46 protein-coding genes (1 of these 46 only partly in view) are annotated in these 57,671 nt (G+C 61.5%); 27 read left to right on the top strand and 19 right to left on the bottom strand.

Annotated features, from left to right (window positions below):
* On the top strand, positions 1-166 hold the final stretch of the coding sequence (locus VGG64_20810) for a HEAT repeat domain-containing protein (protein ID HEY1602057.1). Its footprint begins 1,145 nt before the window's first position; the window shows 166 of its 1,311 coding nt (coding positions 1,146-1,311); its start codon lies beyond the left edge, outside the window; it ends in the stop codon at positions 164-166.
* Between the two features lie 27 nt (positions 167-193).
* On the opposite strand, the gene VGG64_20805 is transcribed toward VGG64_20810, so the two are convergent.
* Positions 194-946, bottom strand: coding sequence for a segregation/condensation protein A (locus VGG64_20805; GenBank protein HEY1602056.1), 753 nt, complete (start codon positions 944-946; stop codon positions 194-196).
* Between the two features lie 209 nt (positions 947-1,155).
* Between VGG64_20805 and VGG64_20800 the strand changes: the two genes are divergently transcribed.
* The 3 genes from VGG64_20800 to VGG64_20790 all read left to right on the top strand — a co-directional run bounded on the left by VGG64_20800 (position 1,156) and on the right by VGG64_20790 (position 4,240).
* Entirely contained in the window at positions 1,156-1,734 is a 579-nt protein-coding gene (locus tag VGG64_20800) for an HIT domain-containing protein (GenBank protein HEY1602055.1), read from the top strand.
* A complete protein-coding gene (locus tag VGG64_20795) occupies positions 1,731-2,951 on the top strand; it encodes a deoxyguanosinetriphosphate triphosphohydrolase (protein HEY1602054.1) in 1,221 nt (406 codons plus the stop codon). The genes VGG64_20800 and VGG64_20795 overlap by 4 nt, the downstream gene beginning before the upstream one ends.
* A 212-nt stretch (positions 2,952-3,163) precedes the next feature.
* Entirely contained in the window at positions 3,164-4,240 is a 1,077-nt protein-coding gene (locus VGG64_20790) for a PIN domain-containing protein (protein HEY1602053.1), read from the top strand.
* Here VGG64_20790 and VGG64_20785 read toward each other — a convergent pair.
* Complete coding sequence (locus tag VGG64_20785; protein HEY1602052.1) at positions 4,210-4,341, bottom strand: hypothetical protein; 132 nt, start codon at positions 4,339-4,341, stop codon at positions 4,210-4,212. The genes VGG64_20790 and VGG64_20785 overlap by 31 nt on opposite strands.
* Before the next feature lie 183 nt (positions 4,342-4,524).
* On the opposite strand from VGG64_20785, the gene VGG64_20780 reads away from it, so the two are divergent.
* The gene (locus VGG64_20780) at positions 4,525-6,042 is read left to right on the top strand and encodes an OFA family MFS transporter (GenBank protein ID HEY1602051.1); all 1,518 of its coding nucleotides are present in this window, start codon (positions 4,525-4,527) and stop codon (positions 6,040-6,042) included.
* 78 nt (positions 6,043-6,120) lie between these two features.
* Here the strand turns inward: VGG64_20780 and VGG64_20775 are convergent, their stop codons facing one another.
* Entirely contained in the window at positions 6,121-7,311 is a 1,191-nt protein-coding gene (locus VGG64_20775; protein HEY1602050.1) for a cupin domain-containing protein, read from the bottom strand.
* A gap of 864 nt (positions 7,312-8,175) precedes the next feature.
* Between VGG64_20775 and VGG64_20770 the strand changes: the two genes are divergently transcribed.
* From VGG64_20770 to VGG64_20745, 6 genes are all read left to right on the top strand, one after another.
* Positions 8,176-9,144, top strand: coding sequence for an ABC transporter ATP-binding protein (locus VGG64_20770; protein HEY1602049.1), 969 nt, complete (start codon positions 8,176-8,178; stop codon positions 9,142-9,144).
* Positions 9,134-10,024: a hypothetical protein gene (locus tag VGG64_20765; protein HEY1602048.1), complete on the top strand. Its 891-nt coding sequence runs from the start codon at positions 9,134-9,136 to the stop codon at positions 10,022-10,024. Before VGG64_20770 ends, VGG64_20765 begins: the two co-directional genes overlap by 11 nt.
* Positions 10,025-10,039: 15 nt before the next feature.
* Positions 10,040-10,957: an ABC transporter ATP-binding protein gene (locus VGG64_20760; GenBank protein HEY1602047.1), complete on the top strand. Its 918-nt coding sequence runs from the start codon at positions 10,040-10,042 to the stop codon at positions 10,955-10,957.
* A complete protein-coding gene (locus VGG64_20755) occupies positions 10,954-11,718 on the top strand; it encodes an ABC transporter permease subunit (GenBank protein HEY1602046.1) in 765 nt (254 codons plus the stop codon). The genes VGG64_20760 and VGG64_20755 overlap by 4 nt, the downstream gene beginning before the upstream one ends.
* A gap of 262 nt (positions 11,719-11,980) precedes the next feature.
* Positions 11,981-13,186 (top strand): iron-containing alcohol dehydrogenase, encoded by a 1,206-nt coding sequence (locus VGG64_20750; protein ID HEY1602045.1) that lies wholly within the window; start codon positions 11,981-11,983, stop codon positions 13,184-13,186.
* On the top strand, positions 13,186-13,677 hold the full coding sequence (locus VGG64_20745; protein ID HEY1602044.1) for a GNAT family N-acetyltransferase: 492 nt from the start codon (positions 13,186-13,188) through the stop codon (positions 13,675-13,677). The genes VGG64_20750 and VGG64_20745 overlap by 1 nt, the downstream gene beginning before the upstream one ends.
* Positions 13,678-13,805: 128 nt before the next feature.
* Here VGG64_20745 and VGG64_20740 read toward each other — a convergent pair whose 3' ends face one another.
* Positions 13,806-14,219 (bottom strand): hypothetical protein, encoded by a 414-nt coding sequence (locus VGG64_20740; protein HEY1602043.1) that lies wholly within the window; start codon positions 14,217-14,219, stop codon positions 13,806-13,808.
* Between the two features lie 496 nt (positions 14,220-14,715).
* Between VGG64_20740 and thyX the strand changes: the two genes are divergently transcribed.
* Both thyX and VGG64_20730 read left to right on the top strand, forming a co-directional pair.
* Positions 14,716-15,645 carry an FAD-dependent thymidylate synthase gene (gene thyX / locus VGG64_20735; GenBank protein HEY1602042.1) on the top strand — a complete coding sequence of 310 codons (930 nt, stop codon included), beginning with the start codon at positions 14,716-14,718 and terminating at the stop codon, positions 15,643-15,645.
* Positions 15,638-16,060, top strand: a complete 423-nt coding sequence (locus VGG64_20730; protein ID HEY1602041.1) for a DUF4440 domain-containing protein — start codon at positions 15,638-15,640, stop codon at positions 16,058-16,060. The genes thyX and VGG64_20730 overlap by 8 nt, the downstream gene beginning before the upstream one ends.
* Positions 16,061-16,206: 146 nt before the next feature.
* On the opposite strand, the gene VGG64_20725 is transcribed toward VGG64_20730, so the two are convergent.
* Complete coding sequence (locus VGG64_20725) at positions 16,207-17,088, bottom strand: SDR family oxidoreductase (protein HEY1602040.1); 882 nt, start codon at positions 17,086-17,088, stop codon at positions 16,207-16,209.
* A gap of 252 nt (positions 17,089-17,340) precedes the next feature.
* On the opposite strand from VGG64_20725, the gene VGG64_20720 reads away from it, so the two are divergent.
* Positions 17,341-18,519 (top strand): acetyl-CoA C-acetyltransferase, encoded by a 1,179-nt coding sequence (locus VGG64_20720; GenBank protein HEY1602039.1) that lies wholly within the window; start codon positions 17,341-17,343, stop codon positions 18,517-18,519.
* A 14-nt stretch (positions 18,520-18,533) separates the two neighbouring features.
* On the opposite strand, the gene VGG64_20715 is transcribed toward VGG64_20720, so the two are convergent.
* Positions 18,534-19,775, bottom strand: a complete 1,242-nt coding sequence (locus VGG64_20715) for a MotA/TolQ/ExbB proton channel family protein (protein ID HEY1602038.1) — start codon at positions 19,773-19,775, stop codon at positions 18,534-18,536.
* A 271-nt stretch (positions 19,776-20,046) separates the two neighbouring features.
* On the opposite strand from VGG64_20715, the gene VGG64_20710 reads away from it, so the two are divergent.
* Complete coding sequence (locus VGG64_20710) at positions 20,047-21,084, top strand: DUF1559 domain-containing protein (protein ID HEY1602037.1); 1,038 nt, start codon at positions 20,047-20,049, stop codon at positions 21,082-21,084.
* 189 nt (positions 21,085-21,273) lie between these two features.
* Here VGG64_20710 and VGG64_20705 read toward each other — a convergent pair whose 3' ends face one another.
* The 5 genes from VGG64_20705 to VGG64_20685 all read right to left on the bottom strand — a co-directional run bounded on the left by VGG64_20705 (position 21,274) and on the right by VGG64_20685 (position 26,739).
* The gene (locus VGG64_20705; protein ID HEY1602036.1) at positions 21,274-21,459 is read right to left on the bottom strand and encodes a hypothetical protein; all 186 of its coding nucleotides are present in this window, start codon (positions 21,457-21,459) and stop codon (positions 21,274-21,276) included.
* Between the two features lie 150 nt (positions 21,460-21,609).
* Complete coding sequence (locus tag VGG64_20700; protein HEY1602035.1) at positions 21,610-22,413, bottom strand: hypothetical protein; 804 nt, start codon at positions 22,411-22,413, stop codon at positions 21,610-21,612.
* Between the two features lie 366 nt (positions 22,414-22,779).
* On the bottom strand, positions 22,780-23,328 hold the full coding sequence (locus VGG64_20695; GenBank protein HEY1602034.1) for a hypothetical protein: 549 nt from the start codon (positions 23,326-23,328) through the stop codon (positions 22,780-22,782).
* A gap of 36 nt (positions 23,329-23,364) precedes the next feature.
* Complete coding sequence (locus tag VGG64_20690; GenBank protein ID HEY1602033.1) at positions 23,365-25,314, bottom strand: pyrroloquinoline quinone-dependent dehydrogenase; 1,950 nt, start codon at positions 25,312-25,314, stop codon at positions 23,365-23,367.
* Between the two features lie 315 nt (positions 25,315-25,629).
* Positions 25,630-26,739, bottom strand: coding sequence for a hypothetical protein (locus VGG64_20685; protein HEY1602032.1), 1,110 nt, complete (start codon positions 26,737-26,739; stop codon positions 25,630-25,632).
* Between the two features lie 255 nt (positions 26,740-26,994).
* Here VGG64_20685 and VGG64_20680 point away from each other — a divergent pair, with 255 nt between their 5' ends.
* Positions 26,995-30,045 carry a PVC-type heme-binding CxxCH protein gene (locus tag VGG64_20680; protein HEY1602031.1) on the top strand — a complete coding sequence of 1,017 codons (3,051 nt, stop codon included), beginning with the start codon at positions 26,995-26,997 and terminating at the stop codon, positions 30,043-30,045.
* A gap of 75 nt (positions 30,046-30,120) precedes the next feature.
* On the top strand, positions 30,121-31,644 hold the full coding sequence (locus VGG64_20675; GenBank protein HEY1602030.1) for a hypothetical protein: 1,524 nt from the start codon (positions 30,121-30,123) through the stop codon (positions 31,642-31,644).
* A 37-nt stretch (positions 31,645-31,681) separates the two neighbouring features.
* On the opposite strand, the gene VGG64_20670 is transcribed toward VGG64_20675, so the two are convergent.
* Positions 31,682-33,172, bottom strand: a complete 1,491-nt coding sequence (locus VGG64_20670) for an ATP-binding cassette domain-containing protein (protein ID HEY1602029.1) — start codon at positions 33,170-33,172, stop codon at positions 31,682-31,684.
* A gap of 2 nt (positions 33,173-33,174) precedes the next feature.
* Positions 33,175-34,389, bottom strand: coding sequence for an ABC transporter permease (locus VGG64_20665; protein ID HEY1602028.1), 1,215 nt, complete (start codon positions 34,387-34,389; stop codon positions 33,175-33,177).
* A 392-nt stretch (positions 34,390-34,781) separates the two neighbouring features.
* On the opposite strand from VGG64_20665, the gene VGG64_20660 reads away from it, so the two are divergent.
* The 4 genes from VGG64_20660 to VGG64_20645 all read left to right on the top strand — a co-directional run bounded on the left by VGG64_20660 (position 34,782) and on the right by VGG64_20645 (position 39,318).
* Positions 34,782-35,456 carry a redoxin domain-containing protein gene (locus tag VGG64_20660; GenBank protein HEY1602027.1) on the top strand — a complete coding sequence of 225 codons (675 nt, stop codon included), beginning with the start codon at positions 34,782-34,784 and terminating at the stop codon, positions 35,454-35,456.
* Between the two features lie 57 nt (positions 35,457-35,513).
* Positions 35,514-37,127 carry a hypothetical protein gene (locus VGG64_20655; GenBank protein HEY1602026.1) on the top strand — a complete coding sequence of 538 codons (1,614 nt, stop codon included), beginning with the start codon at positions 35,514-35,516 and terminating at the stop codon, positions 37,125-37,127.
* A gap of 80 nt (positions 37,128-37,207) precedes the next feature.
* Positions 37,208-37,741 carry a DUF1622 domain-containing protein gene (locus VGG64_20650; protein ID HEY1602025.1) on the top strand — a complete coding sequence of 178 codons (534 nt, stop codon included), beginning with the start codon at positions 37,208-37,210 and terminating at the stop codon, positions 37,739-37,741.
* A gap of 68 nt (positions 37,742-37,809) precedes the next feature.
* Positions 37,810-39,318, top strand: a complete 1,509-nt coding sequence (locus VGG64_20645; GenBank protein ID HEY1602024.1) for a hypothetical protein — start codon at positions 37,810-37,812, stop codon at positions 39,316-39,318.
* 149 nt (positions 39,319-39,467) lie between these two features.
* Here VGG64_20645 and VGG64_20640 read toward each other — a convergent pair whose 3' ends face one another.
* The gene (locus VGG64_20640) at positions 39,468-40,880 is read right to left on the bottom strand and encodes an IS4 family transposase (protein HEY1602023.1); all 1,413 of its coding nucleotides are present in this window, start codon (positions 40,878-40,880) and stop codon (positions 39,468-39,470) included.
* Positions 40,881-41,249: 369 nt separating this feature from the next.
* Positions 41,250-41,954 carry an alpha/beta fold hydrolase gene (locus VGG64_20635; protein ID HEY1602022.1) on the bottom strand — a complete coding sequence of 235 codons (705 nt, stop codon included), beginning with the start codon at positions 41,952-41,954 and terminating at the stop codon, positions 41,250-41,252.
* Positions 41,955-42,932: 978 nt separating this feature from the next.
* On the opposite strand from VGG64_20635, the gene VGG64_20630 reads away from it, so the two are divergent.
* Positions 42,933-43,979, top strand: a complete 1,047-nt coding sequence (locus tag VGG64_20630) for a PEP-CTERM sorting domain-containing protein (GenBank protein HEY1602021.1) — start codon at positions 42,933-42,935, stop codon at positions 43,977-43,979.
* A gap of 605 nt (positions 43,980-44,584) precedes the next feature.
* Here VGG64_20630 and VGG64_20625 read toward each other — a convergent pair.
* Positions 44,585-45,313: a PEP-CTERM sorting domain-containing protein gene (locus VGG64_20625; GenBank protein HEY1602020.1), complete on the bottom strand. Its 729-nt coding sequence runs from the start codon at positions 45,311-45,313 to the stop codon at positions 44,585-44,587.
* 322 nt (positions 45,314-45,635) lie between these two features.
* Positions 45,636-47,429, bottom strand: a complete 1,794-nt coding sequence (locus tag VGG64_20620; GenBank protein ID HEY1602019.1) for a pseudouridine synthase — start codon at positions 47,427-47,429, stop codon at positions 45,636-45,638.
* Between the two features lie 372 nt (positions 47,430-47,801).
* On the opposite strand from VGG64_20620, the gene VGG64_20615 reads away from it, so the two are divergent.
* On the top strand, positions 47,802-48,293 hold the full coding sequence (locus VGG64_20615) for a DUF1569 domain-containing protein (GenBank protein HEY1602018.1): 492 nt from the start codon (positions 47,802-47,804) through the stop codon (positions 48,291-48,293).
* A 102-nt stretch (positions 48,294-48,395) separates the two neighbouring features.
* Here the strand turns inward: VGG64_20615 and VGG64_20610 are convergent, their stop codons facing one another.
* Together VGG64_20610 and VGG64_20605 are read right to left on the bottom strand one after the other, a co-directional pair.
* A complete protein-coding gene (locus VGG64_20610; GenBank protein ID HEY1602017.1) occupies positions 48,396-48,863 on the bottom strand; it encodes a DUF1569 domain-containing protein in 468 nt (155 codons plus the stop codon).
* 37 nt (positions 48,864-48,900) lie between these two features.
* On the bottom strand, positions 48,901-50,463 hold the full coding sequence (locus VGG64_20605; GenBank protein ID HEY1602016.1) for a hypothetical protein: 1,563 nt from the start codon (positions 50,461-50,463) through the stop codon (positions 48,901-48,903).
* A 644-nt stretch (positions 50,464-51,107) separates the two neighbouring features.
* Between VGG64_20605 and VGG64_20600 the strand changes: the two genes are divergently transcribed.
* From VGG64_20600 to VGG64_20585, 4 genes are all read left to right on the top strand, one after another.
* Positions 51,108-51,689, top strand: coding sequence for a peptidylprolyl isomerase (locus VGG64_20600; GenBank protein ID HEY1602015.1), 582 nt, complete (start codon positions 51,108-51,110; stop codon positions 51,687-51,689).
* An 86-nt stretch (positions 51,690-51,775) separates the two neighbouring features.
* Entirely contained in the window at positions 51,776-52,726 is a 951-nt protein-coding gene (locus tag VGG64_20595) for a S1/P1 nuclease (GenBank protein HEY1602014.1), read from the top strand.
* A 197-nt stretch (positions 52,727-52,923) separates the two neighbouring features.
* Positions 52,924-54,381: a GGDEF domain-containing protein gene (locus VGG64_20590; GenBank protein HEY1602013.1), complete on the top strand. Its 1,458-nt coding sequence runs from the start codon at positions 52,924-52,926 to the stop codon at positions 54,379-54,381.
* A gap of 403 nt (positions 54,382-54,784) precedes the next feature.
* Positions 54,785-57,397 carry a type II and III secretion system protein gene (locus tag VGG64_20585; protein ID HEY1602012.1) on the top strand — a complete coding sequence of 871 codons (2,613 nt, stop codon included), beginning with the start codon at positions 54,785-54,787 and terminating at the stop codon, positions 57,395-57,397.
* Positions 57,398-57,671 lie beyond the last annotated feature (274 nt).

The raw sequence follows: 57,671 nt of genomic DNA, 5'->3' as shown, positions 1-57,671 counted from the left end.
AGAAACAAATGCCTACACGCGCAGCGAAGAATTCGCGGCGCTCAAGAATGTCGCCAGCGAGAAATCGCGCGCGTACCTGACGAAGCTCGCGGCGACGAACGAAGAAACAGATGATGTTCGCAAGCAGGCCAACGAGATTCTGGCCGTGCTGGATGCACATCGCTGATTGCGAACGCGGCCGTCCGCCCCGATCTTATTCCGGCGGACCGGGGTCTGTCGGTGTCGCGGCCGCGGCGGGCTCGTGTACCAGGTAGATTTCGCCGAATTGATCTCCTTGCTCGGCGTGCAGTCCGTGATGCCGTATCAATTCCAGGACGGCCAGGAACATACCGATCAGAGTCGATTTGTGCATGCCGGGACGGAACAGTTCGGTAAAGGCCAGCCGCTGCTGTTCGACGAGCAGATTGCCGATCCGTTCCATGTAGACGTGGATCGGCGTATCGTCGTAGACGATGTTCGACGGCAGGTTCGATTGATGCTGCTGGATCAAGCGGCCAAAAGCGCTGACCAGATCCCACAGCTCCAATTCGCGAATCGGTTCCGTCGCCGGATCGCGCGGGCGGGTCGCCATGTCGTTGGAAAGGCGCGGATAGCGTTCCTGCCAATCGCGGGCACGCTCGTCGAGGATGCTGGCGGCCTCTTTGAACTGCTTGTATTCCAACAGCCGCTGCACGAGCTGTTGCCGGGGGTCGGCGATTTCTTCCTCGACTTCGTCTTCGTGCGGCAGGATCAAGCGCGATTTCAGTTCGACCAGCGTGCTGGCCATCTCCAGAAAATCTCCGGCCGCGTTCACGTCGAGCTGTTCGAGCACGGACAGATGCTCGAGAAATTGATCCGCGATCGGCGCGACGGGTATGTCGAGGATGTCCAGCTCGTGCTTGCGCACCAGGTACAGCAGTAGGTCGAGCGGGCCGCGGAAGATTTCCAGGTCGACGCGAAAGCTCATCGCTGCATGCCCGAGGGAGATAGGAAATAGTCGCAACGGGCGCCAAGTCGCTTGCGCCCGGTTGTCATCTTAATCGACTGGCCCCTGGCGGCAGTAGCCCGCCTTGCCACAACATGGGGGCCGCTTTAGGCTTACTAGCGTTGGTTTGGCCTTTGGCGGTAGCATTGCCGGCAAGCGGCCGACCTCTAGGTCGCCGTGGATCGTTCGCCGTGCGATCGCTTTGGCCGCGGCTCAGTAATCAGGAGATCCGTGCGTTGAAACACGAGCAGTTGTGGGCCCCCTGGCGATTAGCTTACCTGAAGGGGATCGATAAGAACCTGCCGCAGCCGGTCGAAGTCGAGCTGCTGCCGGGCGCGGACCCGCAATGCTTTGTGTGTCGCGCCGTGGCAGACAATCGCGATCGAGAGAATCTGGTCGTGCACCGCGGCGCGCGGATGGTCACGCTGCTGAACCGGTATCCCTACAATAACGGCCACATGCTGGTGGCGCCGTTGGTGCATAAGGGACGCCTCGACGAGCTCACGGCCGACGAGCACTGCGAAACGATGGAGACGATCACGCGGCTGGTCTCGGTCTTGGCGGCGCTCTTGAATAGCGAAGGCTTTAACGTGGGGCTGAATTTGGGACGCGTGGCCGGCGCCGGCTTGCCCGGCCACTTGCATTGGCACATCGTGCCACGCTGGAGCGGCGATACGAACTTCATGCCAGTGCTGTCGGGCGTGGACGTTATTTCGCAATCGCTTGATGCCCTGTGGGAATTGTTGGCCGAAAAGCTTGAGCAGCCATGAACCCAGCCAAGCCACTTGCTGCAAACGGCCCCCCGGTCGACGCGCAACCCAACGACGCATCAGGCAGCGTCTTCCATGCTGCCGCATTCGCAGAGGGCGCCTTTCTGGATATTGACGAGCGCGAGCGGTTGCTGCTGGCGCCGTATGCCATGCACAGCGCGGTCAGCCAGGGCCGGCGGTATCCGGAGCAATCTCATCGATATCGCGGTCCGTTTCAGCGCGACCGCGACCGCATCGTGCATAGCGCAGCGTATCGCCGCCTGAGCGCCAAGACGCAAGTGTTTACCGGCGATATCGGCGATTACCATCGCACAAGGCTGACGCATACGATCGAGGTGGCGTCGGTCGCACGCACCATCGGTCGCGCCTTGCGGCTGAACGAAGATCTGGTCGAGGCGTTGGCACTGGCGCACGATCTGGGGCATCCGCCGTTTGGTCATGCTGGCGAGGACGCGCTCGACCGCTGCCTGGCCGCTGACGGGGGCTTCAACCACAATCGGCACGGGTTGCGGATCGTGAGCGAACTCGAGCAGCGCTATCAGGAGTTTCCGGGGCTGAATCTATCGATCGAAGTGCTCGAAGGGCAGACGGCGCGCGCCACCAAAGGCGCACACACCACGCGGCCTCTGCTCGAGGCGCAGGTGGTCGATGCGGCCGACAGCGTGGCTTACGATACGCACGACGCCGACGACGCGCTCGAACATCGGCTGCTAACGATGGGTGAGCTGTTAGAGCTTGCGCTGTGGCGCGAAGCCGAGAAGCGCGTCCGCCGCCGGTATCAGGCGCTCGACGATGCGCAATTGCGCCGCGCCATTTTGCACGAGCTGATCGACTGGCAGGTCGGCGATCTATTGGTGCAAGCCACGGCACGGTTGCGCGCGGGGCAGATCGACTCAATCGCCGCGGTCCGCGCCGCGCCGCTCGTGATCGAACCCAGTACAGAGCTTGCCGCCAAAAAACTGGAACTGGAGCAGTTTCTCGCCCAGCGCGTGTACAAGCATCCGCAACTGCTGGCCGTCCGTCGCGCGGCTCAAGAGATGCTGGCTCGCATGTTTGCCGGTTATTTGGCGCGGCCCGAGTTGCTGCCGGCCAGTTTTCGCGCGCGGGGGGCGCACGTGGGCTGGCCGCGCACGGTGGGGGACTATCTAGCCGGCATGACCGACCGCTACGCTCAGCAGGAGCACGCACGGCTGTTTGCTGGACAGCCGGCGACCTGATTTTTTTGACGAATGTTAGGCAGATTCAGCCCAGCGCATCGTTACAAGTTGTTTTTCCGGTACCGCAGCCCCCCCGAGCGGTTAAATTACTTCACGCCCCACTTAGTCGTCGAAAGTAGGGCTGGTAAACTGGATAGGTCCGACAGGCGCACAGTCTCGCCAGCCGAGACCGTGGCACTGTGGCTGCCTTCCTCAACGAACACGTTCTGCCTATGCCCGCCAAAGCACCCGCGAAGATCTCTCAGCCAAGTGACACCAAGGTCTCGCTCTTGGTGCTGCGCATCGTATTCGTGATGGTGGCCGTGGGCCTGGCGGCGTCGATCATTAGCGCTCCCTGGTTTCCCAAAGACCCGGCTCCTTGGCTTCCCTGGGCCGTCTTCGGGGGCGTGTTGGGGATGTCGCTCGTCGTGATCGCGGTCGACGTGCTGGTACGGCACAAGCAGCTCGACGTGATTTCCTCGGTCTACTTCGGCACCATCGTCGGTTTGTTCCTGGCTTACGTCGTCGGCCTGGCCTTGGCCCCCTTGCCGATCTGGCAAGAGTATCGCGCCACGGTCAATCTCACGCTGGGCATGGTGTTGAGCTATGTGTGCATCAGCTTGTTGATGCAAACGCGCAACGATTTTCGCTTCATTATTCCGTATGTCGAATTCGCCAAAGAGATCAAGGGACTTAAACCATTCATCCTGGACACCAGCGTCGTCATCGACGGGCGAATCGCGGATGTCGTCGAGACCAAGATCTTCGACAGCCAGTTGATCATGCCCCGTTTCGTCCTGGCGGAATTGCAGAACATCGCCGACAGCGCCGACCGTTCGCGGCGCAGTCGCGGGCGGCGCGGCCTGGACGTGCTGCAAAAGCTCCGTTCGAGCGAGAATGTCGATCTGCAAATGTACGATCGCGATTTGCCTGAATTCGCCGGCCATCCGGTCGATCTGAAGCTGGTGATGCTAGCCAAGCATCTGGACGGCAAGATCATCACCAACGATTACAACCTGAACAAAGTAGCGCAGGTGCAGGGCGTCGACGTCAACAATCTCAACGACCTGGCCAATTCCTTGAAGCCCGTCTTCCTGCCGGGTGAGTCGCTCGACGTGCGCGTGGTGAAACCGGGCGAAGAGCCGGGTCAGGGTGTCGGCTATCTCGACGACGGCACCATGATAGTGATCGAGGGGGGCAGAGATCATCTCAACAAGACGGTTCGCGTGGCCGTCACTAGCGTCCTGCAAACGAGCGCCGGGCGCATGATTTTTGGCCGCTACGAGCCCTCGTCCAAAGCCGCCTCGTAGTCGCCTTCTTCCACTCCGCCATGCCGCGGCTGCGCGCCGACGCGCAAAAGAATCACGCTCATTTCGGCCACGGCCTTTGCATCAGAAAGAAGCTTAACCACGAATGACACGAATAGGGAACAGCTACTGCTGACTGTCACAGCGTGGCGCTTACGATTGCCCGTCTTATTCGTGTAATTCGTGGTTTCTGTATTTGCTTCCGCCGTGTTCGCCCGCGGTATGGCGCGGCTGTCGATCACCGCAGCGCATGCTAAACTGCTGGGCAGGTTCGAGCGTCGGTTCGCATGCCCGCCGACGTCAACGAAAACGATCTCGTCGTCGCGGGTCCGCTTGCCGGAGAACTCATGCAGTACCGACGTTGGCTGGTGTTGCTCGGCGCGTTGTTGATGCAGCCGTGCTTGGGAGCAATCTATGGTTGGGGCGTGTTTGTACCGGCGCTCAAGGCCAGTCGGTCGGAGCTGACGGTCACGCTCTCGCCGCAGGTGCTCGAGGTCGATCCGGCCCAGCATGCCGAATTGGTCGGCGAGTACAAGGCGCTCAAAAAGCAACTGGCGGAAGCCCATGCCGATGATCGCGCCGCAGCCAAGGCGGACGTCGAGCGCTTCCTGGCAGACGTCGTGCCCGCGCGCGTGCAGGTGGCCAAGGAAGTCTGGGCCAAGCAATGCTATGGCTACTCGGGCACGCAAGCGCAGGCCGTGTTTTCTACCGGCATCATGGTGTTTGCGCTGGTGATGATATTGGCCGGCCGCTGGCAAGATCGCGTCGGCCCGCGGATTGTCGCGTTCACCGGCGGACTGGTGCTGGCGGCAGGCTATGCGCTAGCCGCTTTGGCCGGACCGAGCTTTCCGATGGTACTCCTGGGCGTGGGCGTGATCGGCGGCGCCGGCATTGGCATGGGCTACGTCTGTCCGATCGCGGCCTGCGTGAAATGGTTTCCCGACCTGCGCGGGCTCGTCACGGGCTTGGCCGTGGCGGGGTTCGGCGGTGGTGCTTTTTTGTTCATCAAGCTGGCCGGTAATTGGGGCGGGCTGCTCGCGGCCGAAGGCGTGTCAGCCACCCTTCTCACTTACGCGGCGATCTTTGTGGTGTTCGTCTCGCTGGGCGCGTCGCTGTTGCGCAATCCGCCCGTGGGATGGCAGCCGTCGGGTTGGACTCCGCCGGCGGCTTACAGCCAAGGCGTATCGACAGCCGTGCCCGACTTTGAACAAGCCGATACGGTACGGACGCGTTCGTTCTGGATGCTATGGCTGGCGTTCATGTTCGCTTCGAGCTGCGGCATGATGGTGATCGGATCGCTGAAGGATTTCGGTATTCGCGAAGGTCGACTGTCCGATTTCGAGGCCGAAGGCGCGCTGGCCCTCCTGGCGGTGTTCAACGCCTTGGGCCGGATCACATGGGGCTGGGTGTCACAGCGGTTTGGCGCGCGTCAGACGCTGGTGTTGATCTCGTTCTTACAGGCTGCAATGGTCGTGGCGCTCATTGAAATGGGCACAAAAGTCTGGACGCTGGAAGTCGCTGCCTGCTGGGTCGGCTTTCATTTCGGCGGCAACTTGGCGTTGTTTCCACTGCTGACGGCCGAGTACTTCGGCACGCGCCACCTGGGAGCCAACTATGGCCTGATGTTCACCGGCTATGGCGTGGGGGGCGTCGTCGGACCGATGCTGGCCGGCAGCGTGTGGGACACGCTCGGCTCGTATCGCTGGGCCTATCTGCCTGCCGCCGCCGGGTGCTTATTTGCGATGGCGCTAGCCCTGACCGTGCGGCCGCCTAAGCCCGCGCAACAAACGTCCGCGACGCACTAACGACCACTGTAGTGATGACCACCGGCGCAGCGCCTTTCGCAAGTACGACACTCTGCTGACTAACGTCCAGCAGCCCCTTTATTTGATTTCTCGCTCGCTCTGCTTGGGCGGGCCTGGTGGGCCGATAAAGACGCGATCTTTCGGGAATTTCTCGAATAGCGACTCGGGTTTGGAAAAATTCGCCGCCAGCAAATACTTTGGATTGCCGGCGATCCATTGCGAGAGGTCAATCGCCTGGTAGTGCCCCGTGTTGAAGGCGATCAACACGCGCGAAGTCTTGTTGCTGGTATTCTCGATCGAGTGGCCGTAGCCTTGCGGGATGTAGCTCACGTCTCCTTGCTCGAGCGATTCAGTACGGTAACGACCGTGCGACCCGAACAGCGTGACGCTCACCTGTCCGTCGATTACGTACTGCCATTCATCGGCGTTAGGGTGCCAGTGCAATTCGCGCAGGCCCCCCGGCTCGAGATCGAGGATCACGCCCGTCACGGTTTGCGAGATGGGGAACCGATCGGCGCCGACGCGCCACTCACGCCCGCCTTTGTAGATCGAGTGCGGCTCTTGCGCCAGCATGCGAAAGCGATGCGTCTCGGCGGGCGACTTCAGCCCGCCCTGCAGTGGCGGCTGCGGCAGTTCGGGCGGCACCGGCCCGCGCGCGAAATAGACTTCTTCTTTCGGCAGGCCATCGAAGCTGGACTCGGGCAAGCCGAAATTTTTGGCCAACAACGCCTTGGGCGTATGACCCAGCCAGTCGGTGATGCTGAAGGTGCCGAATTCCGAAAAGTAGCCGTTGTCGAAGATGAGAATAAAGTGGCAGGGCTTGTTTCCCAGGCATTGAATCGAATGGCCGTGGCCCCGCGGAAAATACCAGATATCGCCGGGATCGAAATCGTTGGTCTGCGAGTTGCCCTGCGGATCGGCCACGGTGGTGCGGGAGCGCCCTTCGATGACAAAGGCCCATTCGGCGGCGGTGGCATGCCAATGCAGCTCGCGCATCACGCCCGGCTCGAGTCGCATCGACACGCCTGCGATCCCCTTCGAGATCGGCAGTTGCGAGACGGTGGCCTCTTTGCCGAAGCTACCGTCCATCACCTTGCCCGCGGATTTTTCCAGGGCGAATTTGAATGTCGGCAGGTCCTTGCCCGACAGCAGCGGGTCAGGCACGTTGTTCTTGAAGGGGAATCCTTCGTCGGCCGCGGCGGCCGAAATCCCGATAACGCCGGCGGCAGCCGCCGAACCAATGAAGCCGCGTCGTGATACTTCGGACATATCATCCTCCTCGTGGTGGGATGTCGTATTTTCGGGTGGCGGGTTCGATTCGTGAATCCGCCGCGCGACCTGCGTTGATCGATGGTAAGCGCGTGCGGACAGATTTGACGAATCCTATCGCTTGGGAAGGCGTTTGCCCACGAGTCGAAACGTCCGTGACGTTATGAGGACTAGATTCCCCTCCCCAACCGTGCCCGTCGGCGGTTCAAATCTTTTCGCAACGGGCAGGAACGAGATTTGCCACCGAGTTCACAGAGTGCGCAGAGGAGGACCAAGGAATGCAGCCGCAATGACTTTATCGATTTGTCGTGGTCCAGTGGCGAACGACTTCGAGAGGGCCATCCGCCATTCCGCACCGTTTCCGATTCTTCTCGGCGAAATCTGCGTCATCTGCGGATCGATCGCATCTTGCCGAGGAGGCGTACGATGATCGCAGGCAGCAGCAAAGCGCGAGGCAATATTGCTACCGGCTAACCATCAAAAGCGTCGACGGGTGCCGCATCCGCTGAGCCGGCCGTGGAATCGCCGCCAGCGACAACGGCACCTTAAGGGTGAACGCGGCACCCGCGCATGCCCACGCTGCTAGCGCGACATGGTCATGCCACCCGGCAATGCCGAAATGCGACGCAATTTTGCAATAATGCTGCTGCGACTGCGAACTCTTCTGCCTAATCGCGGGGTTCCCTGCGCCCCCCTCAAAACCCCGGCAAGGCATGGTACAATGTCGGCCGTTCGCTACGGATCGCTCTTCACGATGCTTCGACACTCCGGGCCCCGCAAGCCCGGCCGGCGCGGGAAGAGTCCGGAGATGAGGAGGGCCTGTGCCCTCGGTGTCACGTGTTTGACCCCGGCTCTCGGCCCCCCATGCACCTCGTCGAAATCCACAATGTCAGCCGCAGCTACGGCCACGTGCGGGCGCTGCATGATGTGAGCATGACGCTCGAGCCCGGCATCGTGGGGCTGGTCGGCAACAACGGCGCCGGCAAGTCGACATTGCTCAAGGTGCTGCTGGGCCTGCTCAGGCCCGACGCCGGCGCCGGCACCATCCTGGGTAGTGATATCTGGCACGCATCCAGCACGTTGCGCGGCAAGATCGGCTACATGCCCGAAGCGGCGGCGACCGTGCCGGTGCTCAAGGGCGTTGAGTTCGTCACGCTTTCCGGCGACCTGTACGGCATGCCGCATCGCGATGCGCGGCGGCGGGCCCACGAAGTGCTGAACTACGTCGGCCTGGGCGAGCTGCGCTACCGGCGGCTGGAAGAATACTCGACCGGCAACGTGCAGCGTCTCAAGCTGGCGGCCGCCCTGGTACACGATCCTCAGCTCTTGTTGCTGGACGAGCCGACCAATGGGCTCGATCCCGAAGGGCGCGAGTCGATGCTGGAATTGATCGAAGACCTGATTCGCGAGACCGGCAAGAGCGTGATCCTCTGCACGCACTTGCTGCCCGACATCGAGCGGTTGTGCGAGCAGATCGTGGTGCTGCATCGCGGCACCGTGATCCGCGCCGGGACGATGGCCTCGTTGCGCAACGGCGGGACGAACCGGTTCGAGCTGGGATGGCTTGGCGACGGGGCAGGCTTCCTGGCGGCGCTACGCGCAGCGGACGTGCAAGTTACTCTCAACGCACATGCCGACGGGGCCACGGTGCAGGTACCGGTCGGCTGGCAAAACGCGCGATTTTTTGCCATGGCCCGCGAGCGCGACGTCGTGCTCACGCAATTAAAGGCCGACGAAGAGGATCTGGAGCGATTGTTCTTCCGTGTCACCGGCGATAACACAACCGCCGCCGTCGTGGCCGCAGAGCCGCAGGAGCCGCGCCATGGGCATTGATAATGCACACTACTACGGCTGGGAAGGGAAGCTGCATTCTCCCTGGTGGGCCACGCTGTCGATCGTGCGCGTGGCGCTGTTGCAGGTCTTTCGACGCAAGTCGTATTGGCTGGTCATCGCGCTGGGCGTGTTTCAGTTCCTGTTGTTTTGGGTAATCATCTATGTCCTGACCCAGGCGCGCCTGCCGCGCGAGGCGCAGCGCGACATGTTTGAATGGTTCGGCTTCACCCCCACGGCCGAAGGGAACGAGGAAAACGGCTACATCAAGTTCATGCAACAGCAGAGTATCGTGGTGATGATTCTTCTGGCCTTTTCCGGCAGTTTGCTGGTGGGGGCCGATTTTCGCATGAAATCGCTGCCGTTTTATTTATCGCGCCGTGTCGATCGTCGGCATTACATCGTCGGCAAGCTGTTGGCGATCAGCGTGATCGTGTCATTGCTGACCACGGTGCCGGCGCTGATTCTTTTCGTTGAATTCGGCATGTTCACGCCGTCGACCGGCTACTGGACGACCAATTGGGACATCGTTCCCTCGGTCTTGGCCTACGGCGCGGCATTCTGCGTGGTGTTGAGCATTCCGCTGGTGACGATTTCGGCCTACCTGCAACGCATGGCGCCGATCGCCATCACCTGGTCGACGTTGTTCGTCATGCTGGGCCGCTTGGGCAGCTATATGCGCGAAGCGACCGATAACGACTTCTGGGCGCTGGTCGACCCCTGGACCGACATTCGCCTGTTGGGCAAGCTCTGCTTCGGCGTGTTTCGCGACGACCTGGAGTTCCATATGGCCGCCTGGGCGGCGCTGATCCTGACGGCCGTGTGCCTGGTGTGCCTGGTGGCGCTGGTTCACCGGGTGCGCGCAATCGACATTGTGGAGTAACACAGCGCACCAACCATGTTCCTCACTTTCGATCACGTCACGAAGTTCTACGGGCCGGTGATTGGTGTTAATAACATTAGTTGCCGCATCGGCCCGGGCATCACCGGATTGTTCGGCGCCAACGGCGCCGGCAAGTCGACGTTGATGAAGCTGGCCAGCGGCCAGTTGCGCCCCAGCCAGGGAGACGTGCGCATTGGCGACCATCGCGCCTGGAGCACCGAGGCCAAACGGCATTTTGGCTACAGCCCCGACGTCAACAGCTTCTACGAAGAGATGACCTGCCGTGAGTTCATCTACGTGATGGCGCGGCTGTATGGACTGTCGCGCTCGGTGGCCCGCACGCGCACGGCCGAGGTGATCGAAGAAGTGGGCATGGCCGATCGCGCCGGCCGCCGGCTGGCAGGTTGCAGTCACGGAATGCGGCAGCGGGTCAAGCTGGGACAGGCGTTGATCAACGATCCGCCGATTCTGCTATTGGACGAACCGCTCAGTGGGATCGATCCTGGCGGTCGCCGCGAGATCAGCCGCCTGCTGGTCGCGCAAGGTGAAAAAGGGAAGACGATCCTGGTCTCTAGCCACATCCTGGCCGAAACCGAGACGCTGACCGATTCCGTGTTGATCATCGCACGTGGCCGGATCGTGGCCTCGGGCACGCTTCCCGAGATCAGGGCGCTGTTGGAAGATCGGCCGCTGACGGTCGAAATCGGCTCGTCGCAGGCGCGGCAACTGGCGGCGCTGCTGGTGACCGAGCCCGAAGTGCGCGGCGTCGAGCTGCGCAGCGACAGCTTGATCGTTCGCACGCGGAATCCGAACCGCTTCTTTGCCCGCTTCAACGACCTCGTGGCGCAACACTCCTTCGAAATCGACAAAATGCAAACGCTCGACGGCGGCGCCGATGCGGTCTTCAATTATCTGCAGCAGGGGAATCGATGAGCCTGCTTCGCGCGTGGACTACTTTGCTGTGGCTGTCGTTCCGGCGTTTGCTCTGGTCGGGCAATACGTTGATGGTGCTGCTGCCATTATCGGCCTGCACCCTGTTCTTGTTGCGGCGGCAATTCTGGAAGCAGGCGAACTCCTTCGAGTCGTTCAACGGGTTCAGCCTGTTCTTGATGTTCGTCTTCGCGTCGTTCGTCGTGCCGATTTGTGCCGTGGCCTATGGCACGGCCAGCATCGGCGGCGATCGCGAAGACCGCACGCTGCTGTTCCTTTTGATCCGGCCCGTGCCGCGGCCGCTGATTTTTATCGCCAAGTTCTTCGCCACATTGCCGCTGGTGCTGGGGCTGGTGATGGGGGCGTTTTACCTCTATTGCCGCTTGGGGGGCGCGATTGGGCAAGAAGCGTACAACCTGTATTTGCCGGCTATTTTCTACATGACGATCGCCTACGTCAGTTTATTCCATTTCTTTGCCGTATCGTTTCGCCATTCGACCATTATCGCGCTGATCTATTCGCTGTTCATGGAACTGCTGCTGGGCAACATGCCCGGCATCGTGAAACGGGTGGCGATCAACTATTACGGACGATCGATGATGTACGCCGCCGGCGTTCCGGCCGGACTCGAACGCCCCGACCCGCAATGGTTCGAGCCGATCTCGGCCGCGGCCAGCGCCGGCGCTCTGTTTGGGATTGCGGTGGGAGGTTTGCTAGTCGCGCTAGTTGTCTTTCAACGCCGCGAGTACACTGATCTGACCTGATGTCGAACGGGGGCAGAAATGCGCGTGGTTCTGCCGCCGATTCGGCACGAGCTTCTGACTAGAATCACGAATGTTTAAGGGGGCAATGTCTAGAAACGTTCAAAGGTCTCAAAGGTGAAACCCTTTCTCCTTAGGGGCGAGGTTGGGTGAGGGGTGAAAGGCTCTGGGCCGTTTCGACCCTCCCCGAACCCCTCCATGGCAGAGAGCGGGATTCGTGACAACCCCTAATTACTGACTACCGGCCACCCCTGACGACGCCCCCATGCCCGACATCTGGACTTTTCATTCCGCCGGTCAGTTAGTCTTCGGACGCGGCGCGCTTGCGCGTGCCGGACGGTTGGTGTCCCGTTTGGGCGTGCGGCGCGTGATGATCGTTACCGACCAGCATTTGATCGATGCGGGGATAACCGATTCGGTGGCCGTGTCGCTGGTGGCCGAAGGAATCGACGCTCCTTGGTTTGCCGGCGGCGAGGCCGAGCCCAGTTTAGAAGCTGCCGAGCGCGCGATCGCGTACGGGCGAGGCCTGCGCCCCGACGCCGTGCTCGGTCTGGGCGGCGGCAGCAATATGGATCTTGCCAAGATCACGGCCACGGTGCTCGCGCATGGTGGTACGCCACGCGATTACTTTGGCGACGACAGCCTGTCGGGCCCGGTGCTTCCTCTGGTGTGCGTGCCGACGACAGCCGGCACCGGCAGCGAAGTGAGCGCGTCGTGCGTGCTCACGGATCGACAGGCCGAGGTCAAGGTCGGCATTCTCAGCAATCATCTGCGGCCACGTTTGGCAATTGTCGATCCGCTGCTGACGCTTTCCTGCCCTGCCAAGGTGACCGCCGATAGCGGCATCGATGCGCTGACGCACGCGATCGAGGCCTACACGGCAGTCGACAATAGCCAGTTTCCTTTGGCTTACGGCGAGAAGACGGTCTATCAGGGACGGCATCCACTGGCCGATGCACTGGCCGAAAAGGCCATCCGCCTGATCGGCAAGAACCTCGAGCGCGCCGTCGCCGTGCCCACGGACGAACAGGCCCGCGAGGCCATGGCTTTGGGCGCAACGCTGGCCGGGCTGGCGTTTTCGAACGTCGGCGTGGCCCTGGTCCATGCGCTGGAATATCCGCTGGGCGGGCTGACGCATTGCTCGCACGGCGCCGGCAATGGCTTGTTTTTGCCGTACGTGATGCGGTTTAATTTGCGCGAGCGCGAGGCCGAACTGGCGCAGGTGGCCGAATTTCTGGGCGTTGATACCAGCGGCCAAAGCGACGCCCAGGCGGCGCACGCGGCGATCGAGCGTGTCGAACAATTGAAGCGTGCGATCGGCATTCCCGCGCGACTCAGCGAGCTAAATGTCACGGCCGCGCAATTGCCGGTGCTGGCCGAGAAGACACTGGCCATCAAGCGCATCTTGCGGGTCAACCCGCGCGCGGTCACGCTGAATGATCTGATGGAGATACTGGAGTCAGCGCTGTAATGACGGATTCCTCCGTAACGCCGCAGGGCAACGCCGCCATCATTGTCCGGCCGCTGGTCGCGGATGACTTTGCCACCGCCTGCGCCTTGCTGGCCGAGTTAGGACGTCCAGCCGTCACCCCGCAAACGCGCGAGCAGGTGCGTCGTACGTTCGAACAACATGTTTCCGCTGCCGACACCGCCAGCCTGATTGCCGAGCGCAACGGCCAACCGATCGGGATGCTGTCGTTGCACTTTCGCCAGCGGCTAAGTCAGCCGGTGCCCGAAGCCTGGATCCCCGACTTTATCGTGGTCGAAAAGGAACATGGCGGCGGAGCGGCCCAGGCCCTGATGGGGTGCGCCGTGGAACTGGCGCGCGAGCGAGGCTGCCACCGATTAGTCTTGGAATCGCACTATCACCGCCAGCGGGCCTATCGATTCTACGCCCGCGAAGGATTTGCCGACGTCGGCAAATGCTTCTCGCTGCAGTTGTTGCCGCCGGAAGAGTCGTGATCATCGCGCAGGCTGGCGAATGCTACCCGTGTCGCGCGTGAAATGTTATTCGCGCGCGGACATGCCCACGCTCGTGCGTGGGCATGGCACCCTAACCGCCCTGTTCTGGCGAGCAACTTCAGGCTGCCCTATCGCGGTGCTTCGCGATTCATGGTTGGGTAGAAGTGCGAATAGTTCACGCGCGTGGCCGCGTGGCCTGTGGCGCGGAGCTTCTTGCCGGAATCCGTGTTGCCCGACGATTTCACCAGGCTGGCGTGCTGTTGCTGATATTGCATCTGGCGGATGGCCGCCGTCGATTGCCGGTTGAATTGGCGCTGTTCCAGTTGCGGCTTGACCATCAGTTGGTAGTTCAGAAACAAGTTCGCGCTGGAATTGTTGTTCGAGGTGCCATTGTTGTTGTTGACCAGATTCAGGTACGGGCTGACCGACGACGGTGGCGTGTAGTCGTCGAACGGCCGGCTGGCCTGAGCGTGGGCCGTGCCAGCCAAGCTGCCCAAGGCAAGCGCAGAAATGCCCACAGCCGATAGCAGAACGTGTCTCATGGTCGTGACCCTCAATGGTCGGCCGCGGCGCGTGTCAGCAATATGCCGGCGCGGCCTGCGGTACGTTGGATTTTCGACTGACATACCATTCGGCAGCCGGGCAACAGAAACATTCGACAAAGCGTTAAACATTGCCAGAAGCCGCCAGTTTCAACTGCTGGCACGCCGGCTGCTGGCACAGGTGCCTTACGCAGCCCACGCAGAGTCGGCGTTTGCCAAATAGTGCCGCCACCGTGCCATGGGCGAGGCGAAGAGGGATCGAGCTGTTTCGCAACAACAATTCACCGCGCCGAAGCCGAAAATCGCGCCATCCGCGGGCCCGGGGCCGGCCCTGTCGATTTTTTCGCCAGCCGCTAGAATGGCGACTTTCTCCCGGGGCCCGCGTTGCGGGGAATGTTCGGGGTGAGCCGGGCGGCCAGGGGCCTTTCCCAGTTTTCCGACCGATTTCCTGCCACGAGTACCGCGTACTGAATACGGACCACAGCCGATATCCTCCATGCCGACCAACGCCACTCAAGTCGACGAACTGCGCTGGAAGAAGTTCCAGGTCCTGGACGACGGGTTCGTCTGCCTGGTGGACGTGATGGGGGACGACCAGTCCGTCGTACAGGCCGCGCGGGTCAGCTATGGCGAGGGAACGCGCAAAGTCTCGGACGATCGTGGGCTGATTCGCTATTTGATGCGGCATCGCCATTCTACACCGTTCGAGATGGCCGAGATCAAGCTGCTGGTGCGCGTGCCGATGGATACCTGGCGGCAGTGGATTCGCCACCGCACGGCCAACGTCAACGAATACTCGACGCGTTACTCGCTGGCGATCGACGCCACGCAAGAGACGCCCGCCGACGCCTGGCGCTCGCAAGCCGAAACGAATCGCCAGGGGAGCGGCGCCTCGCTCGATGTCACGCTGGGCGCCCAGCTGTCTGCCGAAGAGGTAGCTCTGCAGCGCGAAGCGCGCCGCGTGTACGAGCAACGGATCGCCCGCGGCGTGGCCCGCGAACAGGCTCGCAAGGATTTGCCGCTGTCGACGTATACCGAGGCCTATTGGAAGGTCGACCTGCACAACCTGCTGCACTTTTTGGCGCTGCGGATGGACGCGCACGCCCAGTGGGAGATTCGCAGCTATGCTGCCACCATCGGCGAGCAGATCGTGCGACCGCTATTTCCGCTGGTGTGGGAAGCCTTCGACGATTATCGCTTGCAGGGAACGTTCCTCACGCGGCTCGACCGCGAGGTGATTCGCCGCTTGATGCAGCGGCTGGCCGAGACTGGTCGGGGCGTGGCGACCGAAGAAGATTTTCTGGCCGTGCAAGACCCGAGTTGGACCGCGATCAAACGCAGTCGCGAGCGCGACGAGTGCCGCGCCAAGCTGGCCTCGCTCGGCCTGCTGCCGGCCGTTAGCCCTGGAGAAGACACGGATGACTAGCCCACGATCACATACTGCGACCGGTGCGCATGCCGTGGAAGCCGAGCTGATCGCGCTCAATCAACGGCTGCTAGACAGTATTGTCTCGGCCGATTGGAAAACGTACGACGAGCTGTGCGATCCGACGATCTCGGCCTTCGAGCCCGAGGCCCGTGGCCGGTTGGTCGAGGGGATGCCTTTTCATAAGTTTTACTTTGCGCTCGGCAAGCCCAAGGTGGTACCGCAAGCCACAATGGTGACCCCGCACGTGCGCCTGCTGGGCGAAGACGCCGCGGTGCTGAGCTATGTCCGCCTGGTGCAAAAGCTGGACGAGGCCGGATCGCCCGTGACCACCGTCTCGGAAGAGACGCGCGTCTGGCAGCGCACCGGAGGCCAGTGGCGGCACGTTCACTTTCATCGCTCGAACAATCCGTAACGGATTTCCGCCGGCGCAGAACAGGGCGCAGAAAAAACAAACCGTAGATTTCACAGCGAAAGTTGACGCGAGGGGCACGCGGCGCGACGAAGCACGCATTGCGGGGCCTGCTGCTATCTCCTACAGGTTACTTCTTCCCCGGGCGGCTACTTCTTTGGCTTCATGGCCGCCTGGAGCCCGTCCCATTGTTCGCCGGTTACGGAATCGAGCACGTTGAATTCGCCGGCGCCGCGCAGCCATTCGCCACCGTCGATCGTGACGCAGGTGCCGGTGATATAGGCGCTGTAGTCGCTCAGCAGGTAGGCCGCCAGATTCGCAAGCTCTTGATGTTCGCCCAGCCGCCCCAACGGGATCCGCTCCTTCGAGGCGAACATGTTGGCCATGCCCGGCGGCATCAGCCGCGACCAGGCTCCTTCGGTGGGGAATGGCCCCGGGGCGATCACGTTCAGGCGGATGCCGTATTTACCCCACTCGGCAGCCAGCGAACGTGTCATGATCAGCGCGCCAGCTTTGCCCATCGCCGAAGGCAGCACATAGCCCGAACCTGTCCAAGCGTACGTCGTCCCGATCGATAGCACGCTGCCGGGCTGACGGTCGGCGATCCATCGCTTTCCGAAGGCCAGCGTGCAGTTGTAGGTCCCCTTGAGCACGATATCGACAACCGTGTTCACGGCGTTGTACGAAAGTCTTTCGGTCGGACAGATGAAGTTGCCGGCCGCGTTGTTCAACAAACAATCGACCGAGCCGAAACGTTCGTAGGCAGCGTTGCGCAAGGCTTCGACTTGCTCTGGCACGCGCACGTCGCACGGCGCGCCCAGCACCTGACCCCCCGTCTCGCTGGCCAACTCGGCGGCGGTCTTCTCGATGACGTCCTTGCGGCGACCGCAAATCACCAGGTTCGCTCCTAGCGACAGCAGGTACTGCCCGACCGATCGTCCCAAGCCGGTGCCGCCGCCGGTGATGACGACGGTTTTGCCGTCGAAGGAGCCAGGCTTGAGCATGCCCTCGGTGTGTTTGGCGCCAGACATGAAAGAGTTCCTCGCTGCGGAAGTGAACGAGAGAGACGAACAGAAGTGTCCAGCGGCAGAGTCGGCCTTTGGATATGGGGCCGATGATATCGCCTGAGCCGGGGCATCACAATTGGCCGGCAGCGAATTGCACTGACGGCGGCGACCATCGGCGACGCGCGCGGCCGACGACGTTATAATTTCCTCTGCCGCGAGAGATTTTCACGTCGCAATATAGACACGTCAGAAGCTCTTTATTCGGGAACGCATGCCATGGGTGATGCCTATCTATTGGCCGGTTGTCGCACGCCGGTGGGAAAGCTGTTGGGGACTCTGGCCAGCGTGCCGGCGCCTAAGCTCGGCGCCATCGCCGTGGCCGAAGCCGTTCGCCGCGCCGGCGTTTCGCCAGAACGCATCGAAGAAGTCATCATGGGCTGCGTTCTGCCGGCCGGGTTAGGACAGGCGCCCGCAAGGCAAGCGGCACTCGGCGCTGGGTTGCCTCCGACGGTGGCCGCGCTAACGATCAACAAGGTATGCGGCTCGGGGCTGAAGGCGGTGGCCCTGGCGGCCCAGGCGATTCGCGCTGGCGATGCCCATTGCATCGTGGCCGGCGGCATGGAGAACATGACCCGGGCCCCCTTTCTGTTGACCGGCGCCCGAGAGGGTTGGAAGTTCGGCAGCCAGCAAGCGCTCGACTCCATGCAGCACGACGGGCTATGGTGCGCGTTCGAGGATGTGGCGATGGGGGCCGAGGCCGACTACATCGCCGCCGAGCGCGGTGTCAGCCGGCAGGATCAAGATCGTTTCGCCGTCGAGAGCCATGCCCGCGCGATCGCGGCCGTGGCGGCCGGCAAGCTCACTGATGAGATCGTGCCGGTCATAATCAACTCGCGCAAAGGCGAAGTGCGCATCGATCGGGACGAAGGTCCGCGCGCGGACACCACGCTCGAAGTGCTCGCCCGGTTGAAGCCCTCGTTCGGCGGCGATGGCACGGTGACGGCTGGCAACGCCTCGCAGATCAGCGACGGCGCGGCGGCGCTGGTTGTGGCCAGTGCCGAGATGGCACGGCAATGCCACGCGCCGATCAAGGCGCGAATCGTGGCCGCGGCCACCAGCGGCGTAAAGCCCAAGGAGATCTTCATCGCGCCAGTCACGGCGATGCAAAAAGTGCTCGACAAGGCTCGCCTGACGATGGCCGACATTGACTTGGTCGAATTGAACGAGGCCTTCGCCGCACAATGCCTGGCCTGCATGCGGCCGTTGGACCTGAGTCCCGACAAGACCAACGTCAACGGCGGCGCGATCGCGCTGGGGCATCCAATCGGCGCGAGCGGCGCACGGGTGTTGGTGACGCTTCTCTATGCGCTGGCCGATCGCGGCTTGAAGCGCGGGCTGGCGTCGTTGTGCCTGGGCGGCGGCAACGCCGTGGCGATGATCGTCGAGCGGGAATAACCCCGTACCCCGCGTTAGGCGGCCCGCTGCTCGCGACCACCAGCGTTGGGCTGATAACGGGCCGTCATCAGGTGGATAGCGGCTGTGAGGCCGTGCAGCGCCTGATCGATTTGGCCCGTCTCGCGCAGCAATCGCAGGTTGTCGGCCAGGCTGGATTCGAGCTTGATCAGCTCTCCCTTGCCTTGCACGATTTCGGTGATGGCCGCGGCCAACTCGGCCAGGTCGGTTTGCAAGTGCGTTACCTGTTCGACAGTCGAGCGGACTTCGGTGCGATGTTGCTCGCGTTGCGATTCCATCGCCTCGAGGAGCACCATCAGCTTGCGTTCACGTTCAGTGTCGTTGGTTTCGAATCGCTTGTGCAGCGATTCCATCGTCTGCTGCCAGAGGTGCGTCAGTAGTTGATGCCGCTCTTCGGCCTGCCCTTGCAGATCGTGAAACGCGCTGGACCATATTCCCAACTGCCGCTCGACGGTTTCATCCATCGTGCGCAGCATGGTATTGCTGGCAGCCTCGATGGCGTTCAGGAATGGCCCCATGTTGGCCTCGGCCGACTCGAACCGATTCAACAGCTCGCGTTCGGCGCGCCGATCGATAGAGCGGACCATTTCCCGCTCGGTCTTTTCGCAAAGGAACAGACTGAACATCATCGTCGTCGCGGCAGCGAGCGCGACGGTGGTCGTATTGAAGGCGGTCCCCATCTCGCCCACCACGGTGGGGAGACGCTCGCCGATTTCGTCTACGGACAAGCCGCCCAATGCCGATCCAAAGTGCAACACCGTACCGAAGAAGCCCAACACCGGAGTGACCCAGCAGATGAACCGGACCAGTCCGTAATTGTTATGCGATCGCTCGTCGTCCAAGTCGGCCAGATACTTCAAATGGTCGGCCAGCTCATCGGCCGAGCCGCGATCCTTGAGGTAGGCGAGCGCTTCGGTAAGTCGTTGACCCAGGCGCGTATCCAGCAGCCAGGCCGGCTTCTTTTGCACTTGGGCGTACAAGACAGCCACGTTCGAGATCGGTTCGCGCCCTTTGCGCGGCGGCAGCCATTCTTGCCGCAGCGCCAGCGATTGCTTCGGGAACGACAGAATCCGCAGGATGACGTCGCACGAGCCCCAAAAGAAGAATGCGACGATTACGTATTCGACGGCATGGTGCGTCGTGTAACGATGCAGCAACGTGTCGTGCATCGCCGGCTGATGCACGAATATATAAAAGCTGATCGTCAGCGTGGCCCCGATCAATAGGGGCAGATCCACGACACGGGTAAGGGACGACTTCCGCGCGGACGACATAAATCACCGAGGCGTATACGGTTCCGTTGATACCGCTGGTCGCGATAGCATGCTGCGACCGGGTGGTCCGGTCGTGGCGGAGCATGAGAAGGCCAACGGCCGATTGTGTCAAGGTCAGTCGTGCGTCACGGTTTGCGCTTTGTGCCCCCTGTTTTGCCCAGCCTACAATGACGGGGGCGGCCCAGAGCGGGACGCGCCCTGACCAAGGGCTTCCCAGAGCGTTCGGGTAAAAGACATGAAGGCAGCACGGCGAGCTACAAGGTCGTTGCTGCCATGCGCCTGCCGGCAGCGGAAGTGCCGTGCAGCCGAGATTGCCTCGGCGGGGTTTACGCTCGTCGAATTGCTAGTGGTCATCGCCATTATCGGCGTCTTGATCAGCCTGCTGTTGCCGGCAGTGCAGAGTGCCCGCGAGGCCAGCCGCCGGTCGGCCTGCGCCAACAATCTGAAGCAGTTGGGATTGGCGCTGCACCAGTTCCACGACACCAACGGCCGATTTCCTCCGGGGCGCGGTGGACCGCCGCCGACGGTCTTCTCGCCGCAGGCCTACCTGCTTCCCTTCGTAGAACAGAGCGGGCTGTATGCCGAGCTCGATTTCACGGCTGCCCCCACGCCTCTGGCTATCGCGGGCATTTCCTACAGCGGCGCCACGAACAATGCGGCCGCGATCTCGACGGTGCCGGTGTTGCAATGCCCCACCGATCCGGCAGCCGGCCGCGTGCCCGAGTCGACCTATGGCGGCACCAACTACGTGGCCAATACCGGTAGCGGCACCGTCGTTAATGGAACTCTCGTGCAGTCCGACGGCGTGTTCTATTTGACGTCTGCCGTGAAGTTTTCCGACCTCGTCGACGGCTCCTCGCACACGGCCGGGTTCAGCGAGCGCACGCTGGGGACGGGCCTGACTGTGACCTCGCTCTCCGCGGGCGATTCCGGCCTGTACATCCTGGAGTTAGGCAATGGCATCGATGCCAGCGTTGCGACGTGTGCCTCGTTAGGCACCGGGGATTGGTACAGCCAGCGTAGCGCGAAGTGGATTCTGGGAAATTACGGCAACACGCTCTACAACCACTTCTACATTCCCAACACCACGCAATGGGACTGCATGAACCAGCCGCAGCAGAAGGGCTTCATGGCGGCCCGCAGCAACCATCCGTCGGGCGTAAACGTGCTGTTCTGCGACGGCAGCACACGGTTCGCCGCGAACACAGTTGATCCAACCGTCTGGCGCGGCGTGTCAACCTGCGCCGGCAGCGAAACAGCCGACGTGCCGTGATACGGAATGGCGCGTTAGATAAAAACCGATGGAGGTCGCTCGTTCGGGTGCCATGCCCACGCCAGCGTGGGCATGCCTTGACGTCTCATTGCACTTCGCATGCCCACACTTCGCGTGGACATGGCACCCGTGCAGGGATGGCACCCCGCGCAGGAATGCACGACGCTCCGGGCATAAATCGCACTGCGATTAGGCCGGCTTCTTGATCGCCCCTTCCACCGGGCTCTTGGCGCCTTCGGTGTATTTGCCGCCGGTCAGCTCGCAGCTTTGTCTGCGCGGGCTTCGAGTTTTTTTCACCGCGTCGGGAAAGTCATCGTCCGAGACGTTCCCGCCGCAATCAGGGGCGCGCGCCGCAGTCCTCGAATGTCGAAGCAAGGTTGCATTTCCCGATGGACGGTCGTCATGCCGTGCTTGAATACGACGGCGCCCGCTACCCCAGGTCAATTGCGTCTGACGTATTAAAGCATCACGTACGGGAGACGCGAATCTGGACTCTCTCTTGTACGTGGTCGGTATATCGCATAGTTACCCGGCGTCCTTGGCGGGTGGTTTGCGCTTCCGAAGAAGGTCAACGACGCCCATTACACCCCCAATAAAGCCCAGCATTGTAAGGGCCCCTTTCAACATGACGACTTCACGGACACGGCTACCGGCAAGCGCCAGTCCGCCGCAGTATATAACGACAGCCACCACAAGTACGGCACCCTTTGGGGCTTTGCGAGAAACTAGCCATAGTAAAACGATGCCCGTCAAAATGAAGATGACAGCAAATGCCAACAAAATGACGCGATAAGTCTGCGATGAAGTGATCGGCAACGTGGGTACGGCCGATTGCAACCAGTTTGACTCGCCTTTGAGTCCCGAGAGTATCGTGGCGAGCAATGATTGTAGCTCCGACTCGCGATCGGCCGGCCCGAAAAGCTTCACTTGAATCGCGGCACGTTTTAAAGGGAGTTGAACGTTGTATGTAACCGCGCGAGTTTGGTCGATGGCCTCTGGGATCTCAAAGGCGTCAACGGCGAACCCCTGCCATTGAGTCTTGAACAACCGACCGCGAAAATCGGGCGGCAGATCTTCTAGTGTAAGAGGTTCGCGGCTGATTGTGCCGCCCATCTTCTCAATAAGCAGGACGATGTCCAGCTTGTCATCGGTTGGGTCGCCAAGGACAAATCCGTGTATGATGTTGGGAGCGGCACCCACAAGTTTAGGGTTCGCGACAAAATCATCAGGTAGCGTCAAAGTAAATCCGCGGGCATCATCGACGACAGTCTGAATCGCGCCGACCGGCGATCCGAATATCAGCACATAGGCGGCGGATGTGATGAGCACGCGGCTGACGGCTGCTCGTGAATTCATCGGCTTTTATTCCCTCGCGTTGTACGCAGTAGTGAAGAGAAGACTACATTCTCTGAGTCGTGTTAGAACAGCTATACGCGCTCTTTCCGATCACGAAGGACGGGGCATCGACGTATCGTTACAACGCCATTCAAAGGCATGTTCTCACGGAGTCACTGTGAGGCTCAAATGGCCGGGCGCCATGCCTACGCCGTTGTGGGCATACCTTTGACTTCCAACTGCACTTCGCAAGTCCACACTTCGCGTGGACATGGCACCCGTGCGCCCGTGCAGGGTTGGCACCCCGCGCAGTAATGTACGCAGTCATGTACGATGCCCCGGGCGTAAATCGTACTGCGATTAGGCCGGCTTTTTGATGGCCCCTTCCACCGGGCTCTTGGCGCCTTCGGTGTATTTGCCGCCGGTCAACTCGTAGCTTTTTTCGGCGCGGGCCTTGAGCTTTTTCACCGCCTCGGGGAAGTCATCGTCCGAGACGTTCTCGTCGCAGAAGGCGCAGCAGCTTTCGAACGTGAAGCCGAGCTTTTTCCATTGCGTCATGCCTCCCGGCGTCACCTCGTCGGTGACGGGGCACCAGACCGGGCTCATGGCTTGCATAAAGTTATTCACATAGCGCTGCTTCGCCGCAGCCTTGGCATATTTCTCTGGCTCCTTGAGAAACTTCTCCTGCGCGTCGGGCTTGCTGCCGCGATACTTCACGCCCTTGTATTCCCAGGTGGGTAGCTTCGGATCCGACGCCACCAGGTACACAGGGCACAGATCGGTCGACTTCTGTTTTTCAGATATCTTGACCTTGTCGAGCATCACCGAGTCGGCCGGCAGCTGGGCGTGCGCCGTGCTGACGGCGCCCAGAACCAATGCGGCAGGGAGCAGGCTATGGATCAATCGCATGATGGCATCTTCCTCTCTCTCTTGCGGTTCGATTTTTTAGGGCAGGCTGATCGCGACGATTTGTCCGTTGTTCGTCGCCAGCGCGATGTATTGCTTGCCATCGGCCAGATAGGTCATCGGCGTGCCGCTGGGCGAGCCTGGTAGAGCGACCTCGGCGATCACCTTGCCAGTTCCCTTATCGTAGGCGCGAATTAAATGGGCACCCCCGCCGCCACGTCCGCCGCGACCCGAAGCCCCCTGCCCGACAAATAGCAGCGTCTTGGTGAGCAGCGGTCCGCCGCCGCCACCCCCCAGGGGACCCACGTCGTGACCGACCATCTCGCTGATCTTCACGCGCGGGCCATCGCCGTGTGGAATCATCCAGGCGTGCTCGCCGCTGTTCAAGTCGATCGCCGTGATGCGCCCGTACGGAGGCTTGAACAACGGAAGGCCGCGCGGGCCGTCGAGTCCGCCCCCCAAGGCCGGGCCGCCGCGCACATAACGCAGGTTCGATCGCGCGGCGTCAGGCTCGTTCAGCTTGACGACGATCGGCGAAGTAATCGAAGGGATGTAGAACAAACCCGTGTCAGGATCAAAGGCCGCTCCCCACCAATTGGCTCCGCCGGCCCAGCCGGGCAAGTTGATCGTGCCGCGCTCGGTCGGGGGCGTGAACAGCGGGCCGTGATCGTATTCGTCGAGGATCGCTTTCGCCTCGGCACGCAGCTCGGGCGTGAAATCGACAAGATTGTCTTCCGTCGACCCCTGCCGCTCGTACGTAGCCGGCTTGGTCGGAAAGGGTTGCGTCGGCGAGGCTCGCTCGCCTGGCACTGTCGAGGGGGGCACAGGGCGCTCTTCGATCGGCCACACCGATTTGCCGGTCGCACGATCGAATACAAATGTGAAGCCGGACTTGGTGATCTGCGCCACGGCCTTGATCGGCTTGCCATCGACCTTGATGTCGCACAGCACCGGCGCGCCGGGCAGGTCGTAGTCCCACAGCCCATGATGCACGGTTTGATAATGCCACACGCGCTTGCCGGTCTTGGCTTCGACGCAGACCAGCGCCTCGGCAAATAGCCCGTCGCCCAAGCGATGCCCGCCGTACCAGTCGTTGGTGGGCGTGCTCATGGGCAGATAGACGTAGCCCAATTCTTCGTCGACGCTCATCAGCGTCCAGACGTTGGCATTGCCGGTGTATTTCCAGGATTCGTCTTCCCAGGTTTCGTTGCCGTATTCCCCCGGCTGGGGAATAGCGTGAAAGATCCAGGCCGGCTTGCCCGTGCGGACGTCGAACGCTTGTACATCGCCGCGGGGGGCTTCTTTGAATTGCGGTCCGTCCGAGATCGACGAACCCACGACCACAGTGTCGCGGCAGATCACCGGCGGCGAGGTCATGGTGTAGTTGCGCGCGTTGACGGCCAGTGGGATGGCCGCGGCCAGGTTCACGCGGCCGGCGTCACCAAAGCTGCTGACCAACTTGCCGGTTTTGGCGTCGATCGCGTACAGATAGGCGTCGTGGCCGGCCAGATACAGGCGCTCTTCGCCGTCGCCGCGCCAATAGGCCACGCCGCGATGGACGTAGCCCAGGTTCGTCGGGCGTCCGGCCTTGTAGACTTCGGGATTGAACACCCAGATCGTTTTGCCGGTACGGCCATCGACCGCCGCGACCTGCGCAAGCGACGTGCTTATATATAATGTCGTGCCCACCGCCAGCGGCGTCGTCTCGTACGCAAACGAGCCGAGCGAGCGATTTTCTTTTTGCAGGGGCAGGTCGGGCGAATCCCAAGTCCAGGCCACCTTCAGACTGCTGGCATTGCCTTGGTTGATCTGGTCGAGCGACGAGTATTTCGTGCTCGCGCCGTCGCCGCCGTAGCACAGCCACTGGCCATCTGTGGCGCCGTGTCCGACGGCCGGTTCGGCCGCGTGCAGGATTTCGGTCGAGGCAGCCACCAGCAAGAATGCCGACAGAAACAAAAACGTTTGCGCCCGAACGCGATTAACCAGCATGCTTATCTCCGCCTAGGCCCGCATGAATTGATGATCGCTACTGTGCCGCACCAGGACGAGGCCCCCAATTTCCCGGAAGAGACCAGCATTATGCCCTACGGCCGAAGGGGGTTCAATCAGTGGGGTTTTGGGGGGTGGTGGAGACCGTGGCCCCGGGATTTCGCGGACCTTTTTGTTCGGCGCTGAAGAATCCGAAGATGGCCAATCCACTACCTCCGCCGACGCGAGCAAAGCTCTTCGTGATGAGAGCGCCTTTCTTTGCACTGCTTGGAGTTTTAATCCTTGGTGGAGCCGGCCCGACGGCATGCCCGCCATCTAACCGTGTGCCAACAGCGCGTGGTACAGATTGTGGATGAAGGCCGCGTTGTCGCATTGCAGGTAATGCATGCTGCCTCCCATGCGGGAGTAGCTTTTGCAGAACCGCAGGTAGTAGGCCGGATTCGATTTGGGAGGTTCGCCCGAGGTCCAGTCCCAGCCGCCGCCATCCTGGATGTCGACCACGAATGTGGTGTGATCGTGCAGGATCGGACGGCCGCTTTGCACTCGCAAATTATTAACGCAGCTGACGCACTTCTCGAATACTTGCGGGCCCATGATGGCCGAGCCCACCGACAGCACGACGCCGCCGTCGAGCTGTTCGACCGAGCCGGCGAACAACTTGAAATCGGCCTCGGCCCCGCGGCCGATCGCCGAGCCGCTAAACACCGGATGGTTCGCGATGATGTCGTAGCCGATCCCCGGGTGGACCGTGAGCGGTATGCCGTGGCCATAGGCCTGGGCGATGATCGAGGCGTGCTTCCAACGATGCGTAATCTCGGTGCGGCCGGCGGCCCAGCCTTGCGCGCGCATGGCGCGCAGCAGGTCCGCCCGCGCGGCTGTTAGCGGATGCGCGGGCTCGGCCGCGATCGCGGCCGTCAGTTCGTCGGTGCTGGGGAGCGTGACGCCATCTTCGTGGATCAAGCGTCCCAACGCGCGGCCGTAGCCTAACCCATCCAAGGCGCCCGCCATCAGCGCGCGGTGAATGTTCGTGGCCGTTTCATGCCAGGTGCCGAAGGTGCCCGTGGCGACGTTCATTTCGACACTCTCGGTCGAGGCGCCGAACCAACTGTATTCCCAATCGTGTATCGTGCCGGCCCCGTTCGTGGCCAGGTGGGTGAGCCAGCCGCGCGCCATCATGCGTTCCAGAATCTGCGCCGTGCCGTTGCGCAGCAGGTGCGCGCCGTAGATCAACATAATCGCCGCATCGCGCTTTTGCGCTGCGAGAATCTTGGCCGCACACTCGGCGATCCGCGCCGCGTTCTCGGGCGTGATCGGTTTAGGGGGCGCGTCCGGATCGATGAGGATCTCTTCGGCCCGGGTCAGATGATGCCGCTCGCTGAGCGGAAAGACCTTCAACTTGCTCAGGTCCAGGGGTGTAACGTTCATGGGGAATCGTGCGGTTCCTACGCGATTACGGCGGTATAAATGACAAGCTTCAGACACAAACGCGGGGCATGCCAAATCATAGTCATTTGCGGGCCCAGGCACAGCCGACCTCGGTGCGGCACACCCCACGGCAGGCTGTGTACAATACCTGCACACGCCGCACGAGCCGGAATTGAACGACAGTCAAACGCTGCCGCCCTTCGGCGCCGGCGTTTTCATTGCCGCGCGAAGGTTTTCCAGAGACGCGATTTTGCCATGCACGGCCCACTGCGAACATCGAAAGAGTGCAGCTGCTGTATGGTGAGCGTGGTCGTCGCGTTCGTGCTGGCGACGTGCGCGCTCGTGGCTACCGCGGCCGCAACGCCACCGGCATTGTTGGACGGGCCCCTCGCGCCGGAAGAGGCCGTGAAAGCGTTTGCGATTGCGCCGGGCTTGCGCGTCGAACTGGTGGCGGCTGAACCGCTGGTCGATAGCCCGGTGGCGATAACGTTCGACGAGCGCGGCCGCATGTTTGTCGCCGAAAATCGTGGATACCCCAACGGCCCCGCCGCCGGCGAGCCCCCCGTCGGACGCATCTCGTTACTCGAAGATGTCGATGGCGATGGACGATTCGAGAAGCGCACGACTTTCGCCGACGGGCTGACCTTTCCCAATGGAGTTATGGCCTACGACGGCGGGCTGATCGTCACCTGCGCGCCCGACATTTTATTCTTGTGCGATACCGACGGCGACGGCCGGGCCGACGAGCGCCGTGTGTGGTTTACCGGATTCTCGACCAAGGGGAGCACGCAGTTGCGTGTCAGCCACCCCACGCTATCGCTCGATGGCTGGATCTATGTCACCAGCGGCTTGACAGGGGGCGAAGTCACGTGCCCTGCGCACGCAGAGCGTCCGCCGCTGAAATTCGGCCGGACCGATTTTCGTTTTCGGCCCGACCTGAGCGCTTACGAAACGTGCGATGGCGGCGGACAATTCGGGTTGTGCTTCGACGACTTCGGCCACCGCTTCATCTGCTACAACCGGGTGCAGGTGCAGCACGTGGTGTTGGCCAGTAAGTACCTGCGGCGCAACCCACACTTGGCCTTTTCCGAGACGGTGCAAGATTGTCCGGCCGATCTGGCCTCGGAGCCTTTGGCCGGGCATGGCCGCGCCGCGCGCTTGTTTCCGATCAGCGCCAACGTGACGACCGCCGACTCGCATGGCGGAACATTTACGGCGGCCTGCAGCGTCTTCGTGTGGCGCGGGAACAGTTTGCCGGTGGCATATCGCGGCGGAGCTTTTTCCTGCGATCCCACTGGCAATCTGGTGCATTTCGATCGTCTGACACCGCAAGGAGCGACATTTGCCGCCCGTGCGATGCACGACGGTGAAGAATTCCTGGCCAGCAGCGACAATTGGTGCCGGCCCGTATTCCTAACGGCCGGACCCGACGGCGGGCTGTACATCTGCGACATGTACCGCAAGACGATCGAACACCCAGACTATTTGCCGGCCGAAATCCGCAAGCAAACCGATTTCGACAGCGGCCGCGGCATGGGGCGCATTTGGCGCGTGGTGAGCGACACGCTCGACGCGCCGCAGCTTGCCGAGCGCCGCCGGCAGCCGGCCATACCTACAAGCGATGATGGCTGGCACCGCGATACCTGGTGGCGCGCGCGGCTGGCAGCGCGCGATCGCCAGCGCAACCATCAAGGATTGCCCGGCGACCAGCAGCAGGTCGACCTCTCGACGTTGAGCCACCCGGCCCCTGTGCCGGGCAGTGCGCACGATGCGGCCGTGGCGGTGACGCTTTTGTGGTCGGCCGAACCGGCTAACCTGTCCGACGAGATGTTGGTGACCTGCTTACGTCACCCCCTGGCGGCGGTGCGCGAGCAGGCCTTGCTAGTGGCCGAACCGCGCCTGGCGCGTTCGCCCGCGCTGGTCGAGGCGCTATTGCCATTGGGAGAAGACGCCGAAGCGCGAGTTCGCTTTCAATGGGCGCTCACCGTGGGAGGATTGAAGGACCGACGACCGATCGCGCCGCTGGCCAAGTTAGCTGTCCGCGATGCCGAGGATCGGTGGTTGCGGGCGGCCGTGCTCAGTTCGATCGCGGGTCAAGACGAGACGTTCTTGCAAGAGTTACTGTCAAAAACCGATGCAAACGGTGCGGGCGTCATCTCGCTGTACGCGGAAGTCGGACGAATGCTCGGTGCGGGTCAGCCCGGCACAAGCTGGTCCGCGCTCATCGCCCAGATGGTCAATGCCAGCACAAAAGCGGATTGCCGCGCGTCGTTGCTGGCTGGCTTTGCCGACGCGCTGCGCAGCCGCGGTGCAGATCCAGACGGCGGCTCCGTGCTGTACGCCGCACTGCGCGGCGACGCGAATGAGCTACGCGGCACGCGCGACAAACTCGATGCCCTGATTCACTCCGCGTTGCAGACGTCCGGCGACTCCGCCTGCGAAATAGAACATCGTTTGGTGGCGCTCGCGCTACTGGCCCATGCCGACTACCTGACGGTGGGCGAGCCGCTGCTGGCGCTTGTCGAGCCGGCGCAACCGGCAGACGTGCAAGCCCGGGCGATCCGCGCCTTGGCCGGCATGCAGGACGAGCGGATCGCGGCGGCGTTGCTCGCGGCCGAGCGCTTTCCCAGCTACTCGCCCGCGCTGCGCGAAGAAGTATTGTCGGCTATGCTGTCGGGCAAGCAACATTTGCCGGGGCTGATGGCTGCGATCGAGTCGGGCACGGTCCCGCCAGGCGCCATCGATTCGTTGCGCCGCCGCCAACTGACCGAGCACGCCGACCCGGCGCTGCGCGAACGCGCCTTACGCGCCTTCGGCACGTCGCAAGGGACCGATCGCGGCAAAGCGTACGAGGATTCCAAAGCGGTACTCGCCTTAACGGCAGATTCCGAGGCAGGCCGGGCCGTGTTCAAAAAGCATTGCGCCAACTGCCATCGGCTGGATCGCGATGGATTTGCCGTCGGGCCCGATCTATTCGGCGTCCGCAACCAGCCGAAAGAAGCACTGTTGTTACACATTCTGATCCCCGAGTTCGAAATCACGCGCGGCTTCTCGGCCTATGTCGTGGAAACCAAAGACGGGCGCACGCTCACGGGGCTCGTAGCCAGCGATACGGAAAACAGCATCACGCTGCGGCAAGCGCTCGGTAAGGAAGAGACCGTGCTGCGTGAAGACATCGAGCGGCTGGAGTCAAGCAAGCTTTCGCTGATGCCCCAGGAGATCGAAAAAGCCATGACCCGGCAAGATCTGGCGGATCTGCTGTCGTATCTCAAGGGAGAGAATGTGCGCGATCCGCTGCGAAATTGAAAACCGTCTACCCGCGAACTGCCTCGCCGACCGTGGCGCGAAGAGTATTTACCGATGACAATCCGAGGTGTTCTCATGATCAAGCAAGTTGTCGTTTGCTGTATGCTTGCGTTGTCTTGCGCGTCGATTGCCCACGGCCAGCCGGCCGCGGCGTTCAAAGCCGGCTTCGCCGAACGCGACATTACGCCGGACATTGGCATGGAGCAGCCGGGCGGATACGGCAAGGCTTTTCATAAAACCAAGCATGACGCGTGCAAAGTGCGCGCCAGCGTGTTCGATGACGGGACCACGCGCGTGGCCATCGTCGGATTAGACGCGCTATTGATTCGCGGTCAGACCGTGGCCGCGGCACGGCAGGCCATCCACGAAAAGTGTGGCATCGCGCCCGAGGCGATCATGATCGCGGCCTCGCATTCGCACTCGGCAGGCCCGACCGGCATGATCTTGCCCGGCGAGTTCGATCATGCCTCGGACCTGGTGAAGTCGTTGGCCTATGAAAAATCTTCGATGGCCGACGCCGCCTATCTGCGCCGCGTCGAGCAAGGGCTCGTCGAGGCCGTGGTCGAGGCCGATGCCCGGCGGGCCGCAGCGCGCTGCGCCGTAGGCTATGGGCTGGCGGAGCAGGTGGCCTTCAATCGACGCTTTCGCATGGCGGGCGGACTGACGATGACGCACCCTGGCCAGGGCAATCCCGACATCATCGACGTCGCCGGTCCGACCGACCCGCAAGTGGGCGTTGTCGGCGCTTGGAATGCCGAAGGTAAGTTTCTCGGCTGCATCGTCAACTTCTGCTGCCACGCCACGACCGGCCCCGGCGGTATTTCGGCCGACTATATTTATTACATAGAGAAGACGATTCGCGGACTGTTGGGCGAAGAGGCGATCGTCGTGTTCGTGCCGGGCATGGCCGGCGACGTGACCCAGGTCGATAATCGCAGCCCGTACCAAATCAAGCAATTCGGCGAAACGTCGGCGCGGCTCGTCGGCGGCAGCGTGGGGGCCGAGGCGCTGAAGGTGCTGCTGGCCACGGAACAATCGGCCGGTGCGCTTGTGCCGGTGGCGTTCAAAAACGAGACTTTGAAAATCAAGCGGCGCGTCCCTCGTCCCGACCGGTTGGCGCGCAGCCGCGAAATCGTGGCGAAGGATCCGCCCACGGTCAACTCGACCGAGTGGACTTTCGCCAAAGAGATCGTGCTGCTCGACGCCCGGCTGGCCCAGGCACCGGTGGCCGACGTCGAAGTGCAAGCGATTCAGTTGGGGCCGGCCGTGTTCTTGTCTTGTCCGGCCGAGTACTTTTGCCGCTACGGGATGGATATCAAAGCCGACAGTCGGTTTCCGTTTACGTTTCCGGTTTCATTGGCCAACGACTGCGTGGGCTATGTCCCCACGGAAGAGGCTCTCGGCCCGCGCGGCGGTGGGTACGAAACACGGCTCACCAGCTACAGCAACTTGATACCGACGGCAGGACGGACCATCGCCGATACGGCCATCAAGCTCGCCCAGGGATTATCGGCTGGGCCTGCCCCCAAGCCTGCGCCCCTACCGGCGTTTACTGGCACGCCGTGGGCTTATGGCAGTTTGCCGCCCGAGTTAGATTGAGCGTGCGTCGACGGGTACTGCGTGTTTACTGCGGTCGCTAATGCGCCTTCATGGGGATCCAGCGCGGCACCAGCGTGGTGTCCGACCAGCGATTTGCCTGCCGTACTTCATCATCCGAAACGCCGGGCGCGCGGAGATAGATGTAATAGTCATCCGTGCGGTCGAATACATCGCTCGATGGCTCAGGCTGCTCGGCCACGATCATCGAATTGATGAAGCGGATGTGCAGATATCCCTTGATCAATTGATCGAACGAGGCGACGTTGGGGCGAAACGTGAATCGAAACAGACGCTTCTCATCGATCTTTGTCACCTGGTCGGCCTGCTGATCGGCCGCCGCGATGGGGATGGCCTGCCAACTGCGATCGACCTGTACGAAAGCTCGCAGCGATGGCCCCATCACGTACAGCTCGCGCTTCTGATCGAGCGACGCCAGGAAAATGGTCAACTCATAACTGCCATCCTCGTTTTGCTCGACGTTATCCAGATCGGCACGCAACGATTGCAGCGCCAGGTCCTCGGCCGCACGGCGCTCGACCTGTTCCCGCACGATGCTACGCCGTTGCACGAGCGCCGCGCCGTAGTTCACCGCCATGAGGCAGAGGGCGATCGCCACGGCCCAAACAGCAAAGTCGGCCAGAAACCTACCGAGACCTGCACCGAGCGGCACGGTTTGTTCCGCCGTGCCAGCCGTGTGCGCCGGTTGCGGAACGAGCGCGGGACCGGATGGCGCAACAGCCGCAGCTACTGTCTCCACGTTCAAAGCGTGCGCTGCCGGATCCTGCACCGCGGTGTAGGGCGCTGCCGCCACGTTGAGCGCCGGTGCGACATCGCGTTTTCGCAGCAAGCCAACATGCGGCGCACAGGCAATGCGCCCGCCATCCAAGTACATGACCTGCTCGGTCTGCTCGGCAAGTGCCATGTTGTGCGTGACCAGCAGCAGGGTCGTGTTGTGCGCGCGGTGCATGTCGAGCAGCAGCGAGAAAACCTCGCGTTCGGTCTCCTCGTCGAGGTCACTGGTCGGCTCGTCGGCCAACAGCAGCGGCGGCCGGTTGATCATGGCCCGGGCGATCGCGACGCGTCGCTGTTGTCCACCGGACAACTCGGCAGGATAGGCATCCCAACGGTCGGCCAGCCCCACTCTCTGTAATAATGTCGTCGCGCGCTCGTACACCGCCGCATAGTTTTCTTCATGACCGATGAGACCCGGCAGCGCCACATTGTCGATTGCGCGAAGGTTCGAGAGCAGGCTGGCGAATTGAAAGACAAAGCCGACCGAGCGGCCGCGAAAGTCGGCCAGCTTGTGCGGCGGCAAAGACAATATGTCAGCGCCGTCGACCTGCACGTTACCGCTGGTCGGGCGGCACAGTCCGCCGATAATCGCCAACAGCGTCGACTTGCCCGAGCCGGATCGTCCGCACACGGCCAACGATTGCCCGCGCGCCAGTGCCAGGTCCAAGTTGGCCAGGGCCGTGATGTCGCCGCGGGGCGTCCGATAGATTTTGGATAGCGATTGCGCTTGCAGCACGGTCAGGCCTCGCCGCGGACAAGATCGTACGGTTCCCCGCGCGCGACGCGCCGCGCCGGGATCAATGCGCCGCACGCGCCGACAATGCCAGCCAGCAAAATGGCAACCATCGCCGCGACCGCGACCGAACCGAGCGTCGGCAGCACGAAAGGAACTTGCAGGCGTTCGAAGTAATAACCCAACGAGCGGCGAAACGCGAGCAAGGCCGCCACGCCCAACAGCACGCCGGCCACTCCGCCGCAACCGGTCGTCAGGGCAGCCTCGGCCAGGATCATGCGTTCCAGGTCGCGCGGGCGCAGCCCAATGGCTAAGAACAAGCCAAGTTCCCGGCGACGCTCGACGAGCAGGCCGGAATACATCGCCGCGACCATCAGTGCCGTGCTGAGCAAAATCAACATCGTCAGCACCACGGCTGCCGAGAGGATGGTCGCCAGCCCACGACGCACCGACATCGACAAGGCATTGGCGGGCACGATCTTGATGTCCGGCAGGCGGGCCGCGGCAAAACGAAACTGCTCGACCGACGTGCCTGCCGCAAGTTGCACGAGCACGCCCGAGTATTTGTCGGTCTCGGCGTCGAGGATCGCGCGGCTGGTCGTCTGCCGCGCGGCCTGGGCCACGGTGGCAAAAGTTTGAAAGCTGGCAAACAACGATCGCTCGAAAGGCCCGACGCCTGTCAAAGCTAATTTTCCATAGACCGTGAACGAGCGGCCGAAGAGATTGATTTCGCTTCCCACCCGCTCGGCGCGCCGGGCACCGATCAGTACGTCCCCCACGGCCAAAGGGCGGTCGAGCCGATCGGTCAGCCAGGGAATGATTGTGAAATCGTGGGTCGGATCGAAAGCGATCAGGTCTTCGGAATCGTGCCCACCAGCTCCCGCGGTCAGCGTGTGATAGCGCTGCGGTGCCACGTCAACGACGCCGGGCAGTTGGGCCAGCGTGTCGACCACGCTGGCGGGCAACGTCTGCGTCGACGGTTCAACGGTTAATAGTGCCGCGGTGATGTTAGTCGTGGCATCTCGCGGGACGACCAACACGTCGGCTCCCATCCGCGCCAGGCCGAGCCGGGCACTTTCGGCAAGTCCCTGCCGCACAACCACGGCGGCGAAGACGGCGCCACCTCCCACGGCGACAGCCAACGCCATCAAGAAGGCTCGGCCGCGCCGGCGGCTAAGATTCTGCACGGCGAGTCGAGCAAACAGCCAGCGAAAGCTCATGCGATGTCCGGGTTTTGTCAGCAGCCGGCGAGAATTGTCGGGCGAATTTTAGGCCAGAACGGTGATCCGAATTTGACCAGCATGCCGCGCGACTCGATCGCGATTGCGCCCAGCCGATCATCTCAACCGACGAACAGGGCCGCGCCGCCCCCACATCATGGTGCTATCACTCGCGCTTCGCAACGGGCGCATCGCGTGGGGCAAATCAAACCCAGCACCCTGAGGGACCGTGTCTTCCATCGCGGGATGCTTCCATGCGTGCCGAGAATCCGCTTTCCAAAGCCGGGCCGCCGCGGGTAACATGAACGTCCAGAAGAGACGAGCGGCCTACAGCCCTCGGTCGCGCGAGGGACGCGCGGCGTGTCTTATTCCGATACGGAGATTGGATTTTCGTGCGGCTGCGTTACCTGGCATGGATGACGGCGGGCGGGGCGGCGGCGCTAATGCTCTGCCTGTGGAGTACCGCCGGCAGCTTGCAGCGTTCGTTTGCCGGCGGCCAGGATGATGCTGGGCCCACCCTTATTTCGCGCGACGAGCGGCATTACGTCACGCCGAACCAGCTGGCAACGTCGGGCGAGGCAGCCGGCCGGCAAGTGATGCGCGGTGCCATGCTGGCGTCGGATGGTCGGCAAGTGGGTTGGGACGACCTCAGCGCCGGGCGCCCGATGGTGGTTGTCTTTATCAAGGACGGCTGCCCGTGCAGCATCGAGTTCGAGCCGTACTTTCATCGCTTGGCCCGTGCCTTTGCGAAACATGTCCAGTTTGTAGGCGTGATTGACGGCGCCGCCGACGTGGCGAGCGCCTATGTCGCGGCCAACGATGTTCCCTACCCAGTGCTGGCCGACTCAGATCGGTCACTGATCCGCGATTTTGCCGCCAAGAACGCCGCCTACGTGGCATTGGTCTCGGCCGATGGCGTCGTCGACACGATGTGGCCAGGTTGCTCGGCGGAAATGATGCAGGATCTAGCCCGCCAGATTACGGCCCGCGCCGGAATCCACGAGCAGCCCGTCGACTTTGCGGGCATGCCGGGCCCACTGACGACGGGCTGTCCCTTTCGAGAGTGAGATTAATTTTCGCAGACTTCACAACACGGCTCTGTTGCAGCACCTGAAGGAATATCGATGAAAAATCGCAATGTGGATCGGCGCGGTCTCTTGAAGATGGCTGCCGCCGGTGTCGCTGGGGCCGGCATGTTCAAGGGGCTCGAGTATCTCGGCGCTACGCCCACCTGGGGCGCTAGCACTACCGCGACACGCAAATTCACCGGCATATGCGAAGACCTGGGAGACTATATCTATCTGACGCCGACAAAGCTGGGGGGCGCGACCCAAGCGGTGGATCTGAAGTCGATGAAGCAGTTGGCTTGGATCGCCTATTGGAACTACGGCGATACGTGCCCCATCTCGCACCATCTGGCGGCGTTTCCTGCCGACACGGGGGATCCGCGCAAGGGCTTCGAGTTCGTCAACTCGACCCAAGGGGGAGACAACGTGCTGATGTACGGCATCCCCACGCAGATAAAGGAACTCGGACTGTTGGACAAACTCAACGGTCAGGGAAATCAGATCTATCGCGTCGGTTACGAAGGCAACACCGGCCAGATGGAACTGTACGAAAACATCGCCGAGACGACCGGCCTGGGTCTGGGAGTACACACGGTGATCTTTCCCGACGGCGAAGGTTTCGCCAGTGCCGACGGACAAAAGGACATCGTGGGGTTCTTCAACAGAGCCCGCGGCCCACACGAAAAGACCAAGGTGCTGGCCGCCTTCCGCGCGGATTGGAAACCCAATTCCGAGTTTTTGGGCGAGACCTGGCTCAAGGGAGGGACGATCCGGCTCGAACGGCTGACTCCTTCGGTAGAGCTTTCGGGCGGGCGCCATTCGCCCGACGGCTATTACGAGTACCGCGGGTCGACCGGCAACAAGCTGAACTACGAGATGGCTCCCATGGCCGAGCTGCTCGTCGAGCGCGGGCAAATCCCCGGCGCATCACCCCACACGCTGACCGGACTCGATTTTGCCCTGCACGACCCGCGCAATCAATTCACGGCCATGGGTCTGCGGATGTGCGGTGGCTGCATCATCATGGATCGCAAGAACTGGGAACCGCGTTGTTTCCTGCAAGCCAACAAGGGTTGTGAAGCCAACGTTCCCGTGAAAAAAGTGAGCAGCACGCCCGAGATCTGGGAGATCGTGCTACCGAAGGTTGAGAACCCGATTCACGAGTCGGGTTTCAATCCCTCGCGCAATCCGCCGATCTTCACGATGATGAATAACTTGCGCTCCAACAACATGGCGATCTTCGACGTCAAGGACGCTGACCCGCGCAATTGGCAGCGCGTGAATTATGTTCACGACCCGTCGTGGGTGGGCGAATATCCGTCGCCGTTCCATGTGGCCTTTTCTATCGACGGCAGCAAAATGTTTGTCTCGATATTGCGCCCCAAGCCGGCCCGTAGCGACGTGGTGGTCGTAGACACCAAGACCTGGGACATCATCAGGACGTTCCGCAACGTGGGCATCGATTGTCAGACCATGGCCGTCACGTACGACGGCAAGTACGTGATCCAGATTTTCAGCGGATTCCAACGACTCGAAGCGGGCGCCTTTGTGTTCCGGCAGGACACATTGGAAGAGGTCGGATATATGCCCAACTTTGGCGGACATCACGATTGCGTGATCGTGCCGCGGACGGTGGAGGAATTGAAGTTCAGCCGCTGCTGTGCCGTGTGATGTGCCGTGCCGCCGTGGCGTGAACGCGTCGTTTGTCATTCAACACAAGCCGGGGCGACCGAGCCCCAAAGGAATGCACCATGCACCAACTAACTCATTTCGGCGGGCTGTTCGCCCAGGCATTGGACGCCCAAACCATTTCGACCACCGGCTTGATCAATTCCCTGGTCCCGCTCGTGGGATTGGTTGGCGTGTGCGTCATGCTGTGGGGAGCATATGGCGCCGTGGTGCGGCAAATTGCCACCGAGACATCGCTGGCGCGCGGCCAGACACCGACCGCCGATGCACAATTGGCTCGCCCGCCGTTTGCCCACTATTTGTCGCTGGGGCTGGAGTTCATGATCGCAGCCGCGGCGATCAAGACGCTCGTCACGCCGGACCTGCAGCAGGTGGGCGTGCTGGGTGGAATGGTAATCAGCCGCGCGGTCGTGGGTCTCTACCCGCGCTGGGAAAAGGGAAAGTTCGCTTTGTCGGCTGGTGAACCGGAAGCCGCCAGCAGATTGGCCGTAGCGGCCGACAGCGGCGACCCGGTCGCCAGCCTGCCCCGCGCCGAAACACTGGTCGACGCCGCTTTGCGTCAAACATCCACGGCGACGACCGGCGTTCCTCGTTAGCACCGGGACGCGAGACCTGGTGAGGCACCTTGGCGGCTGCGCGTCGTGCGCGCCGGATCGTAGCTAATATGTTGAACACCCGAGCGCTCTGGGATTTGCTGCGCCGTGCCCCGGCGGCGGTCGGCCATGCGCTGCTGCGGGCGGTGAACTCGTTGCGGCGACTCAGCCCCACGATGTGGCTGGCCTTGGGCTTGTTGGCGGCCGGCGTGGCGCTGCTCGTTACTGCGTTGATAACTTCGACTGTGATCGAGCTGGGAGGCCGTCGCGCGATGATTCTCTCGGCGGCCGCGTGCTGTGTTTTGGGGATGGGGGCCACACTGTGGGCGTTTGTACGCGCCACTGCGCGATCGGTCGAGTTGCCCACGAATGGTGCACTTCGGCCGCTGGCGGTGGCCAGCGCGCAGCGACCGATTGTGAGCACTTCGACTTCTTCTTTTTTGTTGCGCCCGGCGCACCGTTCTGACCCGCTGTTTCGACTGGGCCTGGGAGCCATTGCCATGATGCTTGTAGGATTTGTGCAGCCGCTGTTGTTGGTGGTGGTAACGGTGCTGGGAGGGATGGCGCTGTTCGCCGCCCGCCGCGTGTTGGCGCGCGGCACTCTGATCGTGCTGGGGGCGATGCTCGCGATTCCGCCCGCCGGGCTGTTTATTGGCAGCTTGTTGGCGCCGCTGCTGGGCATACAGTTCGGGTTGTTATTGCTGTTGGTGCCGGTGGCGATTTTGCTATTGGGATCGACGGCCGCGCGACGGCTGACGATCAATGCGCAGAGTCGCGCGCTCGTGTTGCCGCAGGGATTGGTCACGCGTGGCGTGGGTGTGGCGGCCGTCGTCGGTTTATCGCTAGTGATGCTTGTCTCGGGGCGTCTGACGCCGGATGCCGGCCTCTTGAAGGGGGTCGACGCCCAAGCGCAGGCTCGATCAAGCGAGGCGGCCGCACGCACGACGGGAGAGATCGCGATGGCGCCCTCGCCCGCTGCTGCGCAGAATTCTGCGCCGACCGCGTCCGTGCCGATTTCGCTAGTACACGATTGGCGCCCGAGTCTGATCGCCCACGCGCCTGACATCAATCTGCTATTGGCGCTCGGGCTGGTCGCGGCGATCGCCATTGGTCGGTTCGGACTGACGGGCATTACCAGCAAGCTGCGCACCGAATTGGCGCGGTGCGGCAACTCGCCGCGCGGCATGGCCGCGGTGGGGCTGATTGGGCTGGCGGTGCTTGTTCTTGGCGAGGCACAATTCACCTCAGCGCCCGCCCTGGAAGCAAAACTGGTCGGCACTCCGGCCAGCGGAGAAAATCTGGCCGATCGCGAGTCCTTGATCGGAAAAGTCAAGCTCGCAGAAATCCACGTCGAGAAGCTGCGCGCCGCGCAGGAAACAAACGCTGCGAGCGCCGTGTCGGGCACAACACGATCGCCGATACAGTCCCACGTCGAAATCGCCGAGGCCGAGGCGGAACTCGCGGCGCGAAAGTTGCAACTGGCGCGGTGGGATCTGCAGGCGGCAAAAACGGGTACCACCGTCGCGGGCACGGTCGATTTGTCGACCTGGGGGCGAACCGACCCACAGCCGGTTCCCTAGTTCACCGCTTCACTGGAACTGACACGCTCTCGCGCGCCAGAGTCCACATCGACCGATTTAGCCAGGGAATCACAGGGGATTGTCGGACCGGTGTCGGTTGAAGCTAGTTGCATCCGCGCCCAGGACATGCCATCGAATGGCACGTAGTTCTATCGAAGTCCTTTCAGGATATCGCGTTTGATCTCGTGCCTCGGTTTCATCATGCGATCATATTTCTTTTGTCTGCGTTTTCTCTGCCGCGGTTCGAAGCGATCGGGTCGATCGGCAACGCGGTGGGCAGCAATGGCATCGAGTAGCTTTTGGTAGAGACTTTGGCGGTGCGCTGAGTTGCATTCGCCTTGAAAGGCGATCAGCGGTTGAAACGCCTCCAGGGTCTGGACCGTTCCCTTGAAGCTGATCGAACGCGGCTGGACACCGTGCTGGCTGGCCGCTTGAGCGATGATCGTGCGGATGAGGTTGTAAGCCAGAATGTGCGTCCAGATTTCTTTGCGCACGAGCTCTGGTGTCTTGCAGCGCAAGATTTCCATCTGCATCGTTTGCTTGAGCGACCGCAGGTCGAGTTCGGCGTTCCACCGAGCGCGGTAGAGTTCCGCGAGGTCGCTCGCGGGAACCTCGTCCGCGTCAAGCAAGGTCGTGGCGACGATAATGGCTCGACAGCGGAATCCGGGCTGTTCGACGCGTACGCGCGTCTCTCGGATGGAGAGGAACTCGGGAAGAGACTTCAGGGACTGCCAGTCAATCGAACGAATGATGCTGGGCCTTGGCCACTCGCCGATGTGATCGCCCTTGCCCAACCGACGGCCGCGCCGAAAGTCGGCATGACGATGGACACGGAGCCGGATGACAGAGTCGATGCCGCGCTGCCGGAGCAGGAAGATTTCGTGCCAGGCGCACATGTAGCGGTCGGCAAGCATGATGTCGCCCGGACGCAAGAGGTCCCACAGCTTGCGTAGCATTCCCAACTCGCTGTGCCCCTTGCCCGCATTGCTGCAGATGGCCAAGTCAAGCACGGCTCCGCACGAGAGAGAGAAGAATGCCGCGATGCGCGCCAGGGGAAAGCCAACACCTGGCTTCTGTTGCGGGGGTTGCGGATAAGCCCGTTGGTTTTCCGCGGTATCCGGCATCGACACCGTCGAGCCGTCGTAGGCCAGGACGCGACGACGTTTCCAAAGCCACTGCTCCTTGGCGCTGTTCTCTAACGCACCGCCTGTTTGACGAGCCACTTCCGAAAAGAACTCTTCTGGCAGTCGTTTCCTGGCCTGGCAGTAGGCGCCCGTTTCCGCCGAGCAGGGACGCTGTCCTCGGGAAACGCGATGAGCGATCAAACGAGCAACAGCGGCGCGACAGGAATGATCCTGGCTCAACACTTGGCCGAGGAAAATCCACAGCGTGACGAGCGGTGAATAAATCCGGTCCAGCCAGACGACACTCAACGCTGCCAATGCTTGCGCCACGGTTCCTTCAGACAGCACATCGGTGAACGGCAGTTCGCCGTCCTGCAGGAACTGACGCCGCAAAAAACGCACTTGTTGGGAAAATCGTCCATGAGTAGAAAACGACATTGTGAGGCCTCCTTGCCTGGGATGGGTTTGTGACAACTCCATCTACGCAAGCGAGGCCTCTTTCATCTATATCACTTCACGGCACCACGTTACGCAAGAACTACGTGCCATTCGACATGCCATCCTGAGCGTCCGGATGTCGCTGTTTTCAGCGCTTCAGGCGACGCGAGCAGGCGTCCGAAAAAAAGGTCCATTTTCGGGAGTGCCATCGAAGGGTTGACTTGGCAGGAAGATCCCAGGAGGCCGCCTCGGCGGCAAACCTCGATCTCCGCCGGCGGCAGCCCATAGTTGAAGCATCAAGGCCCAACATTCGGAAGAATCGGGAGGGCTGACTGCAGGCGCACGTAAGTCTTTACCGCCTTATGGGCTCTAGATGAATTCGAGCAGTAACTCGGTCAATTCTTTCGGTGCAGTAATCATGGCGTCATGCCCGGTCAACAGTTTGCGATATTGCCAACCCTTCTTAACGCAGTCCTTCTGTTCGCTGGCTAGGTCCTTTGGCGAGATGCCTGCGGTACAGTGAATGAAGACACGCGGGATGCAACGGGCCGCTGGATTGGTGAACGATAATGGCGTTTCCCAGGTCTTCAGCGGATGCGGGGTCAATTTGGACATCATCCATTTAAGGTCGGCGCCGGTCACGCCGAAAGTCCGTTCAGAATCCGGAGACGACCACTCGTCATCGCCATTGGCATGGGCGCGTTGGCACAGTTCAGTCCATATATCCGGCCACACGGTTTTGAACGGGTCTCCACTCTCTGGAATGCGTCCATCGAGGCTAATGATCTGCGCGACGCGTTCGGGTACGCGCTCTGCAACGCCGCGCGTCATAAAACCAGCCAGGCTATGACCGACGAGAATCACGTTATGCAAATCTTCATATTCCAGGACGCTGACGACATCCTGAATGTGCGTGTGCATATCAATGTCGGGATAATGCAAATGGGCACGCTCGCCAACGCCCGTGAGTGTGACGGTATGGACTTCATGCCCAGCTGCGTGCAAAAGTGGTGTGACTTTTTCCCAGCACCACGCGCCGTGCCACATACCATGAATTAGAACGAACGTAGCCATAGTTCATTTCTATTCTTGGTTTGCGATTCTTGCGGTGGCGCAAAGCGAACGATCTCTCTACGCCGTGGTTTCGCCGCCCTTGACCAGTACGACGACCCATTGAGCACGAGCGCTCACCCGCCCTTCATCATCATTGGGCATGGGGCACTCTTCTGCAATCACTCGACCTGGACAAGAAAGTCGTCGCCGTCGTAGGGCAATCTTCGTGCAACTAAAGGTGCTGCGTTATCGGCGGCTCGGTAACGTTAACGGACGCCGCCTTGGCTCGTGCCCTCGTCGCGAAGCGCGTCATCAAACGGTCGTATTTCAGGAGTGCCACAATTCGGTCGAGTTGTCGGGAAAATGGCTGCCTAGCAATGCATGCGAGAGTATCGTCGGCCGCCGACAGGACTCCGCTGACGTGCCTCTGGGGACATACTGCCGCGCAGCTGAAAGACCGCGGCGTGTGGGCGCGCCGCTTACACGCACAATGGTAGCGGGCGTCAGGAGCGCCAAGCCATCAACGTGAACCGGCCAAGCGCAGCAAGAATGAGCGTGGAGCGATCATGAGACTGGACTGTCGGCGACTTTTTTCAGCAGTTCGTAAGGTGTTCGAGGCAACAGTAAAAAATCGCGGAATTTATTTGCATTCTGCGCCGAGACTCGCAACAATCACGTTGCGGTCGCGAGTCGGACAGCTCGCGGGCTCGCATCGAATGGCGCCAATCACTGGCGAAGGAGGCATCGGGGCTGTTGTTTCGCTTGTCGCGGACACTTTCGGCACCTCTTTTCCTTTCCAACTGTGCCACACGCCGCGCATGTGTCGGCCATCGCACATCCGGTACGCCGCCGACGATGCGGGCGGTATTGTCGGGTAGGGGCGATTACGATTGTGCATGTTTGTTCCTTTCGTTTTACATGCCAGACGTCGTGACAGGATTCCCCTGGCGCGCAGACGGACCCATTCCATTCTTCATTCTCTCTTGAGAGGAGACGCTAATGAGACGAGACATTTTTCTACCGCTTGTCGGCATCGTCGCGGCGCTGGCGATGGCTGCTCCGGCCCAGGCTATTTCGCTGGTGGTGATGGCCACCAACACGACAGCAATTCCCGGCGAGAAGGTATTCACCGTCGGTATCCAGATCAGTTCGGTGGACGTAGCCGGTGCCGGTGCCGGTGCTACTCTACTTGTTCAAAACCTCACCTTCGCCAGTGGCAGCACCGGACCGACTCAAGCCGCCGGTGCGACCAACGTTCCGGATATTCAAACCGCCTGGTCGCTGCTTGATGTGAATAGCCCGAACAGCATCACGAATGGCGGGCCGGGCGGCCCAAGCTTTCCGGCCAGCGGAGCAGCCGCCACAGAACTCTACAAGGACAGCTGGTGGTACTCGAGCGGCTCCGCGACATTGCAAGGGATTAACGGCACGGCCTCGGACGGCTCGGCCGATACGATCGGCACGGTGACCACGGTCCCCAATCAAGGCCTTGTGTACGCCCAAGGGCCTGGCGCTTCGGTAGGCACGACCGGTTACCTCTGGCAAACAATTGCGACTGGCATTCAGGGCGGCACCACGAACAACTCGGCGATGATTTTTACGGGCCGATTCGGTCCCGTGGGTTTGGACCATCTTGACCCGAATACAAGCACCGCCATCGACCCAACCAGCATTCAGCCTGACAACCCGAGCGGTTGGACGTACGCCCAGGAGCACGTGCTCGGCAACCTACTCGTATCGAATGGCGGCACGCTTACATTTCCACTGGCCCAAATCGTTGCCAGCGGCAACGTTTCAATTCCCGGTGATTATGACACAAATGGCGTAGGATTTGGGACGTTCCTGAGCGTTGGGGATACCGGCGGTCCGACGAATAACAGTTCCTACAACGTGCTGGGAGGCAATGCTCTCGTAGATCCGCACGCGTATCTGAACTACGCCACGAACACGATTGTCCCGGAGCCCTCTTCAATCGCGCTGTTTGGAATCGGAGCGATTGGATTGGCAATGGCGGTTCGCCGCAGAACGCGCAAGCAAATCGCCTAGAACGTCGATTGTGGGACACTGCCAATCAGAACGCACGGCTGTTCTTGTCTAAGAACGTGTTTCCGGGGTCTCACTGCACATAAAGTGCGTGGCCAGGCCGCAGGATCGAATCCGCCTCTGCCCGTACAATGTTCCAAAAAAGGTTCCTTTGCCGGGAGACCGGGTACGACTTGCACGCGTACTGCTTGCGCCCGACGATCCGATTCCAATAAACTCATCTTGTAAAAAAAGTGCCAAGAACTCGTCGGAAGCGAGCCATTTGACACTCGGGCCGATAAGCTTGCTTCGGTTGACAATTCGTGAGACGGAATCGCCCGTTGGGTTGCGCGCCCAGGACGAACCGTCCAAAAGGCCGGGACTCGTCTTCCCCGGTCACGCCCACCTAATGCCGTTGGGGCGATTGTCGGCTCATGGCGATGTGCCGCGTCATACTGGTGCTGTTGAACGCGCCGCCATGCGTTTCGAATAACGGTACGCGTCAGAAAACGTGCGCGTAAATGAAACGCTTGTCGTGCTGGGCGGGCTCAATGGTCCGTGCGTGGCAGGTCACCCGCTGCGGAATGGGGAGGACGAGTGCGCACGCGCCACACGACGAAACTCTTCTTTTATTTCCCGATGCTGAAACGGGAGTAAGTCGCCGCGGTGGATCTTCGCAACCAAATACCAGCCATGCTCGCGATGCCAAAGAGGATAAGTGCTAGAGTGCCCGGCTCGGGAACGGTGGGGACGATAATCGGAGTGCTGTTCGTGAATCTTGAGAAGTTGTCGGCCGTGAGAGCGATATTCAAACTCCACCCATTGGTTAACTTAGTGCTGTCCTTCGAAACCGTGTCCATTACGTAAAGGGACCATGGTCCGTTTAGGTTGATATTCGTAAACACGCCAGCTGCACTCAGGTTACCAAGGATGCTGGTGCCAAAAGTGGCCGGGCTGTCGTAGGCTAGGCCTGGGCCGGGGGCCGGGAACGAACCGATCGGCCCAAACTGCGTCGGTTTAAAACTTCCCGCGCTCGAAAGATCTGTAGGTACCTGACTTGCCGCCGTATCGTCGAACGTGACGTTGAATGGTGCAGGGGCAAACCCGGTGCTTCCGCCGGCGCCCCCTAGGAGCACCAAGGCGGCGCCGGTTGGCCCGACCAAAACCACGTCTACGTCCGAGGTATCTGTGGCGCTGAATCCGTTTAAAGTGACAGTAACTTGGTCGTTTCCTTGGAACGAGTTCGGAAACCCAGACACCTCAATCGTGCTCCCGCTTATGCTGCCGGAGTAGGCCACTCCCGCATGCGTGACAATGAAGCCGACGGCAACACAAAAGACGATCGATCGATGCAGCATCTTATACCTCTTGTCTGGCCCCCAAAGTGGAGTGTCACTCTGTTGTGGCATTCGCGCCCCATCTTGTTCCGATCGTTTTAGCGCGCAAAAAAAGAGCCCATCCTTCTGCGATTTGCGAAGTCGGGCTTTTGTTTTTCGGGATGAGCGTCGCTCTAGAGCAAGATCGAATCAACGGGCAACGTACCGACGTGCGGGCCTCACGTCAATATATTTTATCCTTTTCGAGGCGGCCATTTGCCTTCCGTCTTCCGGCGACTGCTGAGACTGTAGTCCAAGGCCGCAACTGGCCGGTCCGCTAAACCGCCGCGACATAACGCTCGGGCTACGATTGCCTTTCCGACCACGCGGGGGCGGGACACTCGAAGGTTACCCGCTCCTTCGTCATTGGATGTACGAACGAAATACGCAGCGCATGCAGGCAGAGCGGTGGGTCGGAGACGTTATGCGTCTGTGCCTCTCCGAGCTTGTGGTTCGCCAGATACGCTTGCTCGCCGCAGACAGGCAGGCCCAGGTGCTGGAGATGCACACGAATTTGATTGGTCCGCCCCGTGATCGGGCGGGCCGCAACTAGCGTCGTGCCGTCGCTAAATCCGTACAGCAGGCGAAACTCAGTACGCGCAGCCAAGCCCTGCTCGTCGACGGCACGACCGCCCAGTTCTTTGGCTTCGACGCCGATCGGTGCGTCGCAATCGAACGACGCTTCCAATGGTCGTCCTTGAATCCGTGCCAGATAGTGCTTCTCTACATCGCCGGCCGCAAATTGAGTTTGCAATTGACTCGCAAAATGTCGAGTGCGGGCGAAGACCACGACGCCGGTCGTGTTGGCGTCAAGCCGATGCACGGGGCGCAGTTTTTGCGGACAGTAGACCTGATTCAAAATCCACTGCAGCGAGTTGCGATTGAATCGGCCAGAAGGATGCAGCGGCAAGGGGGCCGGCTTGTGGACGACGACGATCGCGGCGTCCTCGTGCAGCAGGCGAATTGCCGCGTTCACTGCCGGTTCGATGTTGGCGGGAGTACGGTGCAGATACACCTCTCCGGGCCGAACGCAATGCTCCGCGGCGACAGCTTGGCCGTGGGTATTCAGAATGAACTGCCTGTCGAACCGCTCTTGCCAGTAATCGGGCGTTAGATGGGGAAAGATTTCACCCAGCGCGTCCAGCAATTGCAGACCGTCGTGCTTCGCCGAGATCTTCAGCGGCCGATCATTGTCGTGCGGCACGGATCCCGGCAGTGGCGTGGTCGCCTGTCGAACAGCCAACTCGCGCATCGCCAGCGTCCGAGCCATCTGTTCGGCATCCGTCAGAAAGCAATACGGGCAGGATTGCTCCGGCACATAACGAGGATCTTGTTGGTCGGCAACCGTGAGCGGCGTTAGGCAACGGAAACAGAGTGAGTTTTCCGTTGTCGCGAGATTGGGGTCGAGGCCGACGCGCTGGTCGAAGACGAAGCACTCACCGTCGTAGTGCTCGCTGCCGCAGTCGTCAAAGTATTTTAGAATTCCGCCGTCCAGTTGAAACACCTGCTCGAATCCGATTCCCTCCAGGTAAGGCCCCGCCTTTTCGCAGCGAATGCCCCCCGTGCAGAACATCACAAGCGGGCGCCGCTTGAGGTCGTCGGGCAAATCCTCGACGGCGGCGGGAAAATTGCGAAAGTGATCGAGCCCCAACGTCAGGGCGTTTTTGAACGTGCCAAGTTTGACTTCATAGTCGTTCCGCGTATCGAGGAGGGTGATCGGGCGTCCCTCGTCGAGCCAACGCTTGAGTTCCTGGGGAGCGACTTTCGGCGACGTTTGCAGGCCCGGCGCGATGCCGGGAACGCCGAAGGCGATGATCTCGCGTTTAATGCGAACCAACATGCGGTTGAAGGGCTGCCGCTCGCTGACGCTCACTTTCGGCTGAAACCCTTCCAGCCCCGGAATCCCGCGCAATTCTAGTAGCAGCAAGTCGATGTCCGCACGGCCGCCGGCGACGAACAGATTGATTCCCTCGGGACTGAGGAGAATCGTGCCGCGCAACTTCCAGAGCTTGCACTGGGCCCGCAAACGCTCTCGCAATGCCTGCAGATCGGCCAAGGGGAAGAATTTGTAGGCAGCGATATTGATGACTTCGGACATTTTCGTAGCATACGCTCCCGCTAACTCTGCGCCGATCCGCAGGCTGACAAAAGAGGGTGGTCACACGCGGCAGCGGCAACATCGCGCTGCGGCCTGGGTTCCTCGCTTGACGGACTGCGGTGTCCTCATGGACCCCGATCGAGAACGTCGCGAATCCTTTTCCGGCCGAGCTTCTCTAACAATTCGGCGCCGTCCCAACGCACCCGTTGTCGGAGAGTCGTCGACCATTTATCGCGCCTCCGCTCCGCCTTGCACCGTTTGGCAACCATCGAACTAGCCCCTTACAATGTGCCGTGCGGTAAGATGTGATTGATGATGATCAATGGCAGTCCAAAAAGCTGGCTTCGACGATGAGCCAACGAGTAACATCCGATGCCGACTTTCGACCATGGGCTCAATTTCCGAAATCTGAATGACGCCGCTGCCTATGCGCAGCGATGCCTCGACGACGGCTACGAGCGGACAGGCCATTGGGACTTGGCCCAGACCTGCCGCCATCTGTCTGATTGGATGAAGGTGCCGATGGACGGTACACCGAAGATTCCGTTGCTCATGAACTGGGTGATGGCCGTCGTCAGCCGCACGATCGCGCCCAAGATGCTGCGCAGGATTCTGGCAGAGTGCAAAATGCAAAGCGGCTTGGGCACTATTGCCGCCACCGTGCATCCGCCGGAGGCCGACGCGGCAGCGGCGGTCGAGGAGTTCGCTAAGACGGCCGCACGGTTGACCGCCCACGGCGGGCCCTGGCAGTGGTCACCCCTCTTCCGCACGGCGGACCGCGAGCAGTCCATCGGCCTACAACTAGTCCACTGCATGCACCATTTTGGGCGCCTCAAGCCTCGTTCGGTTGAGCGCGGCGTCTAGAACCATGACCGCAGTTCGCAGGCAGTTGTGTGCGGTCCGCGAGACCTGACCGGCGGGGCACGGCCAACCCAGCGTACGATGGCGCCGTGTGGCATATCGTTACTAGTCGTTGGGCACCAGAAAGCTTAAATGGTGACTGGCGTGAATTTGCACCAGGTCATTCCAGTGCGATTTGCTGAGCGTGCCGAAGAAGGGGTGCGGCTGCGGCGCGGACTTCAGTTCCTGAAATGCCGTCAGGTCGGAGCGAAAGCGATTCACGGCGTCCGACTCGTCATGCGTGGGCCCGGGAAGCCACCACTTGGGCACGCGGATGCCGGCCTTCATGCGACGCTGCCGTAAGATCCGCTTGAAGATGATCGGGCCGACTAGCTTCCGGACAATCCACGGACCGCGATGCTCAAAGCCGTGAACCGCGGTCCGCATCCCTTCGCCCACGTGGCTGAGAATCTGCGACAAGTCCCAGTTGCCAGCTCGCTGATAGCCCGCGCGGTGCAGGTGATCGATGTCGGCCAAGACCTCGGGCCACGAGCGAAAATCGAGGTCGCGGCGCGCAAGCATGGTTGTCGACACGGCGTTTATCCTTACGGATTGCGGGCTGATCCCCTAACTACATATCAGGTCCAGACAGGCTCTTGAGGAACTCGATGATCGCGCGGCGTTCTTCGGGCGAGAGGTGATCGCCGAAGGTGTGGCCCTTGTTGGCGTGGCCAAACGCGGTTGTGTCGTAGATCGCGCCGTGATCGATCGCGGCTTGCGCGGCAAACGGCTTGCCCTTGGCACGCTCGGCGCTGTCATCGAACTCGGCGCGCGACACCGGTTTGTACGCCATGCCCACCTGTTCCAAGTCGTATGCGAACGGGTCCTCGTGATTGCGGGCCCAGCTTTCGGGCCGTGCGGCCGAGTTCAACACAGCCGCGATCGTGGGGACCGAACCGTTGTGGAAATAGGGAGCCGAGGCCCATACACCTACCAGCGGCGGTGCAACGTAACCTTCGCCGGCCGGAACCGAGGCGTGCGGAATCGACTCGGGCGGAACGCCCTGGGCAGCCATGTAGGTTTCGAGCTTGTTGATATGATCGGCAATAGGCTTGAGCTTTTGCAGCGTGGCGTTGTAGGTGGGGTCGGTTTTCACGTTGCGTAGCACGTGCGAAAAGTCGTAATCGACGTTCCAAGACCCCGGCGCGCTGAGATCGCCGGCGTTGTCTTTGCGCGTGTAGCTGCCGTGGCAGGTCTTGCAGGCGCGAAAGCCGGTGGTGTCGAGAGGAGGCATGCGGCCGTGAAACAAATCCGCGCCACGCTCGACGAGCTGCGCGTCGAGCTTGCCGGGGAATGCCGGCGACTGCGTCTCGCGGGCGAAGGCCAGCGCTTTGGCCACCGATTGAACGTGATCCAGATGATGCTCGTTCATTTCGGCGTGCGGCGTGGTGAAGTTGATCGAGAAGCTGCCGGCATCGGTCGGCGCCGCGTCGGCATACCAGTAGTCCTTCTTCTTATACTTCATCAGCCACCAAGGCATCGGGTCGACGGGCGGCAGAGGGGTCGAATCGAAGATCTTCTCAAGCTCGGTGGTTTTGCTGGCCAGTGTCAGTCCTTTGCTGGCCGGGTCATCCAATCGCGCGCCCAGGCGCCATACCGCGTACGGTCCGAAATTGTCGCCGCGGGTGCGGACGTTTCTCGGGTCGGACTGATTGATGTGATTGTTGGCCATTCCGGCCACGACCTGGCCGTTGACCACGCCCGCGTGACACATGAAACAGTTGATCGTCAGGTGCTGCGACTGATTGCGGGCGATCGCACTTTCTCCCAGGGCGAAGCCGGGATCCACGCCAGCCGTGCGCGTGGGAGGCGAAGGCAACCGACCCGATGCGTAGAACCGGCCATCAGTTGAACCGGGCGTAAAGCCGGCACTCTTTTGTGCAGATCCCGTCATGGTGAAAGCCAGTCGCGCCGCGGCCGCAGGGATCGAGGCATGGAACAACCGGCCGGCGAAGATTTCTTCCATCCCCTCGCGCGCCGTCGGCGAATACGCGGCTTCGTCAAAGCCATAGAACGAGACCGGCTGGGCGGCCGGGCACAGGACCGCATGCAACGCGATGCAAACGCCCAGTAGTCCACCGGCGATTTTCTGCAGGCCTATGCGGGCGTGACGTGACGAGAAACGGCGTTCCATGGAACCCCCTACGAAAATGGGAATACCGGTGCGATGCTGACGAGAGATGTGGCGAAGTGTGGAACGAAGGTGCAACGCGGCCACCACGACGCTGCCGTGACAGCGCGGGACGCGGCACATCCTTTTTCCGGGTCACGATGGCGCAATTCAATAAACTTTGCGACGGACAGATGAAACTCCCCGCGCCCGCCGCAGGGAACAGCATATCATGCCGGCGCTCTGTTTCTACTCAAGAAAAGGCCGAACGGTTTCAGAACTGGACCTCAAATTAAACGAATCCGGGCTTCCGAGGTTGGCCAGCAATTACGTGATTTTTGGCGGCTCGCAAGAGGCTCTGGCCCCCTTCGGACCAGTGGCGCGGGACGCCTCGGTGGGAACGCGCGCCCCTGTAGAACCGTCCGGCGTCCTATACCGTGCATTCCGCTGCCTGCTTCGGCCACAGCAACCGAGCTTGGCCAGTTTGGGCCTTTTCCGATAAAATCTCAGGCGGCGCGGTCGCCCAAGCCCGCTGCGCCAAATGAGACGGCGGGCGTGCCGCCTGGCGGCACTCAAGTGCGCCGCCATACGTTTTGCAGTAGCTTGTGCCGCGTCCCTCGCAGGCGCCGCGCAAGTCCAAGTTTGAATTCCACTAGGGAGAGATGGTGATGAGTTACCGATTCGTGGCGATTGCGATTGTCGGCTGCGGTCTTGGCGCTTCTCTGCTCTATGCGCAACAGGCCCAGGCGCCGCTCAAGCCATTGCCCAAGTGCTTTATGGATGTGACGGCCGACGGTCGCAAGTTGGGCCGGATCGTGATCGAGTTGCGACCCGACGTCGTACCCAAAACCGCCGAGAACTTTCGCTTGCTGTGTACCGGCGAGCGAGGCTTTGGCTACAAGGGAAGCAAATTCCATCGGGTGATCCCCGGCTTCATGTGCCAGGGGGGCGACATTACAAATGGCGACGGCACCGGCGGCAAGTCGATCTACGGCGAAAAGTTTGCCGACGAGAACTTCAAGCTCCGCCACACGGGTCCCGGAGTGCTCAGCATGGCTAACGCCGGACGTAATACCAACGGCTCGCAGTTCTTTCTTTGCACCGAGAAGACCCCCTGGCTCGACGGCAAGCATGTCGTCTTTGGCCAGGTTATCGACGGCATGGATGTGGTGCGAAAGATCGAGAGCCTTGGCTCTGAATCCGGCGACACTGCGGCGCGCATCCTAGTTGCGGATTGCGGGCAACTGTAATTCGCGCGGCAGACGCCTGTCCTTGTGCGCGGACCACGGTAATGCCAGTGCTTGCCGGCTGACTCTTGATGACGGAAGGAATCGTCATGCGGACCAAGATTGCGAAGGATGCCATGCTGCGGCGGGGCGTCCTGGCGATGGCCCTGATTTTGCTGCTGGCCGGGCCCGCGCTGGCCTGGAACGATAAGGGGCATATGGTGGTGGCCGAGCTGGCGTATCGGCATCTGACTCCGCAGCAGCGGCAGGCGCTGGTCGAGATTCTCAAGCAGCATCCGCACTGGGCCGAATTCCTCAATGCCGACCGGCCGCAAAACGTGCCTGAGGATCAATGGGCCCTGTGGCGCGCGGCGACATGGCCCGATTGGGTGAAGCACCATCATGAGCAGTTCAGCAAGCCGCACTGGCACTACGTCAATCTGCCCTTCGTGCCGCCGGGCTCGACCGAGAATGCGCAGAATCATGAGCCGGTGGGAGAGAATATCCTCACCGCGCTGCCGCTGAGTATCGAGAAAGCGCGCGGCGCGACCGGTCAGGAAAAGGCCATGTACTTGTGCTGGGTGCTGCACCTGATGGGAGACATTCACCAGCCGCTGCACTGCGCGGATCTTGTTTGCGCCGAATTTCCCAAGGGGGATCACGGCGGAGAAGATTCGCTCTACCGGCTGTCCGGGCGCAGGATCATCAAGCTGCACTCTTTCTGGGACGACTTGTTGGGCACTGCCGATACGAAGACCTCGATTGAACGAGGCGCCGACGAAGCACAGCAAGCCGTCGACGCGAATCGCGCCGAGATCACACGCGAGTTGCAGACGAATCCCACCATCGAGTCGTGGGCCCGAGAGAGTTTTGCGCTGGCCACCACTTACGCGTACGACGGCGGCCGCGTCATTCCGGCGGTCGCCGAACGTCATCGCCAGGCGAGCGTCGCGCCTGATCTGCCGGAACCGTACGCGAAACAGGCTGGTCTCGTAGCACGGGTGTGCGTTGGCAAGGCGGGCGAACGCCTGGCCTTCGTGCTCGAGCAGATAGTTCCCTGAAGCCGGCAGCGCGTCCTTCTCTAAATCGCGCGCTCGCGTGCATCTTCGGCATGAGCAACCTTTTCGGTCCAGCCGTCGCACGCGGCAGTTTCCCCAGATGCAGGATTCGAGCGTCGGGGCTGCGCGTGGCACGATTCCTTGACCTAGGCTTCTTCCATAAAAGGCCAGAACGGCTATGGCATTTCCTGGGTCGGCAGATGATCTCAACGAAAGAAATAGTAAACGCGTGTACCGTGGAGGGGATTCCCTTCATCGTCACTGCGTCGAGCACTTTGGCGCTATTGGGCGGCCTGACAACCCTGATCAGTGCGGCCTGCAACGCGGCATTATCTAATGGGCGTTGGGCGATTTCGCTGGTTATGACGCCCACGGTCGCCATGCTGTTCACATTGGTGGGCATGGCACTATGGTCGTTTCTGCTGAATACCTCGGCCAGCTGGCGCTCGTTCGTGGTGCGGGGCGCGGGTTTGGCCATCGTGTTGGTTTCGACCGTGGCCTGGGCCAGCGATCTATTCCGCGAAGAGGTGGGCTTGCGCGAAAACATGCGGCAGCGAGCCGTCGAAGAACTGTCTATCGGCCGGCTCGAACCGGCCACCGCTGTGGCCTTTATCCTGCTGGGAAGCGCCCTGTTCTGGCTCCCCTCGACAGGCGTGTGGCCCAAGCGGACCGCCCAATGCCTGCTGCTCACGACATTGTTTATTTCCTCGATCGCCGTGGCCAGAGCCTGGTATGGCACCGAAACGCTGCATGCGACGGATCCCTACACATCGATCCCGCTGGCGACTGCGCTGATTCTGCTGTTTGTCAGCATCGGCATGCTGTACGCACGCCGCGATTTTGAATTGATGATGCCGCTGCGCAGTCAACGCATGGGCGGGGTGCTGGCCCGCACTTCGTTGCCGGGCATTGCGGCGTCCCCCTTGATGCTGGGCTGGTTCTTTCTGAAGGGGGAACAGATGGAACTGTACGGCTTTGAATCGGCCGTGGCCGTGCATGCCGTGGCGATGGTAGCTGTCCTGGCGCGCGTGACCTGGTACAGTGCCCGCACGCTGAACGAAGTCGATCGACAGCAAGAAGAAGCACGCCAGCGCGAGCGCGATCTGCGGATACTTTCGGACTTGGACCCCTTGACGGGCGTGTTGAACCGCCGCAGTCTGCGCGATCGCCTCGATCGCGAATGGAGCCGCGCTCAACGGAGCGGCCAACCGCTGTCCTGCATCATGCTCGACATCGACCATTTCAAAATCGTCAACGATACCCACGGCCATACGATTGGCGACACGGTCCTGAAACGGGTCGCCACGATTCTGACGCAGCAATGTCGTCCGGCCGATATCCTGGCGCGTTACGGCGGAGAAGAGTTCTGTGTGATCGCGCCCGATGCATCCGAGCTGGGGGCGGTGCAGCTAGCCGACCGTCTGCGGGCGGCCCTGGAGGATAGCCCCGTCGCCGTGGTCGAAGGCTCCATCATCGTGACGGCCAGCTTTGGCGTGGCGGTGTGTCAGGGTGAAAGAGATCAGTTCGACAGCCTGGTCGATCGAGCGGATCAAGCACTGATCCACGCCAAGCGTGAAGGGCGCAATCGCGTGGTGGCCGCGTCGCGGGACGAAGCTATCGCTGCCGCGAAGCCAGCCGTTCAGTTCCACGAGGCGTAAGCGATCTCAGGCGTGCAGCGCACTGCTGCTCTGCCAATAAAGATCCCTTGCATTAATTGCTAGCAGTCTATTCCGCTAGTAGCTAGCAATTGTGCCATTGCCTCGCTAGCCTGGGTGCCATGGCCACGCTTGCGTGGCAGGTCTTCCCGCACCGCAAACGCTTCTTATGCCCACGCCCTGCGTGGGCATGGCACCGGCCACCCGACCCATTCTTCCTAAGCCTCGCAGGCTCAACAGAGATAGCAGCGAATGTCCATAGAATAGGTGGCCGTGTCGGCGTATTCGGAATTACCCTCAATCTCGACTTAGATTGTGTCGATTACCACACGGCCGAATTGTCAGCTGTCGCATGGCGATTTGATTGCGTTGGGCACTGTCCGTCGAGCGTTAGGGATCGCCAGTCATGGAACGTAGGGAAGCCTGGAAATTGGCTTCGTCGTGTCGGATGTCTGATCAGCCCTCGGGCCTGGCGATCGCTGCGCGGATTTTCGGCAGCGGCCGAGGCCGGACGGAAGCAGGTCCGACTGTTGTTCCCACTTCTATGCGGCCGGATCTGCCGAGTCGCTCGCTGGGTGAAAAACCCCAGGCTGCCCGGCCAACCACCAGCAATGCCGCTCGGGCATTTTCCCTGCCGGCGATGCTTTTGGGACTGGGCGTAGCGTTCAGCGTGGGATGCGCGACCCCCATATCGCTTAAGAGCGGCGACTACGGCGTGCCTGGCCAGGCCACCGAAGAACAGGTGGCGATCTTTAAGGCCAAGAGCGATTCGTACAGCAGCCTTCGCCAGCCGGTCGGTTTGGCTCCGGACGCGACATCCAAGATCTCGCCGGCAAATATGCCGAACAAGACGTCAACGGCCAGCGACGACTCACACACGCAGCAGCCGCTTAAGAAGTCGTTCAAAGATCGATTCGCCGGCCTCTCGAAGAAAGGGCGCGGTGGAGAGGCTTCCGCCAAAGACGCCGCCGCTCGGGACCGCGGTGCCGGGCTACAGCCGGGCCAGATCCAACAAGTTCAAGCCCTCGCCCCCTTGGCCGATGGGGAGCAGACCTCGTCACGCGCGAATCAGGCGGCGTTTCAGGCGCGATCCGGGGCCGGTCAAGGTGACGATCCGTTCGACGTGGGATCATCCGATAGTGCAACCGCCGCGCCGGCGCCGGGACCTCCGGAACCGACTGCCGCCCCACCGAAATCGAATGACACGGACCAAGACGAAGGGGACGGCGATGGCGACAACGCCGGCGACGGTGATGGCAACAGCAACGGAGATGGCGACAGTGATGGTGACGTCGGCGATGACAACGACGGCGCGATGGGTGGGCCGCAGACCGAGGACGACTATCTGAAGGTGATCGGCGCCGAGCCCTTGGAAATGCCCGTGCCGGGGACTCGGGGCGCCGCGACGCGCGGGCCATCGCGTCCGGTCAACCGGGAACCTTCGATACGACCCGACGAGCTTGGTCTGCAATCGGGACCTGATCTGAAGCTGGGCAACAATACGACTATGTTGCACCTCGACGGCGTGGACGTCCGCAAGGTGTTGGAAATGTTAAGTCGCGACCACGCCCTGAATATTCTCGTATCGCCCAACGTGAAAGGGACCGTGACCGCCGATTTGTCGTCCAACCTATCGGTAGAGCAAACGCTGGATGCGATTCTGAAATCGTGCAATCTGGGTGCCCGGCACGAGAATGGCATCATCTACGTTCACACGCCCGAGGAACTCAGAGCCAGAAACGGCGGATCGAAGGAAGACAAGGTCGACATTCGCGTGTACCGGCTGAATTACACGCGCAGTACCGACATCAAGAAAATGATCGAACAATTCCTCAGTCCCGATGGGCATATCACCGCTACTCCGGCCAGCCAGGTGGGCATCCGTCCGATCAATCCGATCAGCGGTACGGCAGCCAGCAGTGGCGGCGGCTCTTCCGGTGGCGGTGGCGGCGGCGGTGGAGGAGGAGGTGGTGGTGGCGGCAGTAGTGGCGGCGGCCAGCAGTCGCTGTCCGGCGGCGACTCGTTAGCGAATGAAGAAGCCCTGGTGATCGAAGATCACGAATCGGCGCTCATGAAGATCGACCAGGTCATCATGCAATTGGATGTGCAACCGCAGCAGGTCTTGATCGAAGCCGTGATCCTGTACGTGACGCATACGAACAGTTGCGACCTGGGGGTCAACTTCGGCCTTCTCGACGGGGCGGGCAACATGTTGGGTGTGTTTGGCGACGGAGCGACGTTGAACGCGGCCGCCGGCTTCTCGCCGCTGGGAGTTCTCACGTCAGGTTTGATCCGCGGCGGTATTCCCGCCACCGCCACATCGGGAACCAGTTCGACATCATCGGGGACCACGGGCCCGTCTAACACCGGCTTTGCTACCGACGACCAGGCTTTCAAGTTTGGTAACTCGAGCCGGAATCTGACCAGTTTCGTCTCGGCACTACAAACGATCGGCTCGGTCGAAGTGCTGGCCACGCCGCGCCTGCTGGTGCTGAACAAGCAACTCGCCGAGTTGCAATTAGGAGACCGGTTGGGCTATAGCACGTTCAGTCAGAGCATCGTCAGCACCACCCAACAAATTAGCTTCATGAACGTGGGAACTCTGCTGCGCGTGCGACCGTTTATCTCGAGCGATGGCATGGTCCGCATGGAGGTCCACCCCGAACGCAGCACCGGCGCCATCGTCAACAGCATTCCGCAGGCCAGCACGTCGGAAGTCACGACCAACGTCATGGTCCCCAACGGCGCCACGCTGGTCATCGGCGGTTTGATGGACAAGCAAGTCGAGATCACGCAGAACGGCATTCCCTGGTTCAGCACCTTGCCTGTGGTCGGGGCGTTTTTCCGTAATCGTTCGACGAACGTCGTCAAGAAAGAGTTGATCGTGCTGCTGACCACGCACATCTGGAACCCCAACAGCGGCTGCGAGATCAAATTCAACGACGGCTTCCCCTCGAAGCAATTGTTGTCGGCCGGCGTGCCAAAGCCCTTGCCGACCGTCGTGCAGGGCAAATTCTAACGTCGCCGGGCCGGCGCTCGTCTTGCCGCTGCGTACGCGCCCGATTGTGCGGCGTGTACTGGTTCTGCGAGGTCTTGTCGTAGCACTTTCGCAACGTCACCGCGCCCGTGTGCAACGTGCCGCCAGTGGTGCCAGCCGCGTGCGCGAATTGTTTCATTCGCGCGGACGTGAAGCGGCGAATTGCCAGCACGAAAATTGACAATCCAATGTATTGGCCTAAAGACTTTACTAGCGTTGCACATGCAATTGCGGAGAGCAGATTAACACTTCAAGT

Source organism: Pirellulales bacterium (genome assembly GCA_036490175.1).
GTDB lineage: Bacteria > Planctomycetota > Planctomycetia > Pirellulales > JACPPG01 > JACPPG01.
This window is presented reverse-complemented; position numbering and strand designations above follow the sequence as displayed.

Coding starts and splice junctions, on each gene's coding strand:
- VGG64_20770 (HEY1602049.1), top strand. CDS start 8,176: ATGCACCTCGTCGAAATCCACAATGTCAGCCGCAGCTACGGCCACGTG.
- VGG64_20630 (HEY1602021.1), top strand. CDS start 42,933: ATGAGACGAGACATTTTTCTACCGCTTGTCGGCATCGTCGCGGCGCTG.
- VGG64_20780 (HEY1602051.1), top strand. CDS start 4,525: ATGCCCGCCGACGTCAACGAAAACGATCTCGTCGTCGCGGGTCCGCTT.
- VGG64_20675 (HEY1602030.1), top strand. CDS start 30,121: ATGATCAAGCAAGTTGTCGTTTGCTGTATGCTTGCGTTGTCTTGCGCG.
- VGG64_20665 (HEY1602028.1), bottom strand. CDS start 34,389: ATGAGCTTTCGCTGGCTGTTTGCTCGACTCGCCGTGCAGAATCTTAGC.
- VGG64_20685 (HEY1602032.1), bottom strand. CDS start 26,739: ATGAACGTTACACCCCTGGACCTGAGCAAGTTGAAGGTCTTTCCGCTC.
- VGG64_20740 (HEY1602043.1), bottom strand. CDS start 14,219: ATGAGACACGTTCTGCTATCGGCTGTGGGCATTTCTGCGCTTGCCTTG.
- VGG64_20745 (HEY1602044.1), top strand. CDS start 13,186: ATGACGGATTCCTCCGTAACGCCGCAGGGCAACGCCGCCATCATTGTC.
- VGG64_20605 (HEY1602016.1), bottom strand. CDS start 50,463: ATGGAACGCCGTTTCTCGTCACGTCACGCCCGCATAGGCCTGCAGAAA.
- thyX (HEY1602042.1), top strand. CDS start 14,716: ATGCCGACCAACGCCACTCAAGTCGACGAACTGCGCTGGAAGAAGTTC.
- VGG64_20655 (HEY1602026.1), top strand. CDS start 35,514: ATGAAAAATCGCAATGTGGATCGGCGCGGTCTCTTGAAGATGGCTGCC.
- VGG64_20635 (HEY1602022.1), bottom strand. CDS start 41,954: ATGGCTACGTTCGTTCTAATTCATGGTATGTGGCACGGCGCGTGGTGC.
- VGG64_20650 (HEY1602025.1), top strand. CDS start 37,208: ATGCACCAACTAACTCATTTCGGCGGGCTGTTCGCCCAGGCATTGGAC.
- VGG64_20755 (HEY1602046.1), top strand. CDS start 10,954: ATGAGCCTGCTTCGCGCGTGGACTACTTTGCTGTGGCTGTCGTTCCGG.
- VGG64_20765 (HEY1602048.1), top strand. CDS start 9,134: ATGGGCATTGATAATGCACACTACTACGGCTGGGAAGGGAAGCTGCAT.
- VGG64_20720 (HEY1602039.1), top strand. CDS start 17,341: ATGGGTGATGCCTATCTATTGGCCGGTTGTCGCACGCCGGTGGGAAAG.
- VGG64_20695 (HEY1602034.1), bottom strand. CDS start 23,328: ATGCGATTGATCCATAGCCTGCTCCCTGCCGCATTGGTTCTGGGCGCC.
- VGG64_20615 (HEY1602018.1), top strand. CDS start 47,802: ATGCCGACTTTCGACCATGGGCTCAATTTCCGAAATCTGAATGACGCC.
- VGG64_20690 (HEY1602033.1), bottom strand. CDS start 25,314: ATGCTGGTTAATCGCGTTCGGGCGCAAACGTTTTTGTTTCTGTCGGCA.
- VGG64_20760 (HEY1602047.1), top strand. CDS start 10,040: ATGTTCCTCACTTTCGATCACGTCACGAAGTTCTACGGGCCGGTGATT.
- VGG64_20730 (HEY1602041.1), top strand. CDS start 15,638: ATGACTAGCCCACGATCACATACTGCGACCGGTGCGCATGCCGTGGAA.
- VGG64_20645 (HEY1602024.1), top strand. CDS start 37,810: ATGTTGAACACCCGAGCGCTCTGGGATTTGCTGCGCCGTGCCCCGGCG.
- VGG64_20725 (HEY1602040.1), bottom strand. CDS start 17,088: ATGTCTGGCGCCAAACACACCGAGGGCATGCTCAAGCCTGGCTCCTTC.
- VGG64_20620 (HEY1602019.1), bottom strand. CDS start 47,429: ATGTCCGAAGTCATCAATATCGCTGCCTACAAATTCTTCCCCTTGGCC.
- VGG64_20590 (HEY1602013.1), top strand. CDS start 52,924: ATGATCTCAACGAAAGAAATAGTAAACGCGTGTACCGTGGAGGGGATT.
- VGG64_20640 (HEY1602023.1), bottom strand. CDS start 40,880: ATGTCGTTTTCTACTCATGGACGATTTTCCCAACAAGTGCGTTTTTTG.
- VGG64_20805 (HEY1602056.1), bottom strand. CDS start 946: ATGAGCTTTCGCGTCGACCTGGAAATCTTCCGCGGCCCGCTCGACCTA.
- VGG64_20750 (HEY1602045.1), top strand. CDS start 11,981: ATGCCCGACATCTGGACTTTTCATTCCGCCGGTCAGTTAGTCTTCGGA.
- VGG64_20585 (HEY1602012.1), top strand. CDS start 54,785: ATGGAACGTAGGGAAGCCTGGAAATTGGCTTCGTCGTGTCGGATGTCT.
- VGG64_20680 (HEY1602031.1), top strand. CDS start 26,995: ATGCACGGCCCACTGCGAACATCGAAAGAGTGCAGCTGCTGTATGGTG.
- VGG64_20710 (HEY1602037.1), top strand. CDS start 20,047: ATGAAGGCAGCACGGCGAGCTACAAGGTCGTTGCTGCCATGCGCCTGC.
- VGG64_20625 (HEY1602020.1), bottom strand. CDS start 45,313: ATGCTGCATCGATCGATCGTCTTTTGTGTTGCCGTCGGCTTCATTGTC.
- VGG64_20600 (HEY1602015.1), top strand. CDS start 51,108: ATGAGTTACCGATTCGTGGCGATTGCGATTGTCGGCTGCGGTCTTGGC.
- VGG64_20790 (HEY1602053.1), top strand. CDS start 3,164: ATGCCCGCCAAAGCACCCGCGAAGATCTCTCAGCCAAGTGACACCAAG.
- VGG64_20595 (HEY1602014.1), top strand. CDS start 51,776: ATGCGGACCAAGATTGCGAAGGATGCCATGCTGCGGCGGGGCGTCCTG.
- VGG64_20795 (HEY1602054.1), top strand. CDS start 1,731: ATGAACCCAGCCAAGCCACTTGCTGCAAACGGCCCCCCGGTCGACGCG.
- VGG64_20775 (HEY1602050.1), bottom strand. CDS start 7,311: ATGTCCGAAGTATCACGACGCGGCTTCATTGGTTCGGCGGCTGCCGCC.